Here is a 44,876-nt window from a genome sequence, read left to right on the forward strand (position 1 = left end):
TTAGAGGACGAACCATCACTGTACGTCGCTGTTGCCGTTAACTGCTCAGTCTGACCTTTCGCAACATTCACAGGTGAAGGGGTTACTTGAATTGCCGTTATGACCGCGGATGAAACATTCACATTCACCGTATTACTGGTCACGCCATCCTTCGTGGCTGTGAGGGTCGTATTACCCACTTCAACCGCAGACAATAACCCTGCTGATGACACGGTAGCCGTAGCCGTATCGAAATCTCCCCACGTCACTGAATCAGAAACATCAGAGGACGTCCCATCACTGAATGTCGCTGTTGCCGTTAACTGCTCAGTCTGACCTTTCGCAACATTCACAGGTGAAGGGGTTACTTGAATTGCCGTTATGACCGCGGATGAAACATTCACATTCACCGTATTACTGGTCACGCCATCCTTCGTGGCCGTGAGGGTCGTATTACCCACTTCAACACCCGACAACAAANGACACATTAGAGGACGAACCATCACTGTACGTCGCTGTTGCCGTTAACTGCTCAGTCTGACCTTTCGCAACATTCACAGGTGAAGGGGTTACTTGAATTGCCGTTATGACCGCGGATGAAACATTCACATTCACCGTATTACTGGTCACGCCATCCTTCGTGGCCGTGAGGGTCGTATTACCCACTTCAACCGCAGACAATAACCCTGCTGATGACACGGTAGCMGTAGCCGTATCGAAATCTCCCCACGTCACTGAATCAGAAACATCAGAGGACGTCCCATCACTGAATGTCGCTGTTGCCGTTAACTGCTGAGTCTGGCCTTTCGCAACATTCACAGGTGAAGGGGTTACTTGAATTGCCGTTATGACCGCGGATGAAACATTCACATTCACCGTATTACTGGTCACGCCATCTTTGCTGGCCGTGACTGTCGTGTTACCCACTTCATCGCCTTTGAACACCCCAGGAACATCAAAACTCCCAACCTCTGAATCACTAGAATCCCAGTCAAGCACACTTAAATCCGTAAACGGTTGAGATGTACCGTCTGAGTAATGACCAACAGCCTCAAATGATTGCTGGAGATCTTTCGCAAGCGTCAACTCACTCACGCCACGTGTTTTTATTGGCGATGCAACGATATCTATACGCTCTAATTTCACCCCATCAGGCCTTGATGGCTCTTTACCATCAGAAAATGCATTTTCTGAATTACAACCGGAAAGCAACACTGATAGCGGTAATATTACCAATGCCAACACTCTTTTAAAAAACTTACTCATTATCCCGCCTACTCTTCAAACTGGAAATTTGGAATGGTGACTTCAACCCTGCGATTTTGAGCTCTACCTTCTTCGGTTGCATTATCAGCAATTGGATTCGAATCACCTTCACCTCGCCACTTAAGCTGCTCCTGATTTACACCCAAATCAACAAGCTGCAACGCCACAGCTTGCGCGCGGCGCTCAGATAGCGCTTGGTTATAGGACTCAGTGCCCGTCGAATCTGCGTATCCAACAAGAACCGCTTGAACTTGAGGGTGAGCTTTTAGGACAGAAGCTACCTCACCTAACGATTGAACAAAGTTATCGCTAAGCGTAWCAGAATCAAAACCGAAACCGCCCTCGATAGTTTTTTCAGAAAAAGTCAATACCTTGGGCTGAGACTTACTATCGATAACTTCCTTTCTAGGTTCGGGGGTGCTTTCAACACCTGGAGTCGTTTCGATTGGCGCCGATTGCACTTTACGCCCAAAGGTGTAGGCAAGGCTTATCATAGCCGCATGGCTATCGTATTTACCGGTGTTTGATTTACCGATACCATCAATATACTGATAGCCTGCTGACAAACTGAGACTAGGCGTTAAGTTATACCTCGCGCCCACCTCTCCAAGAGGAGAGAAGCCCGTCGAATCAAGGTTATCTAGCGGAGGTTGTGCTTTTTCCATATCCCAATAAGCCACACCCAATCGGCCATACAGACTCAGGTTATCTTGTAGATACCAATCGTAACGAAGAGCACTTTCAATCAACCAGGTTTTAACATTGACGGATGTAGCGTCCGCCTTTAGTTCATCGTGATATTGATAGCCAACGTCCCAACCCCAAGAGGGTGAGAACTGCACGCCACTATAGATACCCCAGATAGCCCTACCAGGGTCTGAATGGTGGTAGTTATCGTCTTGAGCCCATTGGTAGCCGCCTTTTGCACCTAAAAAATACTGAGGTGAGCCAGTCGCAGCAAATGCATGAGCACTACAACTACAAAGGGTCGTAAGCAGAATAATTTTTTTCATAATAATATAACCGAATGGATGAATGGTACTAGCAACGCTCACACATTGAGCAGTCCATTATGTAATTGATTACTTCTAGGTAAATTCAAACGAGGCGATGTATATGTTCATAACAGTACAAATACCAGGGCGAGCGCATGAGTGTTCATTTTTCAACCATTGCTGGAATGCCTGCGGCTAAAACCTTTTCTAAGAAGCTGGTATTCATGAGACAACGCTTCTGTTTGGACACCAAACTAATCTTGGTTGGCTCTGCCCGCACCATGTTTGAGGCCATGTGTCGCAGACAGGCTACGTTCGCTGCGCCATTGTCTTTACAAATCTGGCAGGCGTCTTCAACCATATTGACATCTAACACCCAGTGCATAGCTTCAATGCCCCAATGCGAGCGTATAGCACGGCTTGCCTCATCGGCAGTCAGTGATTTTGAGCTGATATAGTAGCGANACAACGCTTCTGTTTGGACACAAAACTAATCTTGGTTGGCTCTGCCCGCACCATGTTTGAGGCCATGTGTCGCAGACAGGCTACGTTCGCTGCGCCATTGTCTTTACAAATCTGGCAGGCGTCTTCAACCATATTGACATCTAACACCCAGTGCATAGCTTCAATGCCCCAATGCGAGCGTATAGCACGGCTTGCCTCATCGGCAGTCAGTGATTTTGAGCTGATATAGTAGCGATACTCCAGCGACATCGGACGCCCTTTTTCAACACGCAAAAACTCAACCATGACAAGGCTTTGTAGTGATGGCCAACGAGTAAAGTCGCCTGATAAACATTCTTTATCAATTACATAGCACTGGCGCGACTCAGTACGACCGTGGCCATGTTCAAACACAACATCGTCATTGAAGGTTCGGCGCTGCTCACTGAATGCCGCGGTGATCGCGTTCGCTAACTTGCCTTGATTTTGTTTCACCGCTAATAAGTAATCGCCACCCTGCTCAAGAATCGTCTTGGCAATCGTCGTTTGGCAAGCCATGGCATCGATGGTGACTAGCGCACCACGTAAGTCGAGCAGACGGATTAACTCGGGAATAGCACTGATTTCATTACTTTTTTCTTCAGTCTTGAGTTGACCTAGCACCAGATGGTTTTCACTGGCATACGCACTGACCATGTGGATCGTACTGCTTCTATCTTCACGGTTTTACGAGCCTTTTAGGGTTTTACCGTCGATCGCGACCACCTGACCATCCGTCATTTGATGGACGGCTTTCATCCAATCGATAAAGCAGGCTTGAAAGGCGCTCGGTTCAATCGTGGAAATGGCACGTGCGATAGTATCGTCGGCAGGAATACCGTCTTTAAACATGCCGTTGTGCTTAAACCACTCATGGTGCCCTAGGATGTATTCCCGAATATCGTACCATCCTTTGGAACCCGCAATAACGGCGCACAATGAAGCAAAGAGCAGGTCAAAAAGTGGGTAGGTTATCTTGGCACTCTGGCGGTTATCATCAACGGCACTGAAGTAGTCTTTAAATGTATCGATATCCACGGTATCTATCCCGAACTATTTTAGAATCGGCCTATATGATCACAGCCAAAGGTGATCGTCAAACCGATCCGTTTTTGGTTAAAAAATGTTCGCGATCTCTCCCTGGTGCAAATACTAACTTCTTTATCAGTAGAAGGCAATGAAAAATGCGNGCACTGAAGTAGTCTTTAAATGTATCGATATCCACGGTATCTATCCCGAACTATTTTAGAATCGGCCTATATGATCACAGCCAAAGGTGATCGTCAAACCGATCCTTTTTTGGTTAAAAAATGTTCGCGATCTCTCCCTGGTGCAAATACTAACTTCTTTATCAGTAGAAGGCAATGAAAAATGCGTTGTTGTTCAAATAGGCGTTGTTTCCCAAATCATTGAACTTATCACTCTAGCGGCGATCAGATCATCAACGCCTCAAAACAGGTCACCAATGATGAGCAAAGCCAAGTACAAAATCAGCAATTGGAAGCAATACAATCAGGCATTGGTTAACCGTGGTTCGATTACCTTTTGGGTTGATGACGCCGCTATCCAGACTTGGTACTGCAAAGAGCATCATGGCAAACGAGGCAGAGGCTTTACGTTTACCGATGGTGCCATTGAAACAGCACTGATGGTTAAAGGCATTTTCAAGCTCCCTCTTCGCGCCCTTCAAGGCTTTCTCGACTCGATATTTGGTTTGATGGACGTACCGCTAAAGTCGCCGTCATACAGTTGTATCAGTAAACGGGCGAAGACGGTTGAAGTTAACTACCGATTACCCAGTCGTGGGCCCGTTGCTCACGTCGTCATTGATGCCACCGGTTTAAAAGTGTTTGGCGAGGGAGAATGGAAAATGCGCAAACATGGCAAGGAAAAACGCCGTGTTTGGCGCAAGCTGCATCTTGCGATTGACGACAGTACACATGAAGTGATTTCTGCCGTCGTTAGCTTAGCGTCTGTTGGTGACAATGAAGCCTTGCCGACACTGCTCAACCCGTTACGCCGAAAAATCGCCCAAGTCAGTGCTGACGGCGCTTATGATACTAAGGCGTGTCATCAGGTGCTCAGGAGAAAAGGCATCAAACCGACCATCCCACCGCGCAGCAATGCGGGTTATTGGGAGAATGATCATCCTCGCAATGCAGCCGTCAGCGCCTTGAAATCGGGTGACTTGGAAGACAGGAAACAAGAAGAGGGTTATCACCTATGCTCTCTATCAGAAGCTAGCATGTTTCGATACAAAACGTTACTCAGCCCTAAGCTGACTCTGCGCACTTACAATGCACAAGTTGGTGAAACATTAGTCAACGTGAAAGCGATAAACAAAGTCATAAGACTCGGTATGCCTGTTAGTTTCCGAGTTGATTGATGGGAGCAATCCCATTGGGATCAGTGCGTTAGGTGACTGATTTTATCAAAAACGCCCAATGTTGTGGCTAATGCCGCCCGTTTCAGGATCACGCACGTGAATATGAGCGACACTGGCACCAGCACGCGCCGCCTCAATACAGTTATCGGCAATCTGTTTTGGCGTGATTGGCACATTGGGGTTTTTGCCCGTGGTATCGCCCGCACCGGTAACGGCGCAGGTAAGAATGACGCTGCGATTCATGTTCAGCCTCTTGTCGCTTGATTAAACTGGCCACAGTGTGTCCGGAATAACACGCCACAACTTGACACTACGCGACATAAAAGACGCATAAAGAGACATTGTGGGAAGTTAATGTTGTAAGGTGTGGGATGAAGTTCAACTTAACCAAAGCGGTGGAAAGCAAGATAAACATCAAGTCTTTTTGTTAATTAAACGAACTTGATCTTTAAATTTTTGCTAAAAAAATAATTCCAACTAGAAAATATGAGATGTCAATTCAAAAAAACACCAATGCAGTCACTTTTAGCCAAAACGGTTGGTATATTTAGGCATCAATCCCATATATGACATCATATTAGGAAAAACAATCATGCCAACTCATTACATTTTATCGAAGAGGATTTATGAGTAAATCTGAAAAATACCTTTCATTAATCACATTCTTATTTATCACTCTCGCTATATCACTGACTAGTGGCTATCAATACATTGGTGATTTTGTAGAGAAAGGATTAAGCGCACTAAGCATGTTCATCGGCTACTTTGTCCTTATCGCATTGTTTTCCATTTATAAAGACGTATCTTTGTTTACTAAAAAACAGCTGATTTCTATTGCGTTTCTATCAGTATTCATCACCCTCGCGTCTTATATCTATCCATATTTTAAATACTCAGAGCAAAACCCAAGCGACCTAATGTCAACTTTAATCTATGACATTGTAATAAACGTGATTATTTTTACTCTTCTCTTTAAGGAATCAAAGCGTGAACGTAGCTAAAATCGTCTCTGAGCTGAGAGCTGGCGCACCATTTTTTACCCTATTCAAAATGATGAAGGGAGTTTTTGATGATAAATACGAAGCTGAAAAACTCTATAAAGAACTAATACCGGTGCTTCAGGACTTTTTAATGCAAGGTCGACGATTTAACGATCCGCAAGTTCAGCATTTAGTCAATATTTTAAGAGAACTGCCACAGTATGGTGCGCAAAGAAGGAACTTTGAGAAGCTTTACTTGCAAGACGAGTATGGCTTGAGAAAGCTACCCAAAGATCCAAATGACATACCCTATGGGCACTGGCATTAAGAATCAGGCAATGTAACGTTAATCATCTCTGACGACGTATCACTCGCTGGCAGGCTTCCAAGCTAAACATACTGAAATGCTCAAGCCCGCGCTGAAAAGTGCGGGCTTTTTGGTATTAGGCGCACTCAAAACAAATCACGGATAAGCTACACTCAAGCGGTAATCTGGTGCCAAGGAGAGTCAGACCTATGCTAAACGCTCCAAACGCAAAGCTTCTCACTTTTGACCCAGCAGCGTTCTTGGACAACCAAGAAGCGGTGCAAACGGCCGATCCCGCATTTATCACCGACAAATTAGGTTTAAAATAATTTTTAATTAACACCTCCCCCTCCAGCCAGCGCATTAGATAAATAACGCTCAGTCAAATTTCATTAATTTTTCTAGATATTTCACCATTGGCTCAAATTCGTTTCTCAAAGCCTCTTTTTTATCAGGATCATTTTCGCTTAATAACAAACCATGAAGAATATTCCTCATCAAGTGATAAGATTTATTTGTATCCTCTAAAGCACTATAAATAAACCTTTTACTCGGATATTTAAATTTATCAACCAAATACCAAAAGGTTACCTTTCCTTTCTTTACATCAAGAATCGCTTTATTAATCATATGAAAGCACTGATCTGCACCTTTTTTAACAGGATGGACAACAAAAAGGCCAGTGCTATGACTTTGAATTTCGATCATTAAGGAGTCAAAAAATAAAGCATGCTTATCATTTACAGCTTGGTGCAAAGACAACTTACTATCGACACCACAGAAATCCAGGATTCTACTTAAACAGTCTTCCAACTGTTTTATTTTATCGTCTGGCTCATACATATTAAAAATAACTCTATTACTCTCTATATGAATCACATCTCCTACGCTAAGATTATGACTCGGATTAATATTTAAAAAAGCCTGAATAAGAGTAATATTAACACCGAACTTTCCGACACCTCCCTCATTAACACTCTCTTCTGCGTCTTTAACAAGCAACCTAATCTCTGATATCAGACTTTCATTAACCTTATTGCTGAAACTCTCTAATTTGCTACTAGGAAAAAAACGTTTGTACATTGCCGTCTTATTGTAAAAAGAGAATGAGGTCTCATTTTCTACKCTATTTAACAGGCTAAAGAACTCTTCTTTGTGAGTTTGATGTTTTTGAAACTCCCACAACTCATTTTGCTTTTTTCCTTGTAAAACAATAAAAATCAATGTTGCTGATGTTGAAATTGCAGCTAAAGCCGAGCTACTTGCAGCAAACAATGTTATCGATTTTTTGCCATGCCAGATCATCAATGACACCTAGAAGNACAAAAAAAATAAGCACAATTGGAAAAATAATAGCTAATGTAAAAAAAAGTAGTATTTTCATCTCTTTGATAGCTCGGAAACGTGATTTTAATATAGGAACACGAGAACATTAGTTAACTTGACAAATAATATATTTAAGATCAATGCAATAGGGCTATATGGATAATAAAAAAAGCGCTATTCGGCGCTTTTACTCAGTCCTTCCTATGCTGACTCTCGACTTCTTCAGCGAGCATGCCGTAGATAACGATCAGGTTATAACTGACCATACCGAGAACTTGGCCGTTTTCAATAACGGGGGCGCGGCTGATGCCGAAGCGTTCGAATAAACGGGCGCAGTATTTCACATTCATATTGGGAGAGACGCTAAGCGCGGGTTTGGTCATAATTTCATAAACGTTGACCCGTGATGGGGCGCGGTTTTTGGCGAGCACTTTTTTGGCAATGTCGTTCATTAACACAATGCCGAATTCGTCATGCTCATCGCGTTTATTGACGATAATCGCTTTCACTTCTTGTTCGCGTGCAATGCGGATCGCTTCTTCGACCGTGGTGAGCCCATCAATACATACGGCATGGGCATGCATCACATCTCTTACCGTTTTATGTTGTTTCATAACTCGTCCTTCACCACTTCGGTTAATTCTCGCATTTGGTGGGCTACGCCCACGGCATCTTCCACATCTATTTGCACCGCAATGCCACTGCCGGAGGTGGCATCAAACTCGCCTACATCATTAATGGTTTCGAGAATAGCGCGTGATAAGTGCTCTTCCACCAGAAAGATGGCCACGTCTCGCTGCACATCCAGCGTCAGCCCTAAAAAGGTTTTCTTTTTCACCAAGCCTTCGCCACGCGCGTTGTTAATGATGGTCGCGCCGGTAGCGCCGGCTTGTCTGGCGGCATCGAGCACCGCATCGGTTTTGGCATCTTCAATAAACGCCATGATTAATTTGAACCGCATAGGCTCTCCTTACGATGAACGCTGTGCGTGCTTTTTCTGTAAATAGGCTGTGATTTGGGCATAGCCCATCACGGTGATCATCGGAAACAAACTGGCAAACGCAATTAAGCCAAAACCATCAAGCATCGGGTTTCTTCCCGGTACGGTAGAGGCTAGCCCTAACCCCAGCGCCGTCACCAAGGGCACGGTGACGGTTGAGGTGGTCACCCCTCCAGAATCATAGGCCAAGGGCACGATAAACGGTGGGGCAAAATAGGTTTGGATCACCACCACCACATAGCCGGTGATGATGTAGTAATGGAGCGGGTCGCCCACCACAATGCGATAGCATCCCAAGGCAATTCCCATTGCCACGCCAAGCGCCACCGAGGCCCGCAAGCCGTTCACTCGAATCGCTCCGCCCGACACTTTGGCCGCTTTGATTGCCACCGCAATTAATGAGGGCTCGGCCACCGTGGTGCTAAAACCTATCGCTGCGGCAAACAGATACACCCAATAGTAGGCTTGCCAATCGATCTCGCCGCCTGCTTTGAGTGCCGCGCCGACAAAATCGGGAGCGGTCAGCTGCTCGGCCATCGACGATCCCAGCGGGAATAGCGCCAGCTCCAGCCCCATTAAAAACAGGCTCAAGCCCAAGATCACATAGAAAAAACCGAGAAAGATCCGTTTGGGGTTGTTGAGCGCTTTGCGCAATACAAAGAGTTGAAAGCCAAAGATGATCGCGATAATCGGGATCACATCGCGCACGGTGGAGAAAAAGGTGTCGATAAACAGGCGCAGACCATCCATCACGCCACCACCATGCCGTAAGCCATCACAAAGATCATCGGTGATAGCGAGGCGAACGCAATCAAACCAAAGCCATCCACCATCGGGTTGCGCCCTTTAATCACAGTTGCTAGCCCCACGCCGAGCGCGGTCACCAATGGCACTGTAATCGTGGAGGTGGTTACCCCACCCGAGTCATAAGCAATGCCGATAATGCTAGGTGGTGCCACCATAGTCATCGCCACCACCAGCAAGTAACCGCCGATAATTAAGCGGTGAATCGGCCAACCTTTAATAATCCGCACTACGCCAAGCACAATCGCAAAGCCGACAGAAAGCGCCACGGTTAGCCGCAGCCCATTGGCGTAGCTGTCTTTGGCTGCCTCAGTGGTGTTTATCATCCCGCCGTTAGCGGCCACATCAGCCGCTTCCGCCGCCACCGCGGTGAGTGCAGGTTCCGCAATCGTGGTGCCAAAGCCAAGTAGGAAGGCAAACGCAATTAACCATCCTAAACTGCCTTTGTGAGCCAGCGAATGCGCCATCGATTCGCCAATCGGGAACAGCCCCATGTCTAAGCCGTACACAAATAAAGTCAGCCCAACGACCACGAGCACTAGCCCAATGGTGATGGATAACCAATTGGGCAATGGCTGGTTAAGGACAACCACTTGAAAGAAACCAATCACTAAAATGATGGGTAAGAGATCGCGAAAACTGCCAAGTAGTGATTTGAACAACGCCTGCATGTGGGTGACATGACTCCCTGCGTAACGAGCATCGACCTTGAAAAGGCACAGTGTTTATATGCCTATTTATGTTAGCACTCCCAATGTGCGGTGCGAGTGACAAAGCAGAAAACTGCGCGATCAAACCAATTTTCGCTGCCACACGTAACAGGATACAAAGCAACCACTTGCGCTTAGTGGAAAAGCCCCTTAGCGTTAACAGCAGAGATTTCGTCACCCTTTTAGGACTCTAGGCATGAATATTTTAATCACAGGTGGCACGGGCCTGATTGGCAAAGCCTTGGTCGCCAAGCTGCAGCCTCAACATCAACTCACCGTGCTCTCGCGCGACAAAGAAAAGGTGACAAAGGTATTCGGGGACTCGGTCGCCGCGATAGAGCGTCTTGACGACCTTCCCCACCTGAATGATTTTGATGCTGTGATTAACCTTGCCGGTGAGCCAATTGCCGATAAGCGTTGGAGCGAGCAGCAAAAAGGGATCATTTGTACCAGCCGTTGGGGGCTAACAGAAAAGCTGGTCGAGAAAATTCATGCCAGCAGCACGCCACCCCATACCTTTATTAGCGGCTCGGCAGTGGGGTACTACGGCGATCAGCAAGATCATCCGTTCGATGAAACCTTGGTGGTCCATGCCGATGATTTTGCCCAGCATGTGTGTCATCAGTGGGAAAAAATTGCCTTAAAAGGCGCCTCGCAACATACGCGAGTGTGCCTGCTGCGCACCGGTGTGGTGTTAAGCGCCGAAGGCGGCGCGCTAAAACGGATGATGTTGCCCTACCAACTTGGCCTTGGTGGCCCGATAGGAAAAGGCCAGCAATACATGCCGTGGATCCATATTGATGATATGGTCGCAGCAATCATTCATTTGCTCGACTCGCCTGCGTTGCAAGGGCCGTTTAACTGTACCGCGCCAGAGCCGGTCACCAATAAACGCTTTAGTCAGGCGCTAGCCAGTGCTTTAAAACGCCCGCACCTTTTCTTTGTGCCTACCGTGGCGATTAAGGCCATGATGGGGGAAGCCTCGCACTTGCTGCTCGATAGCCAGCGTGCCCTGCCCCATGCCCTTGAAGATTCAGGGTTTAAGTTCCAACACCCCAAAGTAGAAGAGGCGATGGCGTCACTGTTTTAATCGCCCATTCGCTTTTCGCCTAAGCGTGTTGCTGGTTAGATTTTTCGGGCGTTCTCCACAAAAAAGCGGGCATCAAAAAAATTGATACCCGCTTTTTGCATATGAAAGGCGAACGCTTATCCGCCGCCCCGTATTAACGCCGCTGCGGATCAATCAGTTTGCGCAGCATTGAGGCGACCGTGACAAACACCAGCGCGACGGCCAACACCGGCAATACCGCCCAAAGCTCAGGATGCAGGCGCACCTCCATTTCAAAGCCCCATTTCAGCAGGCCGACCATCGCCGCTTCCGCGCCCAACACCGCCATCAGGCCCGATACAAAGGCCATCACGCCATATTCGCTCCACAAGGTGCGCTGAATACGGGTGCGGCTCGCGCCCAAGGTGCGATAGAGGTTTATCTCCTGCTGACGCTCACTCAGGCTGATACGCAGCAAGGTGAGCAGCAATAGCAAGCCGCTGATCACTGCCAGCCCCGCTAACACCGAAAGCGACAAGCCAATTTGGCGCAAAATCGATTGAATGCGACTGCTCATGGTGCGCAAATCAAGCAGCGTAACGGTCGGGTACTCCCGTGCCAAGCGATTGAGCAAAGGCGTTTGTGATTCATCAAGCCTGAAGCTCACCAGCCAGTTAGCCGGTTTATCGGCAAGCGTCTCGCGGTCGAAAACAAAGTAGAAGTTAGGCCGCATATTGCGCCACTCGACTTCACGAATCGAGTTCACCGTGGCAGTAAAGTCTTGGCCGGTCACGCTATAGGTCAGGCTGTCGCCAATATCAATCCCCAAGCGCTCGGCAATGTCTGCCTCCACCGACACGCCATTCTCGGTTGGCCAGTCTCCGGCAATCACCTCATTGTGCGACGGCAAACTGTCTCGCCACGTAAAGTTAAGCTCGCGACGTAGTGCTTCATCCACTTCATCACGCTCAACTTCATCGGTTGGGATCTGGTAACGCTCACCGTTTTTGCCCACCAGCCGGCCACGCACTATGGGATAGGCATCAGAGCGCATCAAGCTGGCGTCATCGAGTTCATCCACATAGTCTTGCTGCTCGCTCGGAGCAATATTCAGCGCAAACACATTGGGCGCATCGGGCGGCAGCATCCGTCCCCAATCAGCGAGCAAATCGGTGCGCAGCAGCCAGATGATAGCTAACAGCATAAAGGAGATCGCCAGCGCCCCTAATTGCACGCTGCTAGCCAGTTTGTTGCGGGTAATTCGGCTAAGGGCCAATTTCACCGAAGGGGCACGCACCCGTGATTTCACCAACCGGAGCAAGCCTAACCCTGCCAGCGCCAGCAAGACGATCATCACTGCCATCGCCCCCAGCACTGTCCATAGCAAAGTGTTGTCGAACGCCCACAGTGCAAGTGCTCCCACTGGCACCGCGATTAAGATCGCCGCAGTGCCGCGACGTTGACGTCCACGGGCAGCCTGCGATTGCACCGCGGCCAACGCAGGCGCATCCAGCAATTTAAGCAGCGGCACGCCCAAGGCAGGCAGCGCCACCAAAAGCGCGACACCGGGCGCAAGCACCCAAGGCACCCAGCCATAGCTTGGTAGCGGTGAAGGCAGCACATCGGTCAGCGGCAAGCGCAATAACACTTCAAGCGTGTACCCGGCAGCCAAGCCCACGGCGGTAGCAAGGACAAACAATAAGGTTAACTGCCGAGCCAACCAGCGCCGCACCCATTGTTGGCTGGCACCTAAGCTTTTTAGCATCGCCACCAAATCCGCGCGGCTTTTAGCATAGTGCTGACAAGTTAAGGTTAACGTCGCCGCGGCCATCACAATCACCAGCACCACGGTTAACGACAAGTACTGACGGCTGCGATCCAGCATATCCCCAGTGCGATCGGAGGTGTTTTCATCCACCCAGCGCTCACCATCTTGCAGCGTATAGCTGGCTTTAGCCGCGCTTAGGCTGGGCTCGTCACCGGTTAAAAAGTAGCGATAACGCACCCGACTGCCTTCGCGTACCACGCCAGCGGCAGGTACATCATCACGATKCATCATGACCGCAGGCATTTGGCTAAAGGGGTTAAAAGAGAGTTCCGGCTCCGCAGCCAAGGTACCGCTCACCGTTAAATCGAGGTTACCAATCGATACGGTGTCGCCCGCTTTCACATCCAGCAAGCTAAACACCCGCTCCGACAGCCATAGCTCACCGGGTTGAATGCGTCGGTCACCACCAATGGCTTGGCCGTTTTGCTCCAGCACCAAATCGCCGCGCAGCGGATAAAGGCTATCCACCGCTTTCACGCTCACCAGCTGCATCTTTTGCTCGCTGAATGCCATGGTGCCAAAGCGGGTTTGGGCAGATACTGTGGCGCCGGCTTGTTTGAACGCATCGATTTGCTCGGTGTTAAGCGGGTGACGGGTGCGCAGCACGGTATCGGCGGCAATCAGGTTACGCCCTTGCTGGGTGAGCACGTTTTCAATGCGATCGGCCAATGCTGATAGCGCAAACACACAGGTGATGATCAGTGCCAAGGCCACCGCCACGGGCCAAATTTGCCCGTGTAACAGTTCACGCCACGCCCAGCGATTGAGTAGTCCGTTTTTACTCGCCATTCACTCGCTCCTGTAGCTTGCCGCTGTCCATCATCAAGGTACGCTGACAACGCTTTGCTAGCGCCGGATCGTGAGTAACCAACACCAAGGTGGTGCCATGCTTTTCGTTCAGCTCAAACAATAAATCGATGATGGTCGCCGCGGTTTTTTGGTCAAGGTTGCCGGTCGGTTCATCGGCAAACAGCACTTGCGGACGAATAATAAACGCACGTGCCAAGGCCACCCGTTGTTGCTCCCCGCCAGAGAGTTGCGACGGCAAGTGGCTTTCGCGCCCTTGCAAGCCCACCGAGGCCAGCAGTTGCTTGGCGCGGGTTTCGTCTTCTTCCTCACCACGAATGGTCAGCGGCAGCATCACGTTCTCAAGCGCGTTCAGTGACGGCACCAGTAAAAAACTTTGGAACACAAACCCCACCGATTCGGCCCGCAGCGCCGCGCGCGCATCTTCATCTAAGGCGGAAAGCTTGTGGCCGAGCAGATCGACCTCGCCTTCACTGGGCGTATCTAGTCCTGCAAGCAAGGTCATTAAGGTGGATTTTCCTGCGCCGGACACGCCCATCAATGCAATCGACTCGCCTGCCTCGATTTGTAGCGAGACATCCTGCAGAATGGTAAGCGGCTGTTCGCGTGTCACGACATGTTTTGCAATTTTTTCGGCTCGAATAACAGGAGAGGCCATGTTACGCATCCTTACTTTGTTGTGTTTTTTGTGGGTGAGCAGTGCCAGTGCACAAACGCTCCTTGTTCTTGGTGACAGCTTAAGCGCTGGCTACCAAATGGCGGCTGAACAAGCCTGGCCTGCTAAGCTGCCGCGCGCACTCGAAGAACATAATGTCGAGGTTGAGGTGATTAACGCCAGCATTTCCGGCGACACCACCGCCAATGGCCTGCAGCGTCTGCCGCAATTATTAGAACGCCACCAGCCCGAATGGGTGCTGATTGAACTCGGCGGCAACGATGGCCTACGCGGTTGGCCATTTAACCGTATACGAGACAACCTTGAGCAATTGATCACCCAAACTCGCGCGGCCGATGCCACGCCTTTATTGGTACAAATCCAAATTCCGCCAAATTATGGCCAGCGCTATGCACAAGGATTTGCTGATATTTATCCTACACTGGCAGAGCAAACACAAACCCCCTTGCTGCCCTTTTTTATGGAGACTGTGATCCAAAAGCCTGAATGGATGCGTGATGATGGCATTCACCCGATGCCGGAAGCACAACCTTGGATTGCCGATTTTATGGCGGAAAAGCTCGCGCCTTATTTGTCCGACGCGCCACAATCATGAATGAGGATCTTATGGACACTGCCTCACCGCTCAATAACGCCATTTTAATCACCGGCAGCTCCACCGGCATCGGCTATGCCTGCGCCAAAGCCTTGCATGAGCAAGGGCACACGGTGATTGCCAGTTGCCGAAAGCCAGACGATGTCAGCCGGTTACAGCAAGAAGGCTTAACCTGTATTCAGTTAGATGTGTCAGACACGGCCAGCATCAACCAAGCGGTCGACACAATCGAGCAAATGACAGGTGGCAAACTCTTTGCACTGTTTAATAACGGCGCTTACGGCCAACCGGGCGCGCTGGAGGATTTGCCCACCGATGCCTTACGCGCCCAGTTTGAGACCAATGTGTTTGGTTGGCACCATTTAACCCAAGCCTTGTTGCCGATGCTGCTCAATTTCGGCGAGGGACGCATTGTGCAAAATAGCTCGGTGCTGGGCATCGTGGCATTGAAATATCGCGGCGCCTATAACGCCAGCAAGTTTGCTCTCGAAGGCTGGACCGATACCCTGCGTTTAGAGCTGAGCGATACGCCCATTAAGGTGAGCTTGATTGAGCCTGGTCCAATTGAAACCGCGTTTCGTGCCAATGCGCTCAGCGCCTTTAAACACTGGGTCGACCCCAATAAAAGTCGCCACCAGCACGCATATCAAAGCCAAATCGACCGTCTTGCTGCAGACGAAGGCGGCAACAAATATACCCTGCCCGCCGACGCGCTCGTTGCACCACTGACGCATGCGCTGTTCTCGCCGCGTCCCAAGGTGCGTTATCGCGTAACGCAACCAACAGTGTGGATGGCAATCCTCAAACGGCTCCTTCCCAGCCGTTGGCTCGATCGGGTCTTGCTCAAAGGCAGTTAATGCAATGGGAAGATGATCGCAAAAAAAACGTGTTTTATGTCGCAATTGTCACATCAATGTCATAGATCGCGATTAATCTAGCTTGCATGAGTGGAAGCGGCCACTTGCTGACACGCTTTCCTTCATTGGCAGCCAAGCTGCCAAGCCAATAACACCGACAATAATAAACAACAGGAGCCGGCTGATGACCTTGCATCAATTGAACTGGCTCTGCTTGAGCGTCGCTTTGTGCGTGGTGCTCGTGTTGTAACCCGCACTCGTCATCTTTGATGGACTCGCTTGCAGACCGACGAAATAGGCCACCCTTGGGTGGCTTTTTCGTATCTCAGCTGCTTGAATTTCGACGCATTTGCCCCCACCCTTATTGCAAACACACTTCGTCGGGATCCATGATGCACGCAAACTATATCGTTGAATTAACCGAACATAATTTTCAGCAAATTCTTGAGTCTTCTTCACGCACGCCGGTGCTGGTGTATTTTTGGGCAAACATGATGCCCGAAAGCGTTGAGCTGAAAACGGTTGTCGAGCAGGTGGCTCACGATAGCCACGGCACCTTTACGCTCGCCACGATCGACTGTGAAGCGCAGCAGCTGATTGCCGCCCAGTTTGGCGTCCGCGCACTGCCAACGCTGGCTCTGTTTAAAGATGGTCAACCGGTGGATGGCCTTGCCGGCCCGCAAAATGAAGAGACGGTGCGCGAAATGCTGAATAAGCACCTGCCAAGCCCAGAAGATCAAGCGTTTGACCAAGCGCGTCAATTGATGGCGGAAGGCAATTACACCGATGCCTTGGTGATCCTAAAACCCCTTGAAAGCAGCCACGGTGAGAAGGGAGACTTTAAACTGGCGCTGGCCGAATGTCTSGTCGAGACCCAGCAGTTGGATGCAGCGCAAGCCGTGCTCGATACGGTGTTGATGCAAGATCAAGACGCGACCTACAAAGGGCTGATCGCGAAAATTGAATTGCACAATCAAGCAGCTGACGCGCCAGAGATCCGCAACTTGCAAGATGCACTGGCCGAGAACCCAGAGAATGCAGATATTGCCTATGAGCTTGCGGTGCAACTTAACCAAATCAATCGTAGCGAAGACGCACTTGAGCTGCTGATGAACATTCTCCGTCGCGATATGAATCACGCCGATGGAGAGGCGAAGAAAACCTTGATGGATATTCTGGCCGCATTGGGTCAAGGCAACGAAATTGCCTCACGTTATCGCCGTCAACTGTATTCGCTACTGTACTGATTTTTTACCCACGCTTGGCAGCTATTTCGCCGACGCTTGGCAGCACTGACTTTCGGTAAGACCAATGCTGCCTAGCTCACTGTCTCCGCGCAGGGCTTCGATGATCGGGCACTGCGCGTCACCATCACCGGGACACGCTTGGGTAAGCGCTTGAAGGGTGGTTTTCATCGCCGCCAGCTCGGCAATTTTTTCATCGATCTCCATCAATTTACTCTCGGCGCGTGCCTTCACATCGGCACTGCGTAAAGAAGGATCGCGCGATAACGCTAACAAATCCGCACTTTCTTCCAAGGTAAACCCCACCAATCGCGCCCGACGGATCATTTGCAACTCACTCACGTGCTGCGCGCGATAATCACGATACCCATTGTCGGCGCGGTGTGGCGGCGTGATCAGCCCTTTCTGCTCGTAAAAGCGGATGGTTTTGGTGGTTAAGCCGGTTTTTTCGGCGACTTGCTGAATTTTCATTCTCGCTCCTTGACCTTCCAGTAGCTATAAGGTTTATGGTTCAGTTTACTCGATGTTGCGACGTTTCCCCAACACGTGCGCCGTGTTGTGATCATTAAGGAGCGGAAATGACAACCATAGATACCACCATGACTTATTACACCTTGCCTCTCGACGGGCTGAGCTGCAACGGGTGTGTGAAAAAAGTGACCCAAGCAGTGGGAACAGTCGATAACGCCCGCATAGAAAAGGCGGATACACAAGCTATCTTGCTGGAAGTGCTCGGAGATAACCCTGAAGCGACGCTTAAACAGGCCGTCGATGCGATCGAGGCACTGGGATATCAAGCCGGTTTTCGTCATGCCTTAGCGTTAAGTGGGCTGAACTGTGGACGCTGTGTCGATAAAGTGGAAGCGGCATTGGATGCCCTGCCCACCGTGTTTTCGCACTCGGTAACTAAAACCCATGCAGATATTCATACCAGCTTGAGCTTGGGCTCCATCATCCAAACCATTGAGAACCTTGGCTATCAAGTCGGTTATCAGCATGAATTGGCATTGTCGGGGTTAAGCTGCGGTCACTGCGTGGCGAAAGTGGAGCGTGCGCTCGATGAAAACGATGCCGTTTTTGACTATCAAGCCAGCAAAGACGCGGCGACCGTGCGCACGACGCTCAGCGCCGAGACGCTGATTGAAACGATCGCATCGTTGGGCTTTGGGGCCACACTCATCGATCCCAGCCAAGCAACGTCCTCATCAACCGAGCCACATCAACCGCAAACCGAGACCGCCGAGGTTGACCAACAAGCCAAAGCCCAGACGCGCACTGAGCCTTCATCCAGCCACTCACGCATGCAGTTTGTGTTATCCGGCATGACATGCGCAAGCTGTGTCAAAAGTGTTGAAACTGCTATCAGCAGTGTGGACGGCGTGGCCAATGTTAGCGTGAACCTTGCTGAGCGTAGTGCCATTGTCAAAGGCAATGCGACAGCAGCGTCGATTATTCAAGCAGTAGAAAACGCAGGCTATGGCGCCGAAAAGGTGGAAGATGATAATGACCGCCGAGAACGCCAACAGATTCAACAAGCCTCTGAGCTGAAAAGCTTTAAACGCAGTACCCTTGCAGGGTTAGGGCTTGGCGCACCACTGATGGCATGGGGGATATTGGGTGGCAGTATGACCATTCAATCGACCCAAGATCAGTGGGCGTGGGGCGTGATTGCCGTGCTAACGCTGATATTGCTTGCAACCGGTGGTCGACACTTCTTCGCAAATGCATGGCAAGCGTTGATGCACAAACGCGCCACCATGGATACCTTGGTCGCGCTCGGCACGGGGGCGGCGTGGCTGTACTCAACCGCCGTCGTCGTGGCACCGGCATTATTCCCTGAACAAGCACGTCATGTGTATTTTGAAGCCTCGGCAATGATCATTGGTTTGATTAGCTTGGGCCATGCGATTGAAGCGCGCGCACGTGCCAATACCTCCAAAGCGCTAGACCAGCTGCTTGATTTGCAACCGCCCACTGCCCTAGTGATTGAAAATGGCCAAGAAACCGAGCGCCCATTAAGTGATGTGGAAAAAGGCATGACTCTGCGTGTGAAACCGGGTGCCAAAGTCCCTGTGGATGGTGAAGTGATTGATGGCAGCAGCTATATTGATGAGTCGATGCTCACCGGTGAGCCCGTGCCGGTCAGCAAACAGCAGGGAGACACGCTGCACGCGGGGACAGTCAACCAAAAAGGGAGCCTGACGTTTAAAGCCACTGGTGTGGGTAGCGATACCATGTTGGCGCGTATTATCGATTTGGTGCGCGAAGCGCAAAGTAGTAAGCCTGAACTGGCGAAGCTTGCCGACCGTATTTCAGCGGTATTTGTGCCTATCGTGGTCGCCATTGCCATTGTTACCGCGGCTATCTGGTATTTTGTCGGTCCAGAGCCGTCGGTCAGCTACATGCTGGTCACCGCGACCACGGTGTTGATCATCGCCTGCCCCTGCGCGCTTGGCTTGGCGACCCCTCTATCCGTTACCGCTGCGGTGGGTCGCGCCGCCGAAGTCGGGGTCTTAATCCGTGATGCCGATGCGCTGCAAACCGCGGCAAAACTGCACACCTTGGTGTTTGATAAAACCGGGACATTGACACGCGGCCAGCCGGAAGTGACCCATGTAAAAGCGATTAACGGCGACCAAGCGCGTTTGATGGCGATCGCCGCCTCGCTGGAGCAACACTCCGAGCACCCATTGGCCCAAGCGATTGTTGGCTATGCCAAGCAGCAGGCACTTGCGTTGCCGACATCAAATGACTTTAACAGTGAATCTGGCAAAGGGATCCAGGCGCAAATTGATGGTACGCGTTACTTCATTGGCAACCAAGCCTGGATGGACGCACAAGGGATCGAGACTGCCTCCTATCAAAGTGACATCGACGCCATGACTCAGCGTGGCGAGACTGCCATCTATCTTGCCAATGCAGACAGTGTGCAAGCGCTGATTGGTGTCAGTGATCCGATTCGTGATGATGCCATAGACGCGATCGCTCGCCTGCAACAACAGGGGCTTGAAGTGATCATGCTCTCTGGCGACCACCCAGATACCGCCAATGCCATTGGTCGTCAGCTAGGCATCGATCATGTGATTGCTGGGGTGCTACCCGATGGTAAATCGGAACAAATTCAACAGCTGCAACAGCAAGGCAAGCGTGTGGCGATGGTCGGTGACGGCATTAATGACGCCCCAGCACTCGCACAAGCCGATGTCGGTGTGGCGATGGGCAGTGGCAGTGACATTGCGATAGAAAGCGCGCAAATTACGCTCATGCACCAACACCTTGGCGCCTTGGCAGACGCTATTGGGCTATCTCAAGCCGCGGTACGCAACATGAAACAAAATCTCTTTGGGGCTTTTATCTACAACACCTTGGGGATCCCGATCGCTGCCGGCATCCTTTATCCATTCACCGGCATGTTGCTCAGCCCAGTGATCGCGGGTGGCGCAATGGCGTTGTCTTCGATCACTGTGGTGACCAACGCCAATCGACTACGTTTTTTCAAAATAAAATCAGACGAGAAGTAACAAGGAGCGATAATGAAGCGTTTACAACGACTTGTAGCAACCGTAGGCCTGATGAGTGCCTCAGCGATGGCCGCGAGCGGTGTGGTGTATAAATCGCCCAGCTGTGGCTGTTGCGACGATTGGGTTGAGCACATGGAGCAAGCCGGCTTTGAGCTGGAGGTTAAACCGCACAACAATATGGCGGCCGTCAAACAAGAGATGGGCGTGCCTGCCGACATGCAATCATGTCACACTGCTCGCATCAACGGCTACGTGATTGAGGGCCATGTGCCCGCACAGGAAGTGAAAAAGCTCCTTGCCACCCATACAGGCTATGAAGGTCTCGCTGTTGCCGGCATGCCGATCGGCTCGCCGGGTATGGAATATGGCGATCGTCACCAGCCATATACGGTGATGGCATTTGACGAAACAGGTCATACTGAGGCTTTCCAGCACTATCCTAAGCCTTAAGTACTCACCTGCAATAAAACGAAAAAACCCCAGCCGAGAGGCTGAGGTTTTGTATTGGTCGGTGAAGAGGGATTCGAACCCCCGACCCTCTGGTCCCAAACCAGATGCGCTACCAAACTGCGCTATTCACCGTTAATGCTTTTTACGTCAACTAAGTAACCTTCGATCACTCAGTTTAAAATAGTGGTCGGTGAAGAGGACTTCGATGGGGCGGCCTTCCGCTGGATCGGCTTACGGACCCCGACTAAATGCGCTCTCCACTAACTGAATAGTGGTCGGTGAAGAGGGATTCGAACCCCCGACCCTCTGGTCCCAAACCAGATGCGCTACCAAACTGCGCTATTCACCGACATATGACAAGTTTTACGAATTGACGTTTATCTTGTCAAGCGAAGGGCTATGCGACCAAGTGCATCCCCGCGCTGAGGTGGCCTATAATACTCAAGCCCACCGAAACCTCAAGCCCTGTCCGATAAATTTTTTCTTGTTCACGCTTAAGCGGTGAAAGAAACGTCAGTTACGCAGAGACTGTGATCCAATTCCCGTTAACATATGTTTATTATTTGTTCACCTCTCTGACTTGATCCTGATCAGTATTCAACTAACTGCCTATTGGCATTCTGACCCTACATTAACGGACACGAGGGTACAGACTATGGACTTTTGGCTTGATCTCCTTTTCGGCAATGCAGTCGGCTTGTCATCCATGATTGTCATCATCTGTACATTTGGCTTAATCAGTTTTTTTGGTGGTTACTTCATCTACAAAGTGATGACGTCCAAACCTCAGTAACCTGTTTTTTATTGCCTACCTAACTTTAAGCATTCTTGCTTAGTCCAGGGTCACATGGTTGGTCACAGAATGTGGCTCTGGGTTTCTTTTTTTTATTTCGTTTATACTGTCCCCAAATCGTATCAAACCACACATGGCATAAGAGCGATGAGTGATAAAAATGAGTTTGATTTGTTCCGCGAGATGATGTCTGACGTTGACCCCATTGAGCAGGACAAAGTAGAGACCCAACCGGCATCTCACCAACCAACTGAAGCACAGCTGGCACGACAGCAAGCGGCGCAAAAGCTGGCCGACAGCGACCCTGAGTATTTGTCGTTGGATTACGCCACCATGGTGAAACCGGACGAAGTCATGGCCTATAAGCGCGCGGGTGTGCAAGAAGGCGTGTTCCGTAAACTGCGTTTAGGGAAGTATGACATTCATGCAAGGCTCGACCTGCATAAGATGTCGTTGGAAAAAGCGCGCGATGAAATTTTACGCTTTTTAAAACAATGTCAGCGTATGGATATTCGTACCGTGGTGATTGTGCATGGTAAAGGAGAGCGCAGTAACCCGCCGGCCATGATGAAAAGCTATGTGTGCCAGTGGTTACAGCAAATCTCAGATGTCCTTTGTTATCACTCGGCGCTGCGCCATCAAGGTGGCTCGGGAGCGCTTTACGTGATGCTGAAAAAAAGCCAAGAGAAAAAATTGGAAACGCGCGAGCGCCATTTGAGCCGCCGCGCCTAGCGAATGTGCCCCAACACGATACGGCGCTGTCTTGCGCCAAAGAAAAAAGACTGGTGAGCCACCAGTCTTTTTTTTGTACTTATGTTTCGGCCGTTATGCGGTTTAAAGCGTCACTACCACCCGAACCGATAGCGCGATTAATACCACGCCTGAGAGCTTATCCACCCACACGGCATGTTGGCGTAGCTTATCGACCACACTGGCGCTGGAGAGCAGAAACGCGATCAGGGTATACCATAAGCCATCAATCAGTAGCGGTGTTAAAACAATCACACTGCGACTAAAAAAATCGGTACCAATGGCGACAAACTGACTAAATAAGGCAATGAAAAAGAGCGCCAGTTTGGGGTTAAGCATCGAGATCATCGCACCATCCCGCGCTGCCTCACCTAAGCTTGCCGGTTTACCCGCTTCAAGTTTGGACGCCACGCCACCTTGGCTCAACAAAGATTTGACGCCAAGCCACGCTAAGTAAGCCGCCCCTGTATAGGCAATCCCTGTAAAGAGTAACGGCGATTGTTTGAAGATCACGGCTAAGCCCAACATGGTGATCAGCGCATACAAACCGACGCCAAGCGCATGCGCCCAAGACGCAACAATACCGTGTAAGCGACTGTTGGCGAGGCTATGTTTCGCCATCACCACCAAACTCGGCCCGGGCGACATCGCACCGAGCATACACACAAGCGCCAATGAGGCCCAAATGGTGAATGTCATACTGGATTATCCTTATGGTTCTTCGCCGATCGCCGCGTACTTTCCCGCAGTCAACGCCAACAAATCCGCTGGCGATAGTTCTATTTCTAATCCACGACGACCGGCGCTGACACAGATCGTCTCAAACTGTTGTGCAGACGCGTCAAGTAGCGTTAGCAAGCGTTTCTTTTGTCCCAGAGGGCTGATCCCGCCAACCAAATAGCCTGTCACCCGTTGTGCATTCGCCGGCTCCGCCATCACCGCCTTTTTACCGCCTGCAGCTTTGGCTGCCGCTTTCAGGTTGAGCGAGCCTTTCACCGGCACGACCGCGACCGCTAGTTGTTTACTGTCACCATTGATGCAAAACAACAGCGTTTTGAATACCCGCGCAGGATCTTGCCCAAGTGCTTGCACCGCCTCTTCGCCAAAGTGTTGGTTGTTAGGATCATGTTTATATTGATGAACGTTAAACTTTATCCCATGTTTTTCAGCTAATTTAATCGCTGGTGTCATCATGCTTCTCTACAGCTAAAACACATCGCACTATCATTGCATAAAAAAAGCGGCACCGCATCGGTACCGCTTTGTCATCATGGCAATCTTAATCAGATTTACTTGTAAACAATTTCGCCCTTCGGTGCGTAGTCGTTCACATCAATTGGGCTGTGCGCTTCTAGGTAGTCTTTCAGCACTTCAGCATCCACGAAACCTGTGTTTACGTTTCCTGGATGGTTTGTCAGTTTTGGATAACCGTCACCACCCGCTGCGTTAAAGCTTGGCACGGTGAAGCGGTAAGTTTTGTCCATATCTAATGGCTCACCACCGATTTTCACATCGTGAACTTTACCGTTTTCAACCACCATCGAGATACCGGCAAACTGTACATACGCACCAGAATCAACTGGCTTAGTGCCGACAACATTCAGGTAGTCCAGCACTTCTTTACCGCTCATATCGGTGTACGTCACCATGTTGCCAAATGGCTGTACTTTCAATACGTCTTTGTAAGTGATGTCGCCAGCAGGAATCGAATCACGTACGCCGCCGGAGTTCATCACCGCAAAGTCTGCTTTCGCGCGCTCCATGTGTGACATGGCGATCAGGCGACCAAGGTTGGTTTGTTGGAAACGCACCACATCACGATCACCTTCAAGCTTGCCATTGCTCTTAGCAATTTTGACGTTGAGTTTTTCTTGGCCTTTGTCTTGGTATGGCTTCAAGAAGTCATACAGCGCTTGATCTTTCGCGATTTCATCTTGGATGAAGACACGTTTCTTCTCACCGTTCACCTTGATTTTTTTCTTCAGGTTCACAGGGATCAGATCATAGCTAACGAGATTCAAATCGCCGTTTTGGAATTCAAACTCCGCCTTACCGACATATTTGCCCCACTCGTGCGCTTGCATGATCCACGCACCGTTTTGCTGGTCTGGCGTACATGCATCACCCGGCTGGAAGTTTTTGTTGTACATGTTTGGACCTTCCATGCACACCGGCTCTTGCGAGTGTCCACCGATGATCAGATCCAAATCACCTTCGTCAATATAACGCGCGAGCGCCACATCACCCGGTGCGTTCACACCGCTTTTACCATCGGCATAGTGGCCCATGTGTGTGGCAGCAATGATGATGTCTGGGTGCTCGGTTTCTTTCAACTCTGCGATCAGTTTCTTCGCTTCCGCTTTTGGATCACGGAATTCCAATGAACCGATATACTCTGGGTTACCGATTTTGGCGGTATCTTCCGTGGTTAAGCCAATCACAGCAACTTTAAGGCCGTTGCGCTCAAACATTTGATAAGCTTGGAATTTGCGCTCGCCGGTCTCTTTATCATAGATATTGGCTGACAGCATTGGGAAGTCGGCCCATTGCATTTGCTTTTCAAGCACGCTCAGTGGGTTATCAAACTCGTGGTTACCGATCGCCATCGCATCGTAACCAATTTGCGTCATGCCTTTAAAATCTGGTTCCGCTTGTAACAAGTCAGACTCAGGCACACCGGTGTTGATATCACCGCCTGAGAGCAATAGCACCTCGCTGCCTTCTGCTTTTGCTTCGGCACGCAACTCATCAATCAGCGTTTTGCGCGCAGCCATGCCGTATTCGCCGTAGCGGTTGTGCCAGAAACGACCGTGGTGATCGTTGGTATGAAGAATGGTTAACTTATAAGTGGTATCTGGCGCCCAACCGTGTTCTGGTGTTTCTGAGCCTGTATTGGCGCACCCTGCCAATGACGCAATTAACGCAGCACTGACCGCTGCCTTCAAAGAAAGACGTTCCTTCATGATCTAAGACCTTATTAGCGATGGATAAGCCATCATCGACGACTGTCGACGATTAGAAAACGCCGACTAGTTTAAAAGAATTCATGCTATCCCGCTGGTCTATTTCATTATTTTGTTGCGATGATCACCGTCAGTTGGGCAAAAACCGTCACTTTGGTGATCGAGTCATAAGTTATAGAGCCTAAACTCTAATCAATAGCGAAATCGGCGCATCCTTTGCTTGCGAATTCGCTTGGGCCAACAAAAAAGCCTTTGCGTTAGGCAAAGGCTTTATGAGGTGAGCCATTTTAATAGCGCGTTATCAGGCCATTACTGCTGACGGGCGTGAAACCAGTGTCGGCTGGCAATGGCAACCAGTGCAGAAATGGCAAGGAAGAAGCAGTAGTACGAGTGGCTTACAATCACCAGTGGCGAGAGGCCAAAGCTGGCACCCAAAAGCAGGATTTGCGCGCCATAGGGGATCATACCCTGAACCACACACGAGAAAATATCGAGCAGGCTGGCACTGCGTTTCGCTGGCACCTCGTGTTCGCTAGCAATGTTCTTCGCCACTTGCCCTGACACTACGATAGCAACCGTGTTGTTGGCGGTACACACGTTGGCGAATGACACCAACAAGGCAATTCCAAACTCGCTGGCCCGTGAGTGGTGGTTGCCTTGGTTTTTCTGGAAACGGGCAATCACTTTATTGACCGTGTTGGTTAAAAAGCTTAATCCACCTTGGCAGCGCATCAGCTCTGCAATACCGCCAATCATCAAAGACAAGATGAAGATCTCTTGCATGCTGGCAAAGCCGTCTTTGACATGCTGGCTAAAGCTCATCAAGGTAAAATCTGGCGTGCTCATCAACCCGACGCCCATCGCCAGCAAAATCCCCGCAGTCAGCACCACAAACACATTCAGCCCTGCGAGCGCCAAGACGATGATAGAAAGGTACGGCACAACCGCGAGATAGTTAATGCTTTCAGGCGCGTCCACCGGCGCACTTTGGTTGTTGAACACAAATAAGATAATGGCAGCAATGGCGGCAGGAATGGCTATCCCGACGTTCTCTTTAAACTTGTCGCGCATGCTACAGCCTTGTGAGCGTGTTGCCGCGATCGTGGTATCGGAAATAAACGACAGGTTGTCACCGAACATCGCACCGCTGAGCAGCACCCCCGCCATCACTGCCGGTGACTGGCCGGTCGCGGTCGCCATGTTCAATGCAAAGGGAGCCAGTGCGGCAATGGTGCCCATTGACGTACCCATTGCCGTGGAGATAAAGGCCGCAATAACAAACAGTCCCGGCAGAATCAGGCTTTCTGGGATCAAGGTCAGCCCCAGGTTGACCGTCGCCTGCACACCACCCGTGGCGTCAGCCACTGATGAGAAGGCACCCGCCAGCAGGTAAATCATACACATGGCGATAATATCACCATGACCCATGCCACGGATAAGCTGTTCAATCGCAGTATTCAGCCGCTCACGGCTAAGTGCAAGTGCCACCATCACCGCTGGTAAAATGGCGACATGTGCGGGCAGTTGATAGAAGGCGTAGTCCGCGCCTTCTAAGGTAAAGTAAACGCCTGCACCAATAAAAAGGGTTAAGAATAATAATAGGGGCAGCAGTGCAAGGGCAGAAGGCTGCGGCGTTGTGTTTGCAGATGTTGTCATGGCAGTTTTTGTAATACCTCTTATAAAACTGTGATCCAGATTACAGCCCTCTAGCCATCCAGTCAACAAATAGACGTCTAAACATCTAAAAACCTTAACGGCTCGTACTCGCTGCTAGACAGTGTTTCGCAACCAAGACTGAACTTACCCGCAAGGCGACCCCGAACAAATGACACGGTGGCAGACGAAAAGACAGCGACAATAGCCGAATACATCGGACAACACCGTTTGTCGGTCAAGCTACTTGAACTTATCAGGAAGGATAACGAAGGAAGCGGCAGTACACCGCTCCCATTTTGCGTGGTGACTATCGAGCGGGAGTTAGTCTTCGAGCGAGAGGATCACTACGGCTGCCAATGCTAAAAAGCCGGTCATCACAGTAAAGGCATCGTTGTACGCCATGATCGCGGCGTCACGTTGCATCACACTCAACACGCTGGCTTGTGCTTGATGCAACGCAGTGGTGGCATCACTGCCTGTGGCGATAAACCAATCTGTTTGTTGGTGCAAACGCTGCCAACCTTGCTCGCTCACTGTGGACAAGGTGGCTTTGATGTTCGCCAAGTGCAAGCGTGTTTGGTTATCTAGCAAGGTTGCTATCATGGCAATGCTAAACGCACCGCCCAAATTACGCATCACATTGGTGAGTGTGGAGGCATCTGGCGTGTCATCACGCTGGATATGCTTCAGTGCCACTATCGACAAAGGCACCATAATAAATGGACTACCAATCGCACGCAGGATCATGGATAAAACCAGCTGCTGACCACCAAAATCGACGGTCATGTGTGTATTGACGTAACAACTTAACCCAAACATTACAAAGCCAAATGTCACCATGTGAGTTGGGCGAAACACGCGCATTAACTTAGGCACGAGCGGAAAGAGTAACAACTGTGGCAGCCCCATCCACATCAGCACCTGGCCAATTTGCATCGCGTTGTAGTGTTGGATCTGGGTGAGATACAGCGGCAACACGTAAATCGAGCCAAGTAAGGCCATACCCAAAATTAAATAGGCAAAGCAGGATAAGGCAAATTGCTTGTCTTTCAGTAGCCGCAAGTTCACCAGCGGACGGGGGTGTTGCAGTTCGTTAATCACAAAGTAGACGATGTTCACCACGGAAATCGCACTGAGCGTGAGAATAAATGATGAGCCAAACCAATCTTCACGATTGCCCTCTTCAAGCACCACTTCTAAGCAGCCAAGCCCTAATGCCATAGTGGCAATTCCGACCCAATCGGCTTTTTTCAGCAATGACAATGATAACGGCGTATCTTCTAGCCCGTAGCGGATCATGGCTATCACCAGCATTGCTGGTGGAATATTGATGTAGAAAATATAGTGCCACGACAGATTTTCCGTCAGCCAGCCACCAAAGGTCGGTCCAATAGCAGGCGCAAACGTCGCCGTGACACCGAACATCGCCATACCAATCGCCCGTTTGTTGGCAGGTAGCAGTTGCACCACCAGCGAGAAAGCCAGTGGGATCAGCGCACCGCCACTAAATCCTTGCATGGCGCGAAACACGATCATCGCACTCATGTTCCATGACAGTGAGCACAAAAAAGATGACAGCGTAAACACCGCGGTGGTCCATGTCAGATAGCGCCGTACGCCCAGCGCCCGCGATAACCAGCCACTGAGCGGGATCGCAATCATCTCTGCCACCAGATAGGAGGTCGAGATCCACGAACTTTCGTCCAAGGTCGCCGACAGCGCCCCTTGAATATCTTTTAGCGATGCATTGGTGATTTGAATGTCGAGAATGGCCATAAAGGCCCCAATCAACCCACCCAAGAGGGCAATCCAGTTTTTGAGCGGTACGTGATCGCTGTAGGCATCGGCCGTTAACGCAGTCGCGGTCATCTTCAGCCTCGTGTATCTACCGTTGCAATCACGGATAGCCCAGGCAATAACTTGGCTTTAAGTGGCTGATCGGGGATCCGGACTTTAATCGGCACCCGCTGAACAATTTTCGTAAAGTTCCCCGTGGCATTTTCAGGGGGCAGCAGCGCAAACTGTGCGCCCGTGGCTGGCGAGAAACTATCGACCACGCCATGCAGTACTTGTCCGGGAAAGGCGTCCACTTCAATATCCACCGATTGCCCCGGCTGAATATGCGCGAGCTGTGTTTCTTTAAAATTCGCTTCAACCCACACCTCCCCTTGAGGCACCAAGCTGACTAACGGCATACCCGGTTGAACCAGCATGCCAACGCGCAAGCTCCGTTTACCAATCACCCCATCAACAGGCGCATAAAGGCGGGTATCATCCAAGTTAAGCTGCGCTTGAGTCAGCTTAGCGGTGGCGTCATCAATCGCAGCTTGGGCTTGTTTCAGCTCACTGGCTAACACGGCTAATTGGTCACTGGCGGCATGATGCGCGGCTTTAGCCTGTTCTAACTGGGCGAGTCGCACTTTTTGCTGCGCAAGTTGGGCATCCAATTCATCTTCAGAGGAATAATGCTGCGCGATTAAACGCTGGGTACGGGCCACTTGTTGCTTGGCGCGATCGTACTCAGCTTGCGCGGATGCCATCTGACTCGCGGCTTGGCGGATCTTGCTGTGCTGTAAGGTTTGCTGTGCGTGCAGATGCTCGACATTCGCGCTTGCCGAGGCGAGTGCTGCTTTAGCTTGGGAGACCGCGGTACGATAATCGCGATCGTCAATTTCGGCCAATAAGGTTCCGGCTTTTACAAACTGGTTATCGTCGACATATCGGGCCACGATATAGCCAGAGACTTTGGGACTGATGGTAACGATGTCCCCTTTTAGGTAGGCGTTATCGGTCGACACATGATACTGCCCTTCCATCCACCAGTACCCTGCGCCAAGCACACCAATTACGAGGAATATCAAGGTCGCCAATAGTGGCGCTTTAACGCGTTTCGAAGCGGTTGAGGCTGTCATGAGGTCTCACTAATGTTAATTAAATCAATACCAAGCAAAGTGTTTCGAATTGTAAACCAATCGTATTAATTAATAATCGCGCTATAATCAAAAACACTGTTGCACAAATTAACCTAATCAGAGGAAGGATGTTGGACTTCAATGCGCTCGCCATCCTAGTGAAAGTGGTGGAATTAGGCAGTTTTACGCAAGCGGCTGAGGCACTGGGAATGACAAAATCGACGGTCAGCCGAAAAGTCTCTGATCTTGAGCGCAATCTAGGTGTGCGTTTGATCACGCGCTCCACGCGCAGTTTAAAGCTGACCACAGAGGGCGAGCGCTTTTACCAATCGTGCCTGTTGGCGAAAGACATCATGGAGCAGGCGGAAGTTGAAATCACCGCTCACCAAGAATTGATCCAAGGGGATTTAAATGTGGTGATGCCCGTTGAGCTCGGTCATCAGGTATTGGGGCCTTACATCAATGAGTTCATCAAGCTGCATCCGCATATTCGCGTGCACCTTGAGATGAGTAACCGTGAAGTCGACATTATTGGTGAAGGTATTGATCTCTACGCGCAAGTGGGGACACGCAAAGACTCAAACCTCGTTTCACGCCTGCTCACCAAYTCAACCCGTGTGGTAGCGGCAAGCCCAGCGTATTTGGCCGAAACTGGCATGGTGCAAAGTCCTACCGATCTTCGTTCACCGCATCGCCAAGTCAAAGTGTATAACCAAGCGGTGAAGCTGTTAGCGTGGGAGTTATTTGACAAGCAAGGGCAGAGTTTTAGTGTCGACCTCCCCTATCAGCTGCGGGTCAACACCATTACAGCCTCGTTGCAGGCATGCCTTGATGGCCTCGGCATTGCGGTATTACCGACGTTCTTATGTCGTCCTCACTTTGAGTCAGGTCGTTTAGTCCAACTGCTTAGCAACTGGCAAATGCCGACGGTACCCATCAGCTTGGTGTATGCCAATCGTACCTTGATGCCCAAACGACTCCGCACTCTGATTGACTATTTAGTAACGCGCCTAAACGAAGACATGCAACAAGGTGTGAGTGCCACACATATCGACTAATAGGCGACCGCTCACCGTGAAGGCGTGACCGCAAGCCGCGAATAAAAAAAGCTGCCAATAGGCAGCTTTCTGGGTCTCGATCATTCGCCAATTAGCGAATATCAATCTCTGCAAAGTTTTTAATCACATCATCCAGCGCTTTCATTTGCGCAAGGAAAGGCTCGAGTTTATCCAGCGGTAGTGCTGAAGGGCCATCACAACGTGCGTTGTCTGGATCTGGATGCGCCTCAATGAACAAGCCCGCAATCTTGGTCCCTAAACCAGCACGCGCTAAATCTACTGTTTGTTGGCGACGGCCACCAGATGCAGCGCCCATAGGATCGCGACATTGCAGGGCATGAGTAACATCAAAGATGATGGGGCTGCCATTGGAGGCCTTTTTCATCACATCAAAGCCCAGCATATCTACGACYAAGTTATCGTAACCGTGGCAGCTGCCACGCTCACACAAAATCACTTTCTCGTTGCCGCACTCCGCGAATTTATCCACGATATTCCCCACTTGGCCTGGGCTCATAAACTGGGGTTTTTTCACGTTGATCACCGCATCGGTTTTGGCCATCGCTGCCACCAAGTCGGTTTGGCGGGCCAAGAACGCTGGCAGTTGGATCACGTCCGCCACTTCCGCTACGGGTGCCGCTTGCTCTTGCTCATGAATGTCGGTGATCACTTTGACGCCAAAGGTGCTTTTCAGCTCTTCAAAGATCTTCAGGCCTTCTTCCATTCCCGGTCCACGGTATGAGTGTACGGATGAACGGTTCGCCTTATCAAAGGAGGCTTTAAAGACATAAGGGATGCCCAGTTTGTCCGTTACCTTGACGTAGTGCTCACAGATTTGCATCGCTAAATCGCGAGACTCCAGCACATTCATGCCAGCAAACAGCGTAAAAGGACGGTCGTTAGCCACTGGCATATCGCCAATATGAACGGTTTTTTGCGTCATGGTCAGTTCCTTGGTCGCACTAAACGTAGCGCGCTAATGTAAAGTCGGTTGTTCTTCGTTGAGCACTTTCACTTGCATCTTTAACAGCTCTGCCGCCGGATCATCCGGGCATTGCTCAATAAAGTACTCATAGTCGGTCGCCGCAACCCGATCACAATCGAGTTGCTGAAAGATATAGCCGCGATCGCGAATCTCGTATGGGTCGTCAGGGCTAAAGGTTAGCGCGAGTTCGCTACAACGTAATGCCATCGCGTACTTTTCTTCGCGCAATAACGCACTTTTGGCGACGGCCAACCAACGACCAATGATCGATGGGTGGTCACTCACTTCAAGGTGCGATGGCTCTAGCTCAGCAAACGGCCCTTGACTGCCTATCAGCCAACCACGCAGGGTTCGCATGCTAACACGCTCACCATCAAATGGATTGAGGTATACGGGGGTGTCTTCTAATTCATCAATGCGCAACAGCAGCTGAGTTGGAAAGCCTACCGGTTTGACGGGTAGCGAGAGGCGCTCACACAGGTACAAAAAGATCGCACCTAGCGAAACTGGGATCCCTTTTTTGCGCGACAGTACATGGTGAATAAAGACGTTCTCCGAGGAAAAGTATTGCTCGAAGTCGCCCGTAAATTGCCATTGATGATAGAAAAGGCGACGCAAGCCCTCGAGGCGCAAAGCCATATCGGGTTCGCTGCCCAGCAGATGTTCGGCTTCGTCCGCCAACAGCTCCAGTGAGGCCCGAACGTGATTAACATCGATCGACGGATCGAGCGCGTGGTTCAATGTTAAGGCGCCCTCTGCCAGTGTGAGCTGATCCAGTTGTTGATCGGTTAATGGCATCCTGTTATCCCATTAGGTGTGGTACTTTCGTTAACGCTAAATTGGCTGCTGCGTATGCCCAACCCAAGGCGCCAAAGAACGCAAAGGTGCGAAAGAGTTTGCCACGGCTGTAGTGCAAGGTGACAAATCCGAGCGCAATGTAAGCCAGTACACAAGTCAGCTTTTCGGTCATCCACGCCCCGCTTGGCGTAAATGGCACAAAACCTGTTACAAAAATCAGGCCAATTCCGGTGGTCAATAATACGGTATCGACAACATGGGGTGTCACTTTGACCCATTTTTTGTTGAGCATCTCACTGCCACGCATCACCCAGAAAAAGCGGATCACGAACAGCGAAAGGCTCAAGACAATACTCAATAAATGGGTATGCTTTAGTGCCATGTAGATCATAAAAAGTTCCTGCTTCCAGTCAGTTAGAATTATACGTTCTGAGCGACAGTGACTCTATCGAGCCCAGCGAGATCCTGCTGGGTTGCAATATTGCCCCATCCTTGTCGTTGCCAAAGCGCGCGCACTACTGCGCCTTGATCATAGCCATGCTCTACCATTAGCCAACCAGATGCGGCCAAATATGTCCGCGCAGTCGCACCAATGTGGCGAATATCTGCCAGCCCGCTCTCGTCTGCCACCAGCGCACTCGCTGGTTCAAACCGTACGTCGCCTTGCTGTAAATGCGGATCGGCACCGTCGATGTAGGGCGGGTTGCTGACAATCAGATCAAAAGGCTGCATGTCGCTGAGCGCATCAAACCAATCACTTTGAATAAAGTGCGCATTGGTGATTTGATTGTCGTGTGCATTCCGGCTGGCTAATAATACCGCCTCAGGCATCACATCGACGCCCACCACGGTGGCATCGGCACGCTCTGATGCAATCGCCAATGCAATCGCCCCCGTGCCTGTGCCTAAATCCAATACCCGACAGGGCTTATCCGGTAACACCGCCAGTGCTTGCTCGACTAACAGTTCCGTTTCTGGGCGTGGGATCAAGGTCGCGGGCGACACCGACAGGCGCAGCGTCCAAAAGTCGCGATAGCCAAGAATATACGCCACGGGTTCGCCTTGCAGACGACGCGCAAACAGCTGACGAAACTGGGCAAGCTGAGCAGCGGTCAGTTTACGGTCAGGCCAGGTATACAAATAACTGGTGGGCTGATCGAGCACGTGACAAAGCAGCACCTTCACGTCAATGGCCGCCGAGCCATGCCCGACAGCGCTTAATTCATGGGTACTATCCGCTAACAGTGCGCTAATCGTGGCAGTCATAATTATTGTTGCTCTGACAACGCCGCGAGTTGGTCAGCCTGATGCTCTTGAATCACAGGGTCAACCAAGCTATCCAAATCGCCTTGCATCACTTCATCTAAACGATAAAGGGTTAAGTTAATACGGTGATCAGACACTCGGCCTTGTGGGTAGTTGTAAGTACGGATACGGTCGGAGCGATCGCCTGAGCCTAACAAGTTACGACGTGTTGAGGCTTCTTCGGCAGCGCGCTTTTCTTCTTCCGCTTTAATCAAACGAGCGGCCAGTACTGACATCGCTTTGGCGCGGTTTTTGTGCTGCGAACGTTCGTCCTGACACTCCACCACAGTGCCGGTTGGCAAGTGGGTAATACGAATGGCTGAGTCGGTGGTGTTAACGTGCTGACCACCCGCACCCGATGCACGGAAGGTGTCCACTTTCAAGTCAGCAGGGTTAATCTCTGGAATTTCTGCTTCTGGCACTTCAGGTAAAATGGCAACGGTACACGCAGAGGTATGTACGCGGCCTTGTGATTCTGTCGCCGGCACGCGCTGGACACGGTGGCCGCCAGATTCAAATTTCAGCACACCATATGCGCCCTCGCCTGCCACGCGCGCGATCACTTCTTTAAAACCGCCGTGCTCACCATCGCTCGCGCTGATGATTTCAATCTTCCAGCCACGTTGCTCGGCATAACGGCTGTACATACGGTATAGGTCGCCTGCGAAAATCGCGGCCTCATCACCGCCAGCGCCGGCACGGATCTCAAGGAAGCAGTTGCGATCATCATTAGGGTCTTTAGGGAGGAGCAAGATTTGCAGCTCGTCGGTCAAGTCGGCAATGCTCTGCTTGGCCTGTTCGACTTCCTCTTGCGCCATTTCGCGCATCTCTGGATCGTCCTCATTTGCCATTTCTTCTGCGGCTACCAAGTCTTCTTGTGCTTGCTTGAACTGACCAAAACACTTAATCACTTCTTCAAGCTGAGAGTATTCTTTTGACAGCGCACGGAACTTGTTCTGATCGTTAATGATCTCTGGCGTACCCAACAGGTGCTGAACTTCTTCATAACGCTCGGCCAGTGATTCTAGCTTGGCTAAAATTGATGCTTTCATAAATCTCTTCGTTAGTTATCACTGTCCAGCCCAAGACAGGCACGCATCACCGCCAGTTTTTCTGGCTCACCATTTTGTGCTGCTTGCTGCATTGCCTGTGTCGGCGTATGGATCAGTTTATTTGTTAGACGATTGCTCAATTGGCGCAATACGCTTTCGGCATCTGCGCCATTGGCCAACGCCTGAATGCTTTGTTCAAGCTCGGCTTGTTTGATCTGCTCCGATTGAGTGCGGAATTGCTTAATACTATCAACCGCCTCTCGTGAGCGTAGCCAACGCATGAAATCGGCGCTTTCTTCCGTCACGATCGCTTCGGCTTGGATCGCGGCTACTTTACGCTGTTCGCGATTGCGTTCCACGATAGATTGCAAATCATCCACACTATACAGATACGCGTCGGCTAGGTTGCCCACTTCTTCTTCAATGTCTCTTGGCACGGCGATATCGATCAGCAACATTGGCTGGTGACGGCGCTGTTTCAGTGCTTTTTCTACCATGCCTTTACCGATAAGCGGCAACGGGGCGGCCGTTGAGCTAATCACGATATCTGCTTTCGCCAAGTGCTCTGGGATCGCTTCAAGCCCAATCACCTGCGCATTAAATTGGTCTGCCAAACACTGCGCACGAGATTGAGTCCGATTGGCCACGATAATGTTGCTGCACTTGTGTTCATGCAGGTGCTTGGCCACTAATTCTATCGTCTCACCGGCCCCGACCAGTAAGGTGGTGACGTCGGATAACGACTCAAAGATCTGACGCGCTAAGGTACAAGCCGCAAAAGCAACAGAGACCGCATTGCCGCCGATGTCCGTTTCGGTTCTCACCCGCTTGGCAACGGCGAACACTTTTTGAAACAGCTTTTCCAGCGGGCCCGCAATCAGATTGGCTTTTCCGGAACTGGCATAAGCCTGCTTCACTTGGCCTAGAATTTGTGGCTCACCGAGTACCAAAGAGTCCAACCCACACGCTACGCGCATCAGGTGTTTCACCGCCGCTTGTTCCTCGTGATAGTAAATGCTTGCCATCAAGCTATCACTGCTTAGGTGATGAAAATTGGTCAACCAATCCACCAGCACGCCGATCCCCGGCTGACGCATGTCGGCGTACAGCTCAGTACGGTTACACGTTGAGACGATCACACAGCTTCGCACTTGAGGGTGGTCGGTCAGTTGCTGCAACGCTTGTTCCAGTTGTTGCGGCGAAAAGGCGACTTTCTCCCGCAAGTCAACGGGGGCCGTTTTGTGATTGATTCCGAGAACTAACAGGCTCATGAAGCGTTGTTACCGACAGCACCAGTAAGGATTGGAGCGGAGGATTTTACTTGATGGCCCCCGTGAATTAAAGCGAACATTGATATGCATCATCCTCTTGGCGTGGAAATGTGAAGCCTCGCGAGATTGGTGGCTTCCTCGCCAAACCCGTACCGCATGCACGGATACAGGCACGATAGGCGTCTTCTTTCTCCGCACAGCTTGTGGCAAAGTAAGCGCATCACGGCCCTGATGCCGCTTTATTGACGTCAAAGAAAGGATACTCAGCACATGCTTGCTCCCCTACGCGCCTGCGTCATCGCCGCCTGTATTGCCATTTTATCGGGCTGTGCCACCGCTCCACCACCGTCGACCCAATGGCAAGCGCATCAGTCGGCGTTAACGGCCATCGATAGCTACACGGCGAAAGGCAAGGTCGCGTTTATTTCACCCCAAGAGCGGTTTTCAGCGAATTTGTATTGGCATCATCAGCCAAAACAATCCACGCTCCGTCTGACCAATTTTTTAGGGACCACGCTGCTCTCGCTGACTATCGGTCCACAGCGTGCCACCGTGGTGGATGACCAAGGCCAAGTTTATACCGACTCAAATGCAGCTCGCYTAATTGAGCGGTTGACCGGCATGTCGTTACCGATTGACGCGCTGCCCGCTTGGTTGCTTGGCTTGCCACAATCGCGAGATCAATTTGAGCTCGGCGATGACAACCGCCTCGCCCGTTTAAGTAACGCCCAAGGCTGGACCATTGATTATCTCGGTTACGATGGTAGCACGCAGCCGGCGCTGCCTTCGCGTATCACCTTAAAAAGCCCCCAGCAAACCGTAAAGCTGGTTATCTCCAATTGGACGCTTGATGATGAATGACACCACATTTTGGCCCGCTCCCGCCAAACTGAACCTCTTCTTGTATATCAATGGCCGCCGTGAGGACGGCTACCACGAACTCCAAACCTTGTTTCAGTTTTTGGACGTGGGCGATACCCTTGCCATTACGCCTAACCAAACAGGGACGATCAGCCTCAGCCCTGCCATGGAAGGAGTGAAAGAAGACGATAACTTGATTGTCAAAGCCGCCAAGGCGCTGCAAGCCCACACAGGATGTCCCTACGGGGCGCACATTGATATCGACAAACGGCTCCCTATGGGCGGTGGATTAGGTGGCGGGTCATCAGATGCCGCCACCACCTTGGTTGCGCTCAATCATTTATGGCAGACCCAGGTCAGCGCTGATGAATTGGCGGCTCTTGGATTGCGTTTGGGCGCTGACGTGCCTATTTTTATTCATGGTCAGGCAGCATTGGCTGAGGGCGTGGGTGAAAAATTTACACCGGTGTTACCGGAAGAAAAAGTTTACTTAGTGGTTAAGCCGGACGTGTCGATTTCGACCGCTGCAATTTTCACGCATCCTCAGTTGCAAAGAAACACGCCAAAGCGCACAGTTTCTGAGCTAATGGGGCAAAAATACGAAAACGATTGCGAAAAGATAGCCCGTAAACAATTCCCCGAGGTTGATAAGGCTGTTTCGTGGCTGCTAGAATACGCGCCGTCTAGGATGACTGGGACAGGCGCGTGCGTGTTTGCCGAGTTTGACACCGCACAAGATGCCCAGGCCACACTCGACATAATGCCTAACTGGCTGACAGGGTTTGTTGCACGTGGGTTGAACCGTTCACCCCTACTTGATGCGCTACAGCAGCAAACTGTGAGTCAGTGACTACTAAATGGATGCAACCCGAGGTTTCCACCGTGCCTGATATGAAGCTGTTCGCTGGTAACGCGACACCCGTTCTCGCCCAACGTATCGCAAACCGTCTTTACATGTCACTGGGTGACGCCACTGTCGGCCGTTTTTCTGACGGCGAAGTGTGTGTTCAGATTAACGAGAACGTGCGCGGTAGTGACGTGTTCGTCCTCCAATCTACCTGTGCACCGACCAATGACAACTTAATGGAATTGGTCGTGATGATAGACGCGTTCCGACGTGCATCGGCAGGTCGTATAACCGCAGTAATCCCTTACTTTGGTTATGCCCGTCAAGACCGCCGCGTACGTTCCTCCCGTGTTCCTATCACCGCAAAAGTTATTGCAGATTTTCTTTCTAACGTTGGCGTTGACCGCGTCCTCACCGTTGATCTCCACGCAGAGCAAATCCAAGGCTTCTTCGACGTGCCTGTCGACAACATCTTTGGCACCCCTGTTTTGCTTGAAGACATGCTAGCGAAGAACTTGGAAGATCCTGTTGTTGTCTCTCCTGACATCGGCGGCGTGGTTCGTGCGCGTGCAACCGCGAAACTGCTCGACGATACCGACATTGCCATCATCGATAAACGTCGTCCACGTGCGAACGTGTCTCAAGTTATGCACTTGATTGGTGACGTTGAAGGCCGTGACTGCATCATCGTTGATGACATGATCGATACCGGTGGTACCCTGTGTAAAGCCGCTGAAGCGCTGAAAAACCGTGGTGCTAAACGTGTATTCGCTTACGCGACTCACCCTGTATTTTCTGGCGACGCGCCGAAAAACATTGCGGAATCTGTCATCGATGAAATCGTGGTGACCGACTCCATTCCGCTAAGCGCAGAAATCCAAGCGACCGGGCGAGTCTCACAACTGACTCTGTCTGGCATGCTAGCGGAAGCGATTCGCCGTATCAGCAACGAAGAATCCATCTCTGCGATGTTTAATTCGTAATAGACGCATCCTTAGTAACAGCGCCCTGCCTCTGTGCAGGGCGTTTTTTTATCTGTCTATTTTCAGTGCTGACTCGACCGCTGAGTCGTAACAATGGTAGGATATGGCGCCTTTTGGGGTGGGCAGAATGCTCACCGGCTATGATGGGTAGATAAACAGCGAGAAACATCGTGAGTAATCAGATCCGCTTATTAGTTGGATTGGCCAATCCGGGGCCAGAATATGCCCAAACACGCCACAACGCGGGCGCTTGGGTCGTGCAAGAACTTGCGCGGATCCACAATGCACCGCTGAAAGAAGAAAAAAAGTTTTTTGGCCTGACCGGCCGCATTACCGTACACGGTCAAGATCTGCGTTTGTTGATCCCAACCACTTACATGAATTTGTCCGGTAAAGCCGTTCAAGCATTGGCTAATTTTTACAATATTCCCGTCGATGCCATCATGGTGGCGCATGACGAGCTAGACTTGCCACCGGGTGTGGCAAAGTTTAAGCAAGGCGGTGGACACGGAGGGCACAATGGCCTGCGTGACATCATCAGCAAATTAGCTAACGATAAATCGTTCTACCGACTCCGGATTGGTATTGGCCATCCGGGTCACAAAGACAAGGTAGCGGGATATGTGCTCACCAAAGCCCCCGCCAACGAGCAAAGCCTGATCGAACAGGCCACGGACGAGGCGGTTCGTAGCCTCGATATCTTGCTCAAAGACGATCTTGCCAAAGCGCAAAACCGTCTGCATACCTTCAAAGCACAGTAATTTTTGATTAAAGGGTTACCATCTCATGGGTTTTAAATGTGGCATCGTGGGCCTACCAAACGTAGGTAAATCCACTCTGTTTAATGCACTGACCAAAGCTGGCATTGACGCAGCTAACTTTCCATTCTGTACCATCGAGCCAAACACTGGCGTGGTGCCTGTGCCTGACTTGCGCTTGGATGCGTTAGCCAAGATTGTTAACCCCCAAAAAGTGCTGCCAACCACCATGGAATTTGTGGATATCGCGGGACTGGTAGCCGGTGCATCACGTGGTGAAGGTTTAGGAAATAAGTTCCTCGCCAACATCCGCGAAACCGATGCGATTGGCCACGTGGTACGTTGTTTTGAAAACGACAACATTGTTCACGTTGCCGGTAAAGTCGACCCTGCAGATGACATCGATGTTATCAACACCGAGCTGGCACTGGCCGACCTTGAAAGCTGTGAGCGCGCCATTCAGCGCAACACCAAAAAAGCTAAAGGTGGCGACAAAGACGCCAAGTTTGAGCTAACAGTGCTTGAAAAACTGCTGCCTGTGCTGGAAGAAGGCAACATGTTGCGTTCTGTCGAGCTAAGCAAAGAAGAAGAAGCGGCAGTACAATACCTCAACTTCTTGACGCTTAAGCCCACTATGTACATTGCCAACGTCAACGATGATGGCTTTGAAAGCAACCCTTACCTCGACAAAGTACGTGAGATTGCCGCGCAAGAAGGTGCCACCGTGGTTGCCGTGTGCGCGGAAATTGAAGGCGAAATTGCCGAGTTAGACGCCGAAGAAGCGGCTGCGTTCTTGGAAGAAATGGGGCTGGAAGAGCCAGGCCTTAACCGTGTGATTCGCGCCGGTTATGAACTGCTTACCCTGCAAACCTATTTCACGGCGGGTGTTAAAGAAGTGCGTGCTTGGACCGTGCCAATTGGAGCCACTGCTCCGCAAGCGGCGGGTAAAATCCACACTGACTTCGAAAAAGGCTTTATCCGTGCTGAAGTGGTCGGTTACGAAGACTATATTGCGAACAATGGCGAAAGCGGCGCGAAAGAAGCCGGTAAATGGCGCCTAGAAGGCAAAGACTACATCGTAAAAGATGGCGATGTGATCCATTTCCGCTTTAACGTATAAGCGCGTAATGCCTCTTGGGTGAGTTGTCGAGACCCCACCCTTGTCAGATAAAACCAGCCTCCAGGCTGGTTTTTTTCTTCCCACCGTTCAACACGATCCGCCACCTCCTCGGTAGGCTTTGCCGCTAAATTGTCCAAAATGGCGATTATTGCAGCCAATGAATGCAAAATCGCAAAAAAAACAATAACCAGACCTTGACGACTTTGGCCCAGAGCCGCATAATTCGCAGCGTCTTAAGGCACTACGCCTGACAGAGTGGCTACGTAGCTCAGTTGGTTAGAGCACATCACTCATAATGATGGGGTCACAGGTTCGAATCCCGTCGTAGCCACCATTATTTTTATAATTCGGTCTGCGTTTTCGTCACCGGGTTATCCACCTTTTGCGGAGGTGGCGGAATTGGTAGACGCGCTAGCTTCAGGTGCTAGTGTCCGAAAGGACGTGAGGGTTCAAGTCCCTCTCTCCGCACCAAGTTAGGCAACGCCTACTGGGGTATCGCCAAGCGGTAAGGCAACGGGTTTTGATCCCGTCATTCCCAGGTTCGAATCCTGGTACCCCAGCCATATAAAAAAGCCCACATCATGTGGGCTTTTTTGCGTTTAGGTAAATAACGTGACTAGTAGCGTTTTTCGCATGCGGAATAGTGGGTGTTTTGTCCTCCTAATGCACATCGCATTTCAAGCGTAAACGCAGTTCCTTATCCCTCGAGCCAGTCAAAAACAGCAAAGCTAGGTACGCGCCGATGCTCTTGTCCTCATGGTTCAGAGCGTGACCTATAAACTCCTCTAGCTGAGATTCGGACAAGTAACCAGTGCGCACATTATCTTCTTTCGACAAGCTGACCTTGTCAGCAATGAGTGGCGCGTCCATCAACTTGTATGCCTGACGATTGATCGTTTTGAGCAGGGCTAGAGCACGGTTTATCGAAGCAGGAGCATAAGGCTTGCCTTTAATCGTAACGGCGTTTTGCATCTCCATTTGGACTTTGATGATATCGGCGGCGGTTAGGTCATGAATCGATATGTGATGGATAGACTTTGCTAAACGAAATCGCGCTGCGTCGTCCTTCCAACTGCGTTCCTGTTTAGCCAGTGGCAGATACACTTCATCAAAAAACCGTTCCAGAGTCATCGTCTTCTCGGTAGTCTGATTGTCACGCTCAAGCTTGGGAACAACGCCTTCTATAATTTGCTGGCGATGCTCTTTGGCTGTTTTGCGTAATGTGGCGAGGTCAGTTTCAGGGGGCTTACCAAGACCAATACTTGCCTTCTTACCTGTTACCGGACTGGTATAACGCAGCAGGAATCGTTTCCCGCCAGACTTACCCACTAAGCAGCGAACACCAGTAGGTAAGCCACTGTCTTTCATAGCAGATAAATTGACTTCGTAATCGGTGGATTTAGCGGTTCTAGGGTTGAGGTTAAGATTGTTGAGTAAAGTGGTGGTGAGTCGTTGTGATTTTCTCATTCAAACCTCATTAACTAGATATTCAATTAGTTAATATCTGTTTAAACAAGCGTTTATTGCGGTTAAGTAAAAGCTGAACAACATAAGAATATGTGTAATCCAGCTTATCTTTTATTCGACTAATCAGTCACTGGATTTTTTTGACTTATCCTGAGGTATGGCAGGTGAAGTTTTTCCTTCTCCCTTTATTAAATTAGACGTCATATCATTGATTTTTGACTCTGTTTTTTCAGGTATACTTTGAGTACTTGTATTACCAATATCAGGTGCCTTCTCACCCATACAAAAAATCAATATTGTTAAAACAAGTAAAACGCCACCGATCCCTAAATAAAAAATCTTTGCTTTCGTTGTACTTCTGACATCTTTAAATTTCAGGATACTGACAGCGCTTTCTTCACCAATCTTTCCCGTTAGATTGATATTAGGTAATTGAGACTTGATTTGTTCCTCCATCTCAATTCCCTTGAGAACAGCCCCTTTTAGAAGTGGGTGATACCAATAAACATCTACTAAAAAAACCAGCATCCAAACAATAAAAGAACCAAGAGCAAGAAAGGAGGCAACAGGAATATTATATCCTACCACTTCAGCTTCATATTGGGATTTTAAGCTTACACCGATCGCACTGATAAAGGCAGAAACGATTAATAATCCAAAGTTTCTAACCTTCATTTCAAGGTCGTTAAAGTGTTGTTGAACATCAACTATTTTCTTCCATACCTCCACATTTAGTTTCAAATGTTCAAGCTCAATGTCTTTTTCATCACTCATGAATCAGCACCTTTAAACGTTTGAAAATCAAATATATCTAATATCTCGGAGAAACTATCTACCGTATAAGTTGGTGGGATATGATGATAATTATCTTTAATTTTCTTTTCTCGCTCTACGTCTTCATCAGTCCAATGAGTAACAGCTCTCAACAACTCATAACCTTCAGCATTGTTTTCAAAATGAGCAGTACCATATCTCGCAAATACATCTGTAACACATGCCTGCTGAGCCATCTCAATGTCTTTCATTTCACTATCACCGATGTAAACACAATCTTCTACATCAGCCCCGAGGTCATCTATAATATCTAGTAATAACTTCGGGTTAGGCTTCGTCTCTCCTTCGGGAGTGTGTTTTAGTTTGGTTAGTGAAAAGCTGAACTTTGTTCCTGAGCCTAATTCCTCAGGAAGCTCGTGATCTGGTGGTGAGAACAAGTAATCAATGTAGTTATCCAAACCCAGCTTCTTCAGTCGATATGAAGTGTAGTATGACTTAGACTCTGTATACGCAATAACTAGGACACCAATGCTTTTTAAAGCTTTAAGAGTGTCTTCTACTGTGGGATATAAACGCAGGTGTTTTTTTCTTTCAGACCGAAAAGCATGAATGGCTTCATCGAGCGCTTCATTGATCCCATCTTCAGAACCATACATATCAAGCAAAGACGGCAAGTTTTGTAGTAAGAAGGCATACTCAGCGGTACCGTGTTCTTGGTGAATTTTCTTAACTTCAGGCAGGATCACGTCACTACATAAGCCTGTAATCTCGTACACCTTGTCAAACATCGCCGAGTTACTAGCATACCAAATGCTAAACCAGTCAAATAAAGTGTTGTCTAAATCGGTAATGAGTACAGTTTTTTTCATTTAGCTACTCTAATCTAAGTCGTAAGTCGCGGGAATCTAGCTTCCCGACAGGTTAACACCAGTGAGCAACCATTCAAAGGTAAGCCATTATCATTCACGACGGAAGTAACTAAGTAACACCAAAAATCATACTTCCAAAACACTCAAAATGAGAATTAGGTTGATATTGATATCACCAACGTACTTCCACCACCCAGAGGGTGTTCATAGTTCTGTGTCACCCGGCGTTTAAAGATCTACGTAGTCGTCGAGCCGTCCTTCGAAGTGGATGCTCAGTTGGGACAATGTCAGGTTCCAATTCTGCACCGGATGCGTCCACTTCTCTGACGCCTTCAACATACCTGCATACAGCAACTYGAGCAATGCGTTCTCGTTAGCAAAGCCACCCTTGG

General features: G+C 50.0%; 44 protein-coding genes, 5 tRNA genes and 3 pseudogenes. 20 read left to right on the plus strand and 32 right to left on the minus strand.

Translation table 11 applies throughout. From position 1 onward, the window contains the following. From BZJ18_RS17590 to BZJ18_RS12730, 5 genes and pseudogenes are all read right to left on the minus strand, one after another. Positions 1-440 (minus strand): Ig-like domain-containing protein (locus BZJ18_RS17590; protein ID WP_241824970.1); only part of this gene is annotated, 440 nt, incomplete at its 3' end. A gap of 1 nt (position 441) precedes the next feature. Next, entirely contained in the window at positions 442-1,245 is an 804-nt protein-coding gene (locus BZJ18_RS17595) for an Ig-like domain-containing protein (RefSeq protein WP_241824971.1), read from the minus strand. Between the two features lie 8 nt (positions 1,246-1,253). Then, complete coding sequence (locus BZJ18_RS12720) at positions 1,254-2,300, minus strand: OmpA family protein (protein ID WP_241824972.1); 1,047 nt, start codon at positions 2,298-2,300, stop codon at positions 1,254-1,256. Between the two features lie 103 nt (positions 2,301-2,403). After that, positions 2,404-2,703 (minus strand): annotated as a pseudogene (locus BZJ18_RS12725) (ISAs1 family transposase); the annotation flags it as partial. After that, positions 2,676-3,761: pseudogene (locus BZJ18_RS12730) on the minus strand (ISAs1 family transposase). The pseudogenes BZJ18_RS12725 and BZJ18_RS12730, both read right to left, overlap by 28 nt. Positions 3,762-4,191: 430 nt before the next feature. On the opposite strand from BZJ18_RS12730, the gene BZJ18_RS12735 reads away from it, so the two are divergent. Further along, positions 4,192-5,109, plus strand: coding sequence for an IS5 family transposase (locus BZJ18_RS12735; RefSeq protein ID WP_077457344.1), 918 nt, complete (start codon positions 4,192-4,194; stop codon positions 5,107-5,109). A 45-nt stretch (positions 5,110-5,154) separates the two neighbouring features. Here the strand turns inward: BZJ18_RS12735 and BZJ18_RS12740 are convergent, their stop codons facing one another. Then, positions 5,155-5,352, minus strand: a complete 198-nt coding sequence (locus tag BZJ18_RS12740; protein ID WP_198532243.1) for a 3-keto-5-aminohexanoate cleavage protein — start codon at positions 5,350-5,352, stop codon at positions 5,155-5,157. Between the two features lie 383 nt (positions 5,353-5,735). Between BZJ18_RS12740 and BZJ18_RS12745 the strand changes: the two genes are divergently transcribed. Next, complete coding sequence (locus BZJ18_RS12745) at positions 5,736-6,110, plus strand: hypothetical protein (protein ID WP_077457289.1); 375 nt, start codon at positions 5,736-5,738, stop codon at positions 6,108-6,110. After that, the gene (locus tag BZJ18_RS12750; RefSeq protein ID WP_077457292.1) at positions 6,097-6,417 is read left to right on the plus strand and encodes a hypothetical protein; all 321 of its coding nucleotides are present in this window, start codon (positions 6,097-6,099) and stop codon (positions 6,415-6,417) included. Before BZJ18_RS12745 ends, BZJ18_RS12750 begins: the two co-directional genes overlap by 14 nt. A gap of 357 nt (positions 6,418-6,774) precedes the next feature. Here the strand turns inward: BZJ18_RS12750 and BZJ18_RS12755 are convergent, their stop codons facing one another. The 5 genes from BZJ18_RS12755 to BZJ18_RS12775 form a co-directional block, all read right to left on the minus strand. Continuing rightward, a complete protein-coding gene (locus BZJ18_RS12755) occupies positions 6,775-7,701 on the minus strand; it encodes a hypothetical protein (protein ID WP_077457294.1) in 927 nt (308 codons plus the stop codon). Positions 7,702-7,913: 212 nt separating this feature from the next. Then, on the minus strand, positions 7,914-8,336 hold the full coding sequence (locus BZJ18_RS12760; RefSeq protein WP_025674526.1) for a CBS domain-containing protein: 423 nt from the start codon (positions 8,334-8,336) through the stop codon (positions 7,914-7,916). Continuing rightward, entirely contained in the window at positions 8,333-8,683 is a 351-nt protein-coding gene (locus BZJ18_RS12765; RefSeq protein ID WP_069587355.1) for a P-II family nitrogen regulator, read from the minus strand. The genes BZJ18_RS12760 and BZJ18_RS12765 overlap by 4 nt, the downstream gene beginning before the upstream one ends. Before the next feature lie 9 nt (positions 8,684-8,692). After that, positions 8,693-9,472, minus strand: coding sequence for a DUF1538 domain-containing protein (locus BZJ18_RS12770; protein WP_077457296.1), 780 nt, complete (start codon positions 9,470-9,472; stop codon positions 8,693-8,695). Continuing rightward, complete coding sequence (locus BZJ18_RS12775; protein WP_077457298.1) at positions 9,472-10,197, minus strand: DUF1538 domain-containing protein; 726 nt, start codon at positions 10,195-10,197, stop codon at positions 9,472-9,474. Before BZJ18_RS12775 ends, BZJ18_RS12770 begins: the two co-directional genes overlap by 1 nt. A 235-nt stretch (positions 10,198-10,432) precedes the next feature. Here BZJ18_RS12775 and BZJ18_RS12780 point away from each other — a divergent pair, with 235 nt between their 5' ends. Further along, positions 10,433-11,326, plus strand: coding sequence for a TIGR01777 family oxidoreductase (locus BZJ18_RS12780; protein WP_069587358.1), 894 nt, complete (start codon positions 10,433-10,435; stop codon positions 11,324-11,326). Positions 11,327-11,459: 133 nt separating this feature from the next. Here BZJ18_RS12780 and BZJ18_RS12785 read toward each other — a convergent pair whose 3' ends face one another. Then, complete coding sequence (locus BZJ18_RS12785) at positions 11,460-13,901, minus strand: ABC transporter permease (RefSeq protein WP_077457300.1); 2,442 nt, start codon at positions 13,899-13,901, stop codon at positions 11,460-11,462. Beyond that, entirely contained in the window at positions 13,891-14,577 is a 687-nt protein-coding gene (locus BZJ18_RS12790; protein ID WP_077457302.1) for an ABC transporter ATP-binding protein, read from the minus strand. The genes BZJ18_RS12785 and BZJ18_RS12790 overlap by 11 nt, the downstream gene beginning before the upstream one ends. Between BZJ18_RS12790 and tesA the strand changes: the two genes are divergently transcribed. The 3 genes from tesA to BZJ18_RS12805 all read left to right on the plus strand — a co-directional run bounded on the left by tesA (position 14,576) and on the right by BZJ18_RS12805 (position 17,294). After that, on the plus strand, positions 14,576-15,190 hold the full coding sequence (tesA, locus tag BZJ18_RS12795; protein ID WP_077457304.1) for a multifunctional acyl-CoA thioesterase I/protease I/lysophospholipase L1: 615 nt from the start codon (positions 14,576-14,578) through the stop codon (positions 15,188-15,190). The genes BZJ18_RS12790 and tesA overlap by 2 nt on opposite strands. Positions 15,191-15,201: 11 nt before the next feature. Next, a complete protein-coding gene (locus tag BZJ18_RS12800; protein ID WP_077457306.1) occupies positions 15,202-16,047 on the plus strand; it encodes an SDR family oxidoreductase in 846 nt (281 codons plus the stop codon). Between the two features lie 392 nt (positions 16,048-16,439). Beyond that, a complete protein-coding gene (locus BZJ18_RS12805) occupies positions 16,440-17,294 on the plus strand; it encodes a co-chaperone YbbN (RefSeq protein ID WP_077457308.1) in 855 nt (284 codons plus the stop codon). Positions 17,295-17,315: 21 nt separating this feature from the next. Here BZJ18_RS12805 and cueR read toward each other — a convergent pair whose 3' ends face one another. Next, entirely contained in the window at positions 17,316-17,762 is a 447-nt protein-coding gene (cueR, locus tag BZJ18_RS12810; protein ID WP_077457310.1) for a Cu(I)-responsive transcriptional regulator, read from the minus strand. Between the two features lie 107 nt (positions 17,763-17,869). Here cueR and BZJ18_RS12815 point away from each other — a divergent pair, with 107 nt between their 5' ends. Both BZJ18_RS12815 and BZJ18_RS12820 read left to right on the plus strand, forming a co-directional pair. After that, the gene (locus tag BZJ18_RS12815; protein WP_241824973.1) at positions 17,870-20,812 is read left to right on the plus strand and encodes a cation transporter; all 2,943 of its coding nucleotides are present in this window, start codon (positions 17,870-17,872) and stop codon (positions 20,810-20,812) included. Between the two features lie 12 nt (positions 20,813-20,824). After that, entirely contained in the window at positions 20,825-21,262 is a 438-nt protein-coding gene (locus BZJ18_RS12820; protein WP_077457312.1) for a DUF411 domain-containing protein, read from the plus strand. Positions 21,263-21,317: 55 nt separating this feature from the next. On the opposite strand, the gene BZJ18_RS12825 is transcribed toward BZJ18_RS12820, so the two are convergent. Continuing rightward, positions 21,318-21,394: transfer RNA gene (locus BZJ18_RS12825), tRNA-Pro, on the minus strand. Positions 21,395-21,534: 140 nt separating this feature from the next. Beyond that, positions 21,535-21,611, minus strand: a tRNA-Pro gene (locus tag BZJ18_RS12830). 306 nt (positions 21,612-21,917) lie between these two features. Here BZJ18_RS12830 and BZJ18_RS12835 point away from each other — a divergent pair. Both BZJ18_RS12835 and smrA read left to right on the plus strand, forming a co-directional pair. Further along, the gene (locus tag BZJ18_RS12835) at positions 21,918-22,055 is read left to right on the plus strand and encodes a DUF3149 domain-containing protein (protein WP_069587366.1); all 138 of its coding nucleotides are present in this window, start codon (positions 21,918-21,920) and stop codon (positions 22,053-22,055) included. 147 nt (positions 22,056-22,202) lie between these two features. Then, positions 22,203-22,787 (plus strand): DNA endonuclease SmrA, encoded by a 585-nt coding sequence (gene smrA / locus BZJ18_RS12840; protein ID WP_077457314.1) that lies wholly within the window; start codon positions 22,203-22,205, stop codon positions 22,785-22,787. Positions 22,788-22,889: 102 nt separating this feature from the next. Here smrA and BZJ18_RS12845 read toward each other — a convergent pair whose 3' ends face one another. The 6 genes from BZJ18_RS12845 to BZJ18_RS12870 form a co-directional block, all read right to left on the minus strand. Further along, a complete protein-coding gene (locus BZJ18_RS12845; RefSeq protein ID WP_069587367.1) occupies positions 22,890-23,504 on the minus strand; it encodes a LysE family translocator in 615 nt (204 codons plus the stop codon). Between the two features lie 12 nt (positions 23,505-23,516). Continuing rightward, positions 23,517-23,996, minus strand: coding sequence for a Cys-tRNA(Pro) deacylase (gene ybaK, locus BZJ18_RS12850; RefSeq protein WP_077457316.1), 480 nt, complete (start codon positions 23,994-23,996; stop codon positions 23,517-23,519). Positions 23,997-24,094: 98 nt separating this feature from the next. Beyond that, the gene (gene ushA, locus BZJ18_RS12855) at positions 24,095-25,768 is read right to left on the minus strand and encodes a bifunctional UDP-sugar hydrolase/5'-nucleotidase UshA (protein WP_077457318.1); all 1,674 of its coding nucleotides are present in this window, start codon (positions 25,766-25,768) and stop codon (positions 24,095-24,097) included. Between the two features lie 309 nt (positions 25,769-26,077). After that, positions 26,078-27,424: a Na+/H+ antiporter NhaC family protein gene (locus BZJ18_RS12860; RefSeq protein ID WP_077457320.1), complete on the minus strand. Its 1,347-nt coding sequence runs from the start codon at positions 27,422-27,424 to the stop codon at positions 26,078-26,080. Positions 27,425-27,745: 321 nt separating this feature from the next. Continuing rightward, positions 27,746-29,293: a DHA2 family efflux MFS transporter permease subunit gene (locus BZJ18_RS12865; RefSeq protein ID WP_077457322.1), complete on the minus strand. Its 1,548-nt coding sequence runs from the start codon at positions 29,291-29,293 to the stop codon at positions 27,746-27,748. 2 nt (positions 29,294-29,295) lie between these two features. Next, the gene (locus tag BZJ18_RS12870; protein ID WP_077457324.1) at positions 29,296-30,336 is read right to left on the minus strand and encodes an HlyD family secretion protein; all 1,041 of its coding nucleotides are present in this window, start codon (positions 30,334-30,336) and stop codon (positions 29,296-29,298) included. 131 nt (positions 30,337-30,467) lie between these two features. Here BZJ18_RS12870 and BZJ18_RS12875 point away from each other — a divergent pair, with 131 nt between their 5' ends. Then, positions 30,468-31,394: a LysR family transcriptional regulator gene (locus tag BZJ18_RS12875; protein ID WP_077457348.1), complete on the plus strand. Its 927-nt coding sequence runs from the start codon at positions 30,468-30,470 to the stop codon at positions 31,392-31,394. Between the two features lie 91 nt (positions 31,395-31,485). On the opposite strand, the gene kdsA is transcribed toward BZJ18_RS12875, so the two are convergent. From kdsA to hemA, 6 genes are read right to left on the minus strand one after another with little or no spacing between them, the layout of a single operon-like run. Next, positions 31,486-32,337, minus strand: a complete 852-nt coding sequence (kdsA, locus tag BZJ18_RS12880; protein ID WP_077457326.1) for a 3-deoxy-8-phosphooctulonate synthase — start codon at positions 32,335-32,337, stop codon at positions 31,486-31,488. Between the two features lie 33 nt (positions 32,338-32,370). Then, complete coding sequence (locus tag BZJ18_RS12885; protein WP_077457328.1) at positions 32,371-33,177, minus strand: SirB1 family protein; 807 nt, start codon at positions 33,175-33,177, stop codon at positions 32,371-32,373. A gap of 4 nt (positions 33,178-33,181) precedes the next feature. Continuing rightward, entirely contained in the window at positions 33,182-33,565 is a 384-nt protein-coding gene (locus tag BZJ18_RS12890) for a SirB2 family protein (RefSeq protein ID WP_069587478.1), read from the minus strand. 32 nt (positions 33,566-33,597) lie between these two features. After that, positions 33,598-34,443, minus strand: coding sequence for a peptide chain release factor N(5)-glutamine methyltransferase (gene prmC, locus BZJ18_RS12895; protein ID WP_077457330.1), 846 nt, complete (start codon positions 34,441-34,443; stop codon positions 33,598-33,600). Between the two features lie 2 nt (positions 34,444-34,445). After that, entirely contained in the window at positions 34,446-35,534 is a 1,089-nt protein-coding gene (prfA, locus tag BZJ18_RS12900) for a peptide chain release factor 1 (RefSeq protein WP_069587375.1), read from the minus strand. A gap of 11 nt (positions 35,535-35,545) precedes the next feature. After that, positions 35,546-36,805 carry a glutamyl-tRNA reductase gene (gene hemA / locus BZJ18_RS12905; protein WP_069587376.1) on the minus strand — a complete coding sequence of 420 codons (1,260 nt, stop codon included), beginning with the start codon at positions 36,803-36,805 and terminating at the stop codon, positions 35,546-35,548. Positions 36,806-37,075: 270 nt separating this feature from the next. On the opposite strand from hemA, the gene lolB reads away from it, so the two are divergent. The 8 genes from lolB to BZJ18_RS12945 all read left to right on the plus strand — a co-directional run bounded on the left by lolB (position 37,076) and on the right by BZJ18_RS12945 (position 41,937). Then, complete coding sequence (gene lolB, locus BZJ18_RS12910) at positions 37,076-37,666, plus strand: lipoprotein insertase outer membrane protein LolB (RefSeq protein WP_077457332.1); 591 nt, start codon at positions 37,076-37,078, stop codon at positions 37,664-37,666. Then, complete coding sequence (gene ispE, locus BZJ18_RS12915; RefSeq protein ID WP_077457334.1) at positions 37,656-38,516, plus strand: 4-(cytidine 5'-diphospho)-2-C-methyl-D-erythritol kinase; 861 nt, start codon at positions 37,656-37,658, stop codon at positions 38,514-38,516. The genes lolB and ispE overlap by 11 nt, the downstream gene beginning before the upstream one ends. A gap of 32 nt (positions 38,517-38,548) precedes the next feature. After that, positions 38,549-39,496, plus strand: coding sequence for a ribose-phosphate pyrophosphokinase (locus BZJ18_RS12920; protein ID WP_131825056.1), 948 nt, complete (start codon positions 38,549-38,551; stop codon positions 39,494-39,496). Between the two features lie 170 nt (positions 39,497-39,666). Then, on the plus strand, positions 39,667-40,257 hold the full coding sequence (gene pth, locus BZJ18_RS12925; protein ID WP_069587379.1) for an aminoacyl-tRNA hydrolase: 591 nt from the start codon (positions 39,667-39,669) through the stop codon (positions 40,255-40,257). 25 nt (positions 40,258-40,282) lie between these two features. Beyond that, positions 40,283-41,374: a redox-regulated ATPase YchF gene (gene ychF, locus BZJ18_RS12930; protein ID WP_077457336.1), complete on the plus strand. Its 1,092-nt coding sequence runs from the start codon at positions 40,283-40,285 to the stop codon at positions 41,372-41,374. 257 nt (positions 41,375-41,631) lie between these two features. Next, a tRNA-Met gene (locus BZJ18_RS12935) sits at positions 41,632-41,708 on the plus strand. 50 nt (positions 41,709-41,758) lie between these two features. Then, a tRNA-Leu gene (locus tag BZJ18_RS12940) sits at positions 41,759-41,845 on the plus strand. A gap of 17 nt (positions 41,846-41,862) precedes the next feature. Next, positions 41,863-41,937 (plus strand) — tRNA-Gln (locus BZJ18_RS12945). Between the two features lie 97 nt (positions 41,938-42,034). On the opposite strand, the gene BZJ18_RS12950 is transcribed toward BZJ18_RS12945, so the two are convergent. From BZJ18_RS12950 to BZJ18_RS17105, 4 genes and pseudogenes are all read right to left on the minus strand, one after another. After that, entirely contained in the window at positions 42,035-42,841 is an 807-nt protein-coding gene (locus BZJ18_RS12950) for an Arm DNA-binding domain-containing protein (RefSeq protein ID WP_241824974.1), read from the minus strand. A gap of 123 nt (positions 42,842-42,964) precedes the next feature. Further along, a complete protein-coding gene (locus BZJ18_RS12955) occupies positions 42,965-43,615 on the minus strand; it encodes a hypothetical protein (RefSeq protein ID WP_077457338.1) in 651 nt (216 codons plus the stop codon). After that, positions 43,612-44,484 (minus strand): HAD family hydrolase, encoded by an 873-nt coding sequence (locus tag BZJ18_RS12960; RefSeq protein WP_077457340.1) that lies wholly within the window; start codon positions 44,482-44,484, stop codon positions 43,612-43,614. The genes BZJ18_RS12955 and BZJ18_RS12960 overlap by 4 nt, the downstream gene beginning before the upstream one ends. Positions 44,485-44,712: 228 nt before the next feature. Further along, positions 44,713-44,876, minus strand: a pseudogene (locus BZJ18_RS17105) (IS256 family transposase); the annotation flags it as partial.

The sequence above is a fragment of the Salinivibrio sp. IB872 genome (assembly GCF_001995345.1).
Lineage (GTDB): Bacteria > Pseudomonadota > Gammaproteobacteria > Enterobacterales > Vibrionaceae > Salinivibrio > Salinivibrio proteolyticus.

Excerpts from the sequence above, each read along its gene's own strand:
- BZJ18_RS12740 (WP_198532243.1), bottom strand. The coding sequence starts at position 5,352 with ATGAATCGCAGCGTCATTCTTACCTGCGCCGTTACCGGTGCGGGCGAT.
- prmC (WP_077457330.1), bottom strand. The coding sequence starts at position 34,443 with ATGACTGCCACGATTAGCGCACTGTTAGCGGATAGTACCCATGAATTA.
- ybaK (WP_077457316.1), bottom strand. The coding sequence starts at position 23,996 with ATGACACCAGCGATTAAATTAGCTGAAAAACATGGGATAAAGTTTAAC.
- BZJ18_RS12960 (WP_077457340.1), bottom strand. The coding sequence starts at position 44,484 with ATGAAAAAAACTGTACTCATTACCGATTTAGACAACACTTTATTTGAC.
- cueR (WP_077457310.1), bottom strand. The coding sequence starts at position 17,762 with ATGAAAATTCAGCAAGTCGCCGAAAAAACCGGCTTAACCACCAAAACC.
- BZJ18_RS12770 (WP_077457296.1), bottom strand. The coding sequence starts at position 9,472 with ATGGATGGTCTGCGCCTGTTTATCGACACCTTTTTCTCCACCGTGCGC.
- BZJ18_RS12950 (WP_241824974.1), bottom strand. The coding sequence starts at position 42,841 with ATGAGAAAATCACAACGACTCACCACCACTTTACTCAACAATCTTAAC.
- BZJ18_RS12745 (WP_077457289.1), top strand. The coding sequence starts at position 5,736 with ATGAGTAAATCTGAAAAATACCTTTCATTAATCACATTCTTATTTATC.
- BZJ18_RS12820 (WP_077457312.1), top strand. The coding sequence starts at position 20,825 with ATGAAGCGTTTACAACGACTTGTAGCAACCGTAGGCCTGATGAGTGCC.
- ychF (WP_077457336.1), top strand. The coding sequence starts at position 40,283 with ATGGGTTTTAAATGTGGCATCGTGGGCCTACCAAACGTAGGTAAATCC.
- ushA (WP_077457318.1), bottom strand. The coding sequence starts at position 25,768 with ATGAAGGAACGTCTTTCTTTGAAGGCAGCGGTCAGTGCTGCGTTAATT.
- BZJ18_RS12955 (WP_077457338.1), bottom strand. The coding sequence starts at position 43,615 with ATGAGTGATGAAAAAGACATTGAGCTTGAACATTTGAAACTAAATGTG.
- BZJ18_RS12835 (WP_069587366.1), top strand. The coding sequence starts at position 21,918 with ATGGACTTTTGGCTTGATCTCCTTTTCGGCAATGCAGTCGGCTTGTCA.
- BZJ18_RS12735 (WP_077457344.1), top strand. The coding sequence starts at position 4,192 with ATGAGCAAAGCCAAGTACAAAATCAGCAATTGGAAGCAATACAATCAG.
- BZJ18_RS12765 (WP_069587355.1), bottom strand. The coding sequence starts at position 8,683 with ATGCGGTTCAAATTAATCATGGCGTTTATTGAAGATGCCAAAACCGAT.
- smrA (WP_077457314.1), top strand. The coding sequence starts at position 22,203 with ATGAGTGATAAAAATGAGTTTGATTTGTTCCGCGAGATGATGTCTGAC.
- BZJ18_RS12760 (WP_025674526.1), bottom strand. The coding sequence starts at position 8,336 with ATGAAACAACATAAAACGGTAAGAGATGTGATGCATGCCCATGCCGTA.
- prfA (WP_069587375.1), bottom strand. The coding sequence starts at position 35,534 with ATGAAAGCATCAATTTTAGCCAAGCTAGAATCACTGGCCGAGCGTTAT.
- BZJ18_RS12845 (WP_069587367.1), bottom strand. The coding sequence starts at position 23,504 with ATGACATTCACCATTTGGGCCTCATTGGCGCTTGTGTGTATGCTCGGT.
- BZJ18_RS12800 (WP_077457306.1), top strand. The coding sequence starts at position 15,202 with ATGGACACTGCCTCACCGCTCAATAACGCCATTTTAATCACCGGCAGC.
- BZJ18_RS12815 (WP_241824973.1), top strand. The coding sequence starts at position 17,870 with ATGACAACCATAGATACCACCATGACTTATTACACCTTGCCTCTCGAC.
- BZJ18_RS12790 (WP_077457302.1), bottom strand. The coding sequence starts at position 14,577 with ATGGCCTCTCCTGTTATTCGAGCCGAAAAAATTGCAAAACATGTCGTG.
- hemA (WP_069587376.1), bottom strand. The coding sequence starts at position 36,805 with ATGAGCCTGTTAGTTCTCGGAATCAATCACAAAACGGCCCCCGTTGAC.
- BZJ18_RS12775 (WP_077457298.1), bottom strand. The coding sequence starts at position 10,197 with ATGCAGGCGTTGTTCAAATCACTACTTGGCAGTTTTCGCGATCTCTTA.
- tesA (WP_077457304.1), top strand. The coding sequence starts at position 14,576 with ATGTTACGCATCCTTACTTTGTTGTGTTTTTTGTGGGTGAGCAGTGCC.
- BZJ18_RS12885 (WP_077457328.1), bottom strand. The coding sequence starts at position 33,177 with ATGCCATTAACCGATCAACAACTGGATCAGCTCACACTGGCAGAGGGC.
- BZJ18_RS12780 (WP_069587358.1), top strand. The coding sequence starts at position 10,433 with ATGAATATTTTAATCACAGGTGGCACGGGCCTGATTGGCAAAGCCTTG.
- BZJ18_RS12870 (WP_077457324.1), bottom strand. The coding sequence starts at position 30,336 with ATGACAGCCTCAACCGCTTCGAAACGCGTTAAAGCGCCACTATTGGCG.
- ispE (WP_077457334.1), top strand. The coding sequence starts at position 37,656 with ATGATGAATGACACCACATTTTGGCCCGCTCCCGCCAAACTGAACCTC.
- BZJ18_RS12860 (WP_077457320.1), bottom strand. The coding sequence starts at position 27,424 with ATGACAACATCTGCAAACACAACGCCGCAGCCTTCTGCCCTTGCACTG.
- BZJ18_RS12865 (WP_077457322.1), bottom strand. The coding sequence starts at position 29,293 with ATGACCGCGACTGCGTTAACGGCCGATGCCTACAGCGATCACGTACCG.